Genomic DNA, 55,296 nt, shown 5'->3' with positions numbered 1-55,296 from the left:
CCGTGTCGCCGTTGGCGATGCCCAGCCGCTCGGCGTCATCGCGGTGCAGGGACACCGGGTTGTGCGGATGCACCTGGCGCAGCCGCGAGACGGCAATCGACATGGAACTCATCAGGTTGGACTTGTAGGAAGTCAGCAGCAGCGGCCATTGCTGCTCGCCGAAATGCGTGCGCATGGCGCTGCCGTCGGCCAGCCGTGCCGGATACCAGGTGGGGCAGCCGCTGTAGCGCTCGCCCGTCATGGCGTGGCGCATGCGGGCCAGCTCCTCGCTCCAGACCTGCAGGGCAGGCGCGTGGGCCTTGCGGGTGTGGCCGTCCTTCCAGGCGTCCTCGATGCGGTCGAAGCGCCCGCCGCGCGTCAGCAGCATGGCCACCTGGCGCCATTCATCGTCCTTCAGGCGCTGGCGCAGCGCGGGCACCAGCCTGTCCACGCCGGTGATGGCGATGTCGTCATCGCTGGCCGCCGGCACGGGCTTGCCGCCTGCCCAGGCCACGTTGGCCAGTGCATGGATGAAGAAGTCCTCGGCCGAGCGCAGCGCATGGGGCTGGCCCTGAGCGTCCTTGATGGCGGCCTCGCCAAAGCCGGGCAGGCCCAGCCGTTCTGCCACGGCAAAGAGGAAGCTCTCCACGTTCACGGGCTGGCCGCCGGCCGTGCGCGCCACGGCGGGCTGCACCACGGGCCAGCGCACGGTGGAGCTTTTGGCCACCACGTCGGCCCAAGGCGCCGAGATGCCCCAGCTCTCGTAGGTCACGGTATCGGGCACGATGAAATCGGCCAGCGCGCTGGTCTCGTTGATGAAGGGGTCGATGGAGACGATCAGCGGCAGCTTCTTCGGGTCCTTGAGATCGTCCACCAGCGCATTGCGAAAGCCCGCAATGCCGTAGACGGGGTTGCTCATGTGGTTGATCCAGGCCTTGGCGCGATAGGGGTAGCCGGCCAGCGCGCTGGCCAGCATCTCGCTGGACAGGCCGCCCACGGCCGGGTACCACGGGGCCTGGGCGGCGGGGTAGTCCTTCGCGCCCTCGGGCTGGCCCTCGCGCTTGCGCTGGAATTCCGCGCTTTTCTCGTAGGGCTGGCGGTGGCGTGACAGCGCCAGGCCGCGCGGCTTGACCTTGCCGTCGAAGTTGGCGAAGTCGTAGCGCGGGCCCGGGCCGAAGGGGCCGAACGGGCCGGCATCCAGCACCAGGCCGCCCTGCACGTTGAGGTTGCCCACCAGGGTGTTGAGCATGCTGATGGCGTAGGCGGTGTAGAAGCCCGCGCCGCTCATGGTGCCGCCATGCGCATCGGCCACGGCGCGCTTGCCATGGCTGGTGAACTCGCGCGCCAGCGCCTCGATCTCGCCGCGCGCCACGCCGCACAGCGCCGCGTACTCGTCCAGTGTCTTGAGGCTGGCCTGCTCATGCAGCTTGGCCAGCGAGGAGCAGACCGACAGCTCGGGGGCCTGGTCCGCGCCTTCTGCCTTCAGGCCGGGCACGGCCACGCGGGCGCGCACCATCAGCTGTGCAGGCTCGGCCTGGGTGTGCGGCGCCAGGCTGCCATCGGCACGCTGCACAACGAACACATCCTGGGCCGGCTTGCCGTCTTCGGCTGGCGCGGGCAGGGCCCAGCCCAGGTCGGCGCCGCGCAGAAAGCTGCCATGGCGCGGGTGGCCGGGCTCGTTGACCAGCAGGTGCGTGGCATTGCTCCAGGACGCCTCGCCCGCGGCCTGCATGGCGGCCGGGCCGGGCTGGGCGAGAAAGCCCGTGTCATGGCGCGCCTCGTCCAGGATGACGCGGATCAGCGCCATGGCCAGGGCCAGGTCGCCGGCCGGCTTGACGGCCAGCCAGCGGTTGCCGCTGCCCGCAGCCAGGCTGGACGAGGTCGGCAGCACGGGCGAGACCACCACGTAGCGGAAACGGTTGTCCTCGCGCGAGCGGGCCTCGGCCAGTTCGCGGCCCTGGCGCTGGAAGGGGTTGCCGGACTGCGCGGGCGCCGCGCCGATGAACAGGCCGAAGCTGGCATGGCTCCAGTCCGGCTTGCCATGCGGCATGCCGGGCAGGTCGCCCAGGGCCGCTGCCGCACCCACGCGAAAACTCTGGCCGCAGTAGGCGCCGTGGTTGCTGACGTTCACGGTGCCGAAGGACGGCCCTGCAAAGCGGCGCAGCAGCTGGGCGCGGCCTTCGTTGGAGGCGTCGGTCACCAGCAACTGGTTGGAGCGCGGACCGAACTCGGGGTTGTCGGCGTCCAGCGGCGTCCTGGTGTCCCAGATGGCGCGCAGGCCCTCGACCTGGCCTTCGCCGAACAGATCGCCGCCCTCGCAGACTTCCTGCACCAGCTGCTCGAAGGAAATGCTCTGCCAGCGGCCGCTGCCGCGCGGGCCCACGCGCTTGAGCGGGGTGAGCACGCGGTGCGGTGCGTTCTGGTGCTCCAGCATGGACGAGCCGCGCGCGCAGGCCGTGGCCCGGCCTTCCAGGCCCAGCTCCTTGCCCAGTTTGGCGTAGACCTCGCGCACGGGTTCTTCCATGGCGGCCGGGCGCGTGGTGGCCAGCGGGTGGTAGGGGTTGCCTGCCACGCGCAGGATGCGGTTGCTGGCGGTATCGACACGCACGCGCACGCCGCACTGCGTCCAGCAGCCCAGGCAGCTGGACGGGCTGACCACCTGGCCGGGCTGGGTGGCGAGCGCGCCCGTGGCCGGGTCGATGCGGAACTCCGGCGTCAGCGAATTGCCGCGCGTGGCGCTGGCCGTGGGCGTGCCCGAGGTGCCTGCGACCAGGCCCTTGGCACCGCGCGCCAGTGTTTCACCGTAGCCGGCCGCGAAGGCGGCCAGCCCACCGGCGGTGAGTCCGCCGCGCAGCAGCAGGCGGCGGCGTGTGGCCTCGGCATCCAGGGAATCTTCGGGAGCTTGGGGGAGTTTCTTCTTGTCGGTCATGAAAGGCTTTCTGTGGCGCAGCCGGCCGGTGGCGGGCCGCGCTCCGTGAATGGGTGAGGGGTCGTCAGGGCGGCGTTGTCAGAGGGCGCGGGCCGTGGCCGAACGCGCGGGAAACAGCTCCAGCGCCCAGGTGGCCAGCGTCACCAGTGCAATGCACAGGCCGGCCACGCCCAGCATGCCCAGCAGGCCGCCGCCGCCCAGCGGCATGTGGTAGATGTACAGGCCCGCGCCGTACTTGGGCACGCCTTGCACGCCCATGAACAGCGCCCAGCGGAAGGCCCAGGCCGCGGCGGCCAGGCCCAGCCCCAGGGCCAGCGTGTAGCGCGGGCAGGCCATGCGATGCCCACCCCGCACCAGGGCCCACAGCAGGGCGGCACCGGCCACGGCCGAGCCCAGCATGCTCAGGCGCCAGACCGGAAACTGCTGCCACAGCTGCAGCGCTGCCTGGAAGGAGCGGCCCTGGCCCAGCCAGCCGGCAACGGCCCAGACCGCCACCATGGCCAGCAGGCACAGCGCCAGCGCCAGGCCCAGCACGCGCAGGGCCTGCAGGGCGCCGGCATCGGGGCGGTGGCGGGCGGGCAGAAAGCGCGCCGTCACCAGCATGCAGCCCACCGTGGCCAGCCAGCCCGTGAGTGCCAGGTTCAGCGGCACCCACAGCGTGTTCCACAGCGGGCGCGAGCGCACGGCCATCAGCTCGGCGCCGGTATAGGCGGTGATGGTCAGCGCCGACACGGCCAGCAGCGGCGCCAGCCAGCGCAGCCACTGCGGCCGGCCCAGCCACCAGGCCAGCACGAAAGCCAGCGCCAGCCCCACGAAGACGGGCAGCAGCAGGGCGCCCACCGACATCCACGACCACGGCGTGAAGTGCGCATAGAAATGCCAGAAGCGCGCAGGCTGGTGCAGGTCGGCCAGCAGCGACACGGGCGCGGCGATGGCGCTCACGGCCAGCACCAGCACGGCGGCCGGCAGCAGGCGCGCCATGGCGCTGGCGCGCGGCGCCCAGGCGCAGGCGGCGGCCAGCAGGGCGGCGCCCGTGGCAATGCCGGCCAGGAAGAAGTACTGCACGGCCCAGGGCAGCCAGGCCGATTCGTAGGCGGGGGTCAGGAGTTCGACGATGTGCATGGGGTGCTCCTTGCGTTCAGTGGGAAGTGACCAGCCGCACGCTGGCCTGCCCGTCCACGCCGTCGACGAAGGCGTCGGGCAATCCCAGGTAGTACACATGCGGGTCCGTGCCCATGGCGGGCTTGAGCACCTTGAGGTCCTTGGCGTGCTCGCGCATGCGCTGGCGGATCTCGCTGCCCTCGTCGTTGAGGTCGCCGATCACGCGGGCGCCGCCCACGCAGCTTTCCACGCAGGCCGGCAGCAGTCCGGCCTCCAGGCGGTGCTCGCAGAAGGTGCACTTGTCGGCGGTCTGCGTCTCGTGGTTGATGAAGCGTGCGTCATAGGGGCAGGCCTGCACGCAGTAGCCGCAGCCCACGCAGCGCTCGTTGTCCACCAGCACGATGCCGTCGCTGCGCTGGAAGGTGGCCTGCACCGGGCAGACCGGCACGCAGGGCGGGTTGTCGCAGTGGTTGCACAGACGCGGCAGGTTGAGCATGGCCGGCGGCAGGTCCTCGTTGCCCGCGTGCTGCACCTCGTACTGCAGCACCGTGGTGCGGAACTGGCCCAGCGGCGGCAGGTTCTCCATGGAGCAGCTCACCGTGCAGGCCTGGCAGCCTATGCAGCGGCGCAGGTCCACCAGCATGCCGTAGCGCCTGCCGGCCTCGCCGGGGCGGCGCGGCGGCTGAAAACCGGGGGTGCCGGGCGCGGCCGCCGCCACGGGCAGGGCCACGGCCGCCATGGCAGCGGCCAGCAGGTCCTGCAGGAAGCCGCGCTTGCCTGCGGCGGGCTGTGCATGGGAGAGGGTAGGGGCGGGGATGTCGTGGGAGGAGGGCTTGCAGCTGCAGTCGTTGCAGCCGCTGCCGGCGCGGGATGTTTTTGGCATGGCCTGTCTTTCATCGTCCTGCGGCCACGGATCGTGGTCGCTCAAACTCAATAAAGCATTAAAAATATGCTTTTTATATTGAATTTAATATATGAAATTCAGGGCCTTGGCGGCTTGATGTGAGTCAAGCAATGGGCTTTCCAAGTGCCTGCCGAGTGCCTGCCGAGTGCTTGCAAAGCGCCACCGACTGCCTGCCATGGACAGGCGCCCAAGGCAGTCCATAGCGTGTGGCGCAGGGATTAAGACGGGGTTAACAGGGTGACTGCATTCCTCGGGAATGCAGGGCGCGTATCGGAAATCACCCTCTTGTTTCCGCGCGCGGCCCCGGTCTACGCTGCTTGTGTCGCCACTGCCAAGGAGTTCTCCATGAACCATGCCCTGAACAGCCTTGCTTCGGAACTGGACCTTGCCGCCGAAGCCGGCGAGCACCTGAGGCTGCAATTCACACAGGCCTGCGTGGACCGCATCGCGCACCTGCTGGAAGACCCGGACGTCATCCGCTGCGCACAAGGCCTTCGCCGCTACCTGGACGGCCAGATCGACAGGCAGGAGCTGGACCGCCTGGCCCGCGAGGCCGCCAGCCTGGCCAACCACCACCAGGGATCGCGCTCCCTCGACGGCTGCGGCCATGCCGCCGTGTCCGCCACCTATGCCACGGCCCATGGGCTGGCGGGCCGGGCGCTGCAGGCGGCCGACTATGCGGCCTACGCCATGGTCTATGGCGAGGGCGGCCACGGCGCCGTCACGGACCGCGAATCGTTCGAGCCTGAATACCAATGGCAGGCGCGCTGCCTGGCCTCGCTGGCGCAGGCCGCTCAGCAGCGCACGTAGCACCAGGCCGACTGCTGCAGCAGGGCCAGTGACTCGATGCCGCCTTGCGGCAGCACGCGCATGCCGGCAGGCGCCTCGCGGCCCAGCTTCCTGAGCGTGTTCGGGCAGACCAGCGCATGGGCCAGGGCGGCAGCGTCCAGATGCTGCGGCGTGCCCGGCGCGGCGTCCAGCAGTGCCTCGACGGCCGGGCCGTTGATGACGATGCGGACCTCGGCACCGGGCCGGTCCTGGCGCAGGTTGGCCAGATTGCTGCGTGCACGGGCCAGGGCGCCGGGCGTGGGCGCATGCAGCACGATGCGCAGCGGCGGCCCATCCGGCCGGGCGGGAAACAGGTCGCTCCAGTCGCTGGAGGATGTGGAAGCGGCGGGACAACGGCTTGTGCTCATGGTCGTGCTCGTCATTTCCTGCCACGCGGCCCCATGACCTCTTCCAGCAGGCCCGGCGGCAGGCCGGTGCGCACCTGCACCACTCCCTTGTCATCCTTCCAGACCAGGGCCGGCGTGGCACGCAGGCCCCAGGTGGACATCAGCGAGGCATGGCTGGCCAGCACCTGCCGCGTGGTCTGCGGCACCGGGGCCAGCGGCGTGGCGCCCGCGCCCTCTGCGCTGGCGCGGCCGGCCTTGGCATAGGCGCGTGCGTGCTCGGCCAGGGCCTGCTCGGGCTGGCGCGCGGTCAGCAAGGCGGCGGCCTTGCCCTCGCTGCTGGGCTTGAGGATGCCGACCAGAATGTGGCGCAACTGCACTTGGCCACTTTCCACCCAGGGCCGGGCATCGTTCCACAGCTGGTTGCAATAGGGGCAGTTGGGGTCGGTGAACACATAGACCGTGCGCGGCGCGTCGGCGCGGCCATCCGGTATGGACTGGGCGCGCTGCACATCGCTCCACAGCTGCTCGCCCATGGGCTTTTGCACGGCGGCCTGCAGGGCCTGGGCGTTCACGTCGCGGCCCTGGGCGTCGATCACCGTGCCCAGCACCCAGTGCTTGCCGTCAGGCATGCGGTAGATGGGCACGGGCTGGCGGTCGCGGTAGGCGGCCCAGGCCTTGAGTCCGCCCACGGCCGGCAGCGGTCCCACCAGGGTCAGTCCCTGCTGGGCCAGGAAATCCTCCGATGGCAGCTCGGACGCCGCGGCCGGCAGGGCCAAGGCTGTCGACAGGGCCAGGGCTCCTGCCAGTGCAGGCAGGGGGAACAGGGGGGAAGCGCTCATGAACATTCCTTCAGATGCTGGGCCAGGCTGGCGCGCGACGGCTCGCCCATGCGCATGCCGCACAGCCGGCCGTCGGCGCCATAGAAATAGGTGGAAGGCAGGCCCCGCTGGCGCCAGTGCCGGCCGGCCTGCTGCTGCGGGTCGAACAGCACCTGGGCCAGCGGCAGCGGGGCTGCTGCCTGCTCGCGCCGCAGGTAGCCCATCACGGTCTCTGCCGTCTCGCCCTGGTTGATCCAGATGAAGCGCACATCGGGCCGTTGCTGCTGGGCCTGGGCCAGCACCGGCATCTCGCGCCGGCAGGGCGGGCACCAGGTGGCCCAGAGGTTGATCACCATGGGCTTGCCATCGGCCTGCTGCAACTGCTGCGGCGAGACCGGCTGCGCCTGCCCGTTGACCAGGGTGAAGGCCGGCAGGGCAGGTGCATCTGCGGAGGGCAGCGCCTGCAGCAGGCTGCCCAGCACCAGCAGGGCCGCCCCCGCGCCCAGCGCCAGCCCTGTGGCGCGGCGCAGCACCGGGGAGCGGCGGCTGCGCCACAGCATGTACAGCAGCGCGGCCAGCAGGCCGGCCCACAGGTTCCATCCCCCGTCGCGGATATCGACGACACGGCCTGCGAAGGCCGGCATCCCGCTCCAATCCCAGGGGGCCGGCGCGACCTCGGTCCACCACTGCGCGACATAGGCCAGGCGCGCCGCCAGCAGGCCGGCCAGGGTGCTTTGCCACAGCAGCGCATCCACGGCCTGGCCGGTGCGCCTTTCATTCCTGCGCGCCAGCCACTGCGCCAGCAGCCAGGCCAGCATGGCCACCACCACGCCCATCGGCAGGACCAGCGGCCCCAGCGCCAGGCTGGCAGGCAGGTGCAGCCAGGCGCCCAGCGCCGATAGCGCTGACGGCCCGCCAGGCTCTGCCGCTCCGGCAAGAACAGGCGAAGGCGCCAGCAGCAGGCCAGCAAGCAAGGGCAGGAAGGACGAAAGAAGAGGGGATGACCGGAGATGCATGGAAGGGAGTTTCAGCCATGCGGGCTGACAGGCCGTGGATGCTGGCAGCGGGGAATTAACGGGGAATTAACGGGGGGTTAACGGCCTCATGGCCTCACGGCCTCACCTGGCTTGCCGGGCGGCAGCGCCACCTCTTGCGCTCGCAGGAAAAGGATTTTCTGCAATCGCAAGAAAATCCATCTCATCGATCGAGGGTCAGAACTTATTCCAGAGTGCTGCAAATGCCCCGAAAGAAATGGCAATGAAGAGGGATGCCTTGAAAATCAGCTTGTTTTTTGATGAAGTCGATGGCTTCACTATCTCGTATTTGGAAACGAGCATGACGACGACAAGGGTCAGCACGCACACGACGATAAGCCGTGTCTGAAGTTCGTTCATTGCATATCCTTCCATCAAGCGGAATACGGGGTCGCGAGCGATGCGAATCCGTGAGGGCAAGGCCTGGATTGTGCATTGGTAATTGCGTGAATTTCCGCTGTGGAAGACAAGGAGAATTCCGAAATATCTCAGGATATTTCCGAGGTGGCATAGGACTTGTCCTGAAGTTTCTGCGGAATTCAGACTTGTTGATTCTTTGCCTGTTGATGGCCGCAATCCGCTTTGCTTCCAGTCCCAACCAATCCCATGGCCGTAGACAGCAGCAAGGCCGCAGCGGCCAAGCCGCCAGACAGCCAGAGCGTGGCGTGCAGCCCCCAGCCATCGACCAGTTGGCCGCCCGCCCATGAGCCCAGCGCAATACCGATGTTGAAGACGCCAACGTACAGCGCCGTGGCAATTTCCACGGCGCGTGGCGCAGCCTGCATCATCCAGGTCATCAGTCCCACCGATACGCCGCCGTAGGCCAGGCCCCAGACCAGCAGCACGGCGCCACCACCGGTTGGCGAGTCGCCCACGGACAGGAACAGCACAGGCGCCAGCAGAAGGCCCAGGGCGATCGCTGCCAGACTCGGCGCCGTGCGGCGCGCCGCGATGATGCCCGCCAGGAAGTTGCCCGCAATGCCCGCGATGCCGTAAGCCAGCAGCAGCGCGCTCATCCATTGCGCATCGAACCCCGACACCGTCAGCAGCAGCGGGCGCACGAAGGTGAAGGACATGAAATGCCCGGCCACCAGCAGCAGCGTCAGTGCCAGCCCGGCCTGCAGCCTGCGGTTGGCCAGCTGACGGCTGAACTGGCGCAGGTTGGCCGAGTCTGTGGCAGGCAGGGCGGGGAGAACGGCCACGTGCAGCGCCAGCACCAGTGCGCTGAAGCCTGCCATGCCACCAAAGGCCCAGCGCCATCCCGCGAAATCGCCGATCAGCGCGCCCAGCGGCACGCCTAGCACCGAGGCCGCCGCCACGCCGCCAAAGATGATGGAAGTTGCCAGGCCCATCGACGCCTGGGGTACCAGCCGTGCCGCCAGCCCGCCCGCGATTGCCCAGATGCCGCCCATGCAAAAGCCCACCAGGACGCGCGCGGCCAGCAGCCAGATCAGCGACGGCGCCAGCGCCGAGGCCAGGTTGGCCAGCACGAGCAGGGCCAGCAGTCCGCACAGGATGCGGCGCCGGTCCATGCCGCCCGCCGCCATCACCACCAGCGGCGCGAACAGCGCGGCCAGCAGCGCCGGCAGCGAGATCATCAGGCCGGCCCTGCCCATGGAGGTGCCCAGGCTGCCAGCAATGGATGTGAGCAGGCCGACCGGCAGCATTTCCGTGGTCACCACGGAAAAGGTGGCCAGGCCCACGGCGGACACGGCCAGCCACGGGCGGCGCGCGGCGGGTTCGGGCCGCGTGGAGGAAGACGAATTCATGGTTCAGATCCCTTCAAACAGGTGGGGGGTGTTGCACCGCCGTCGCGGGACAGAGAAAATACATACGCTGCGTATGAATAGAATCCTATATACATACGCGGCGTATGTAAATAATCATGCACGCCGTATGCAAGGAGATTGGCCATGGTTCGCCGCACCCGCGCCGAGATGGAAGAAACCCGCGCCACGCTGCTGGCCACGGCCCGCAAGGCCTTTGGAGAGCAGGGCTACGCCGATGCCTCCATGGACGATCTCACCGCGCAGGTGGGCCTGACGCGGGGCGCGCTGTACCACCATTTCGGCGACAAGCAGGGCCTGCTGGCGGCCGTGGTCGAGCAGATCGATGCCGAGGTGGATGAACGCCTGAAGGCCATCACCGCCCATGCCCAGGATTCCTGGCAGGGCTTTCGCAGCCGCTGCCGGGCCTACCTGGAAATGGCGCTGGAGCCTGAAATCCAGCGCATCGTGCTGCGCGATGCGCGCGCGGCTTTGGGCGGTGCGCTGCCGCAATCGCAGCGCCACTGCATTGCGTCCATGCAGGCACTGATCGCGGACCTCATGGCCCAGGGCATCGTGGCCCGGGCCGATCCGCAGGCGCTGGCATCGCTGATCTACGGCAGCCTGGCCGAAGCGGCTTTCTGGATTGCCGAGGGCGAGGACGCTGACCTGCGGCTGGAGCGCGGCGCGGCGGCTCTGGACCTGCTGCTGGGCGGGCTGCTGGCCCGGCCCTGAGCGGGCCGCCTGGCCGCATTCTTGTGCACCCGCCTGCGAAATTCGGCACGCCGCCGCGCCAGCGCGGCAAATCTGCGATGCTCAGTCGCTTTTCGTTCCCGACTTGAATACAGACGGCGGGGCCTGGCGCCAGGCCCTGCGGACAACAACATGCATGTTCTCTTGGTGGAAGACAACGCGCTGGTGGCCAGCGGCGTGCGAGCCGGCCTGCAGCTGCAGGGCTTCGGCGTGGATACCGTGGCCTCGGCCGGGCAGGCGGATGCGGCCATCCGTTCCTCGCATTTCGATGCCTGCGTGCTGGACCTGGGCCTGCCCGACGAGGATGGCCTCTCGCTGCTGGCGCGCTGGCGCGGCCAGGGCCTGCAGGTGCCCGTGCTGGTATTGACGGCGCGCGATGCCGTGTCACAGCGCATCGAAGGCCTGCAGACCGGCGCCGACGACTACTTGGTCAAGCCCTTTGACCTGCACGAACTGGCGGCGCGCCTGCATGCGCTGCTGCGCCGCGCGGCCGGCCGCAGCGTGGACTGGATCGAGCTGGGCGAGGTGCGCATCAACCCCGCTGCAGGCCACATCCAGCGCCAGGGCCGCACGGTGGAGCTGTCGCGCCGCGAGTGGTCGCTGCTGCGCGCGCTGCTGCAGTCGCCGGGCCGCATTCTGAGCACCGAGCAACTGCGCGACAGCCTCTACGGCTACAGCCAGGACGTGGAGAGCAATGCCGTCAACGTGCATGTGCACCATCTGCGCCGCAAGCTGGGCCATGAACTGGTGGAGACGGTACGCGGCGAGGGCTATCGCCTGGGCCTGCACCCATGATGCGCAGCCTGCGCGTGCGCCTGCTGGCATGTCTGTGCCTGGCGCTGTGCACGCTGTGGGGCGGGGTGGCGGCCTGGATGTTCTCGGACATGCGCAACGAACTGCGCACCGTGCTGGATGACCGGCTGATCGCCTCGGCGCGCATGGTGGCAGGCATCGTCCACCAGTTCCGGCCTGCCCGGGAGCTGCCGCAGGACTGGAGCCCCATGCTCAACGTGATCGCGCGCGACGGCGTGGCCTGCGAGGTCAGCCTGGTGCGCGGCGAGGTCCAGCCCGTGCGGCCCGAATCGGCCCTGCCGCAGGTGCTGGCCAAGACCGAGGGCAGTCCCGTGTTCCCGCAGAGCATGCCGCTGGGCTTTTCGACCATCATCAAGGGCGGCAAACCCTGGCGCACCTATGTGCTGGAGGACCACGGCGTGCGCATCGCCACGGCCGACCGCATCGATGTGCGCGAGGGCCTGATCCACGGCTTTGCCTACACCATCGTCCTGCCCTTCGTGCTGGCGCTGCTGGCCAGCATGGGGCTGATGTGGTGGGCCGTGACCCAGGGCCTCAGGCCGCTGGAGGCCCTACGGCGCGAACTGGCGCGCCGCCCGCCCGGCGACGATTCGCCCGTGGCCCAGGGCCTGCAGACGCGCGAGCTGGCGCCGCTGGTGGGCACGCTCAACCAGCTGCTGCATCGCGTGCGCGCCGCCATCGACCGCGAGCGCCGCTGGAGCGACGACGCTGCCCATGAGCTGCGCACGCCGCTCACCGCCATCAAGACCCATGTGCAGGTGGCGCAGATGGCGCTGGCGGCGCCCGGCATGCCTGCCGGCCTTCTGGCCGCGCCGCCCGGCTCCATGGCCCGCGATTCGCTGGCCCAGGCGGGCGAGGGCGTGGAGCACCTGCAGCACACGCTGGAGCAATTGCTGCTGCTGGCGCGGCTGGAGCAGCATGAACCTGGCGCTGCCTCCGTGCTGGCCTGCGGCGATGCGCCTGCCGATGCGCTGCAGGCGCTGGACAAGGCCTGGCAACTGGCTGTGAATGCCGTGAGCGCCCAGACCCCAGCGCCCGCGCTGCGCACATGGTTGGACAACGGCCAGCCCGTGCAGGACTGGCCTCTGGCCATCTCCGAGCCCCTGCTGGTCTCGGCCCTGCGCAATCTGCTGGAAAACGCCCTGCGCCATGCGCCGCAGCATCCCGTGGAACTGGCCGTGCGCCCCGTTGGCGCCATGCCGGGCAAGACACAGCAGCCGGGCACAGGCTATGTGGAGTTCACCGTGGCCGACCACGGCCCGGGGCTCAGCGCCGAGGAATGCGAAGAGGCCACGCGCCGCTTCTGGCGCAAGCGTCCCCAGGAGCATGGCAGCGGCCTGGGACTGCCCATCGTGCAGCGCATCGCCGAATGCGCAGGCGGCTGCCTGCTGCTGCAGCCGCGCAGCCTGTGGCGGCCCGAGGAAGGCCAGGCCAGCGGCCTGGTCGCGCGCCTGTACCTGCCGCTGGCGGACGGCCCGTGCCCGCAGATCCCGGCCGCCGGCCCATTAGCGCCGGCCCATTAGCGCCGGCCCATTAACGCCGGCCCATTAACGCCGGCTTAATCTCGGCTCCGTATCGTGCGGGCCTGGCTGGCCAGCCCTGCGGGCATTGCGCCTTGCGGGGCGGCGGCCGGTATCCCTATTCGATCCTGTCCGCCGCAGCCGTGCGCTCCTGGGTGCGTGGCGCGGACGCATGGCAGGGCAAATGCCTCTTCCCACGATGATCCGCATGAACAAACAGACCCTGTCCCGGTCGTGCATCGCCATCGGCATCTGCATGCTGATAGGCAGCGCCTGGGCGCAAGACGCCGCGCCCAAGGCAGCAGCGCCCGCAGCAGCGCCCACAGCTGCGGTGCAAGGCAGTGCAGCAGCCGGCCAGAAAATCGCCCAGTCGGGCACGCCCCAGGGTGCGGCGGCATGTGCCACCTGCCACGGCGCCAAGGGCGAGGGCATGGCGGGCTTTCCCGCCCTGGCCGGCCAGCACGCCGGCTATCTGGCGCGCCAGCTCCAGCACCTGGCCGACGGCAGCCGCCAGGCCCCCGTGATGGCGCCCATGGCCAAGGCCCTGTCGGCCCAGGACCGTGCCGACGTCTCGGCCTATTACGCCAGCCTGCCGCTGCCCATCCAGCCCGTGCGCGGCCCCCTGCCCAAGGGCAAGGACGATGACGGCGCCTGGCTGGTCGAGCGCGGACGCTGGGCGGACGGCATTCCCGCCTGTGCCCAATGCCACGGCCCGGGCGGCGTGGGCGTGGGCGCAGATTTCCCGGCCATCGGCCACCTGACGGCCGACTACATGCAAAGCCAGGTCGCCGCCTGGAACAAGGGCCAGCGCGAGGCCGGCCCGCTGGGCCTCATGGGCAAGGTTGCGCAAAAGCTCACGCCCGCGGACATCCAGGCCGTGGCGGCCTACTACGCCCGCCTGCATGGCGCCAGCACCAGCTCCAGCACCAGCACCAGCACCGCAGCCACGGCCACGGCCTCCGCGCCAGCCAAACCCTGATGGACCGGGAGCCGAACATGTCCGACACACAACCCACCCGCGCCTCCAAAAACTCCAATACCGCCGAGTACGTCGTCGTCGCCTGCCTGTTCGCCGGCCTGGCGGGCGCGCTCGCCTATGGCATGTACATCAGCCAGCCAGACATGCCACCTGCGCCGGCCCGCGTGGGCGCGGTCCCCGCTGCGGCTGCCACCGCAGCCAGGGCCGATGCAAATGCGAATGCCCAGGTCACCTCCCAGGCCGTGAAAGTGGCTGCCGACGGCGGCGCCTTCACACCCCCCGGTGCCCGCGACATCCCCGACACCCCCATGGGCGAGTGGATCCGCCGTGGCGAGGCCATCTTCCTGCGCACGCCGGCCAACGCCGTGGGCTTTTCGGGCAACACCCTCAACTGCGTGAACTGCCACCTGGACGCAGGCCGGCTCAAGGGCGCCGCACCCATGTGGGGTGCCTACCCGCTGTACCCGGCCTACCGCAAGAAGACCAACCACGTGGACACCTTCGCCGAGCGCGTGCGCGGCTGCTTCATGTACAGCATGAACGGCAAGGCCCCCGGCGACGGCCACGACATCCTCGTGGCGCTGGAGGCCTACGCCTACTGGATGGCCCAGAAGGCGCCCACGGGCGAGAAGCTGCCGGGTGCGGGCTTCACCAAGGTGGGCAAGGCCGCGCAGGAGCCCAGCTTCGAGCGCGGCGCCAAGGTTTACGAGGCCAAGTGCGCGCTGTGCCACGGCGCGCAGGGCCAGGGCCAGGAAACCGGCGGCGTGACCGTGTTCCCGCCGCTGTGGGGCAAGCAGTCCTACAACTGGGGCGCGGGCACGCATGAGGTGGACAAGGCTGCCAGCTTCATCAAGGGCAACATGCCCTACGGCAACCCCACGCTGGACGACCAGGAGGCCTGGGACGTGGCCACCTACATCAACAGCATGGAGCGCCCCCAGGACCCGCGCTTCACCGGCAACGTGGCCGACACGCGCAAGCAGTTCCACGACACCCCGTTCTCCCTGTACGGCACCGAGGTCAACGGCCGGATGCTCAAGGGTCTTTGAGCAGGTCGGTCAGGCAACGGCAGGCCGGGCGCAGGCCTGCGTTGCCGTGCATGGCAGGGCGCTGACGGCCGCCCTGCAAGCACATCTGCGCCGGTGCGGCCTTTGCACCAGACTGCGTACGGTCATCGGTTTGACGGCCGGCATTTCATGATTTAATAAGAATCATTCTCAATGATTTGCCAGCGCATCCGGCTTGCACCGCAGCACACCGCCTTGCCGGCAAGCCAGGCCCGTGCCGCACAGGGCCATGCGCAAAGGCCTTCGCGCGACCACCGCGCAATGCTCAGGTTTGCCGAGGAAACCATGACCCAGACCTTGGACGACATTCAGCAGCTGGCGCATGAGCACCAGGTGCTGCTGCGTGGCTACGGCCACGCCCAGTTGCGCAGCAGCGAGCTGCTGTGCCTTCAAGCCCAGGAAATAGAGAGGCTGCAAAGGCTGGTGATCCGCCAGCGCGCGGCCTTGATGGCCAAGGAAACCCAGCTGCTGTGGGCGCGCGAGGAGCGCGAGGCGCTGGAGAAGGCCATTCCCGGCCTCTCGCGCCGCGTCACATTGGCACGGCGCGTGGAGTCGCTGCTGGTGCGCGTGCAGGACCTGTTGCGCGAGCGCGCACGCTGGCAGCGCCAGACGGCCGCGCCCGTGGCCCAGCCCGCCATGCCTGCGCGGGAGCCCGAACAGGACGCCGAGGCCTTCGAGGCCAGCCTGCGCGAGGCCGATCTGGTGATCTGCCAGACCGGCTGCCTGAGCCACGGCGAGTACTGGCGCGTACAGGACCATTGCCAGCGCACGGGCAAGACCTGCGTGCTGGTGGAGCAGCCCGATGCGCTGCGCATCGTCCGCATACACCGGGGTGCCGAAGGCGGCGACAACCCCGCCATGACACTGACACACGGAGACACCACCGCATGACACGCAGCAAGATGCCCCTGAGCCCGGGTGGCGAACCCGAACTGCGCAGCGTCGGCCTGAAGGCCACGCTGCCGCGCATGCAGGTGCTGGAAATCTTCAGGCAGAGCGCATCGCGCCACCTGCATGCCGAGGACGTGTTCCGCCTGCTGGCCGAGCGGCGTGCCGAGGTGGGCCTGGCCACCGTCTACCGCGTGCTGTCGCAGCTGGAGGCTGCAGGCCTGCTGCTGCGCCAGACCTTTGAAAGCGGCAAGGCGGTGTTCGAGCTCAATGAGGGGCCGCACCATGACCACCTGATCTGCCTGCAGTGCGGACGCGTGGATGAATTCAGCAACGACCACATCGAGGCGCTGCAGCACCAGGTGGCCCAGGCCCACGGCTACCGCCTGGCCGACCACCGCCTGGCCCTGTACGGCCATTGCGGCGCGTGCTCGCAGCTGCCACCCGAATCACCGGCACAGCCCGAGCAGGCAAGACAGCCTGCGCTGCAGGACAACGAATGAGCACCAACGACAGATCCCTGACCCCCGAGCAGCGCGCCGCGCTGGACCTGCTGATGTCGCGCCAGTCACGCTGGCCGCTGCAGGAGCCGGCGCCCGGCCCTGGCGTGATCGACACCGTCATCGACGCGGCCTTGCGCGCCCCCGACCACGGCCAGCTGCGCCCCTGGCGCTTCGTGCTGGTGCAGGGCGATGCGCGCCATGCGCTGGGCGAGGTGTTCGTGCAGGCCGCCAAGGCGCGCGACCCGCAGGCCGACGCCGAGCGATTCCGCGCCAAGGCCCTGTCGGCCCCGCTGATCATCGCGCTGGGCGTGCACCTGCAACCCGAGCACAAGGTGCCTGAAAGCGAGCAGCTGCTGGCCGGTGGCGCTGCCGCCATGAACATGCTCAACGCCCTGCACATCCTGGGCTTTGGCGGCTTCTGGGCCAGCGGCGCCAACAGCCACGATGCGCGCGTGCGCGAGGCCCTGGGATTCGAGCCCCATGACCGGCTCGTCGGCCTGCTGTATGTGGGCACGCCCGTCTCGGCCGGCCGCGAAGCCCTGCGGCCGCCGCGCAACCGCTTTGTGCGCGAATGGCAGCCCGGGCAAGACCTGGTGCAAGGCCTGGCCCTGGCCCTGTCCTCCAGCGCGGCCGACGAAGGCTGATCCTGGTTCCCTGAAACAAGGATGCCCGGCTTGACCGGGCATCCTTCGCTGCGGCTGCGCAATCGGCCTAAGCCGCCGTCTCGACCGACTTCAACTGGTAGATGGCATAGAAGTGCACGCCAAAGGTCCAGCGGAATGCCGGCCCCACCAGCGAGTAGGGCGGGCCGTAGCCTTCCATCACCTGGTGCGCGGCCACCAGCTGCAGGCGCGGATGGGCTTGCGCCAGATCGGCCTCGCGGCGCAGGCCCCAATGGAACTGGGCCTGGGTGAGCCGGACCGAGGGGTGCTGGCTTGCGCGCCCGGCGGCCAGCCAGCACATGGCGTCGAACACCAGTTCCGAACCCGGCGGGCTGCATTGCGCAAACGTGGTCCACAGCGCCTGTATCTGCTCTTTTTGCAGGTACATGGAAACGCCTTCGGCCATCATGAAGACGGCAGGCCCTGACCTGTCGGCCGGCAGTCCCAGCCGCCGCCACCAGTCGGCGTCGGCCAGGTCGAATTCGCGGATCTCCTGGCGCTCCGATTGCCAGGGTAGCAACTGCCTGCGCAGTGCGACCACCGGCCCCAGGTCCGCATCCGTCATATGCATCTGCCCGTTGTCCAGCCATTGGAAATAGTCGCTGAGGCCGCAGCCCAGGTTCACCACATGGCCCTGCGGCTGGCGCCGGAGAAAGTCCTGCGCCAGCGCGCGAAAGCAGTGCGTGCGCGCCAGCACGCCGTAGATGCTCTGCCTGTCCTGCAGCCAGCGGCTGCCGTCGTCGCCCAGCTGGGTCAGGGTGTCCAAGGCATGGGCGTCACTCACGGCCATGCCCGGAAACAGCCGGTCGCCCAGGGCGCGGGCGGTCAGCGGAATGCGCAGCGTCTCGCTGACGTCGGACAGTTTTTCCTGCCGGGGCGTGGAGGGCGGCGCATCGGTGAAAGCCGGGCCGGCCGACGGTGCAAGAGGTTCGGGCATTGCTCGCTCCTGTGGTGCGCTGCAGGCCAGCATGCCAGGCCTGCGCACGTCATGAACCAGTTAACGGAAATCATTCATATTGGTTTGATGCAAGGCTGCCACGGCACGACCCGCGACGCTTCCAGGGCCATCATGCGCGAAGTCCGTTCAGAACCGGCAGTCCGCAGTCTGCACCAGTTGCGCAAAGGCGCCGCCCAGCGTGCGGTTGTGGTGGCCGATGATGAGCCCGGCCTGCAGCAGCGGCGAATCGGTGGTGGTATGGGCATCCGCCACCAGCACCGGGCGAAAGCCCAGGCCGGCTGCGGCACGGCAGGTGGTGTCCACGCAGAACTCGGTCTTCATGCCGGCGATGACCAGTTCGGCAATCCCGGCTTCGGCAAGCCAGGTGGCCAGGCCGGTGCCCTCGAAGCAGCTGGGCCGTGTCTTGTCGAAGACGCGGTCCCGCTGCGCCTCGATGCCCAGCTGCGGCAGCAGCTGCGTGAGCGGGCTGCCCGGGGCGATCGGCGAGCCTGCAGGGCCGGTGTGGCGCGCAGCGAAGATGGGCGCGCCGGCTTCACGGGCGCGGGCGATCAGTTGTCGGGTGTTCGCCAGCACTCGGTCCTTGTCGAACGGCGCATCGCTGCCGTTGAAAAGACCTTGCTGCATGTCGATGACGAGCAGGGCACGCCGTGGGCCGCCCGGTGCGGCCTTCGAGGATGGGGAGGAAGCGGCGGAAGGGGGAATCTGCATGAAGTCTCTCCGGTGATGCCCTGGATGCACGGAGAAACGCAAAGGCCCCGTCCATCGTGGGCGGGGCCTTGGGGGATGGTGGCTGCCTTGCGGCGCTCAGGTATCCGTCCACGGTCCGCCGTTGGCGGTCGTGGTGGTGGTGAGGCGGTGCGTGGCAAAAACCATCCGCGCATCCTGAGGCCGGCGATGCGGCCTGTCAACCCTTGCGTGCGCGGGCCTGGCCCTCACGATTTGTTGACCTTGTGGTCCTCGTCCTTGGCTTCTTCCATGGCCTCGGGCTCCAGTTCCTCGGCGGAGCGGTTGAGGTGGATGAAGGCGCCCCAGCCCAGCAGCAGGACACCCACGGCGCTGACCAGGGCGGCGGGGTAGAGCAGGTGGGCGGGTTCTTCCTGCGTCTTGAAGGCGGCGACCAGGGCCTCCACGGCCAGCGCGACGACCAGCACCACCAGAAAGCGCGAGAGAAAGCGGCGCACGCGCGTGGGGCCGCTGATGTGGGCCTCGCGTATGACTTCCTCTTCGGTGATGGTCTGGGCGATCTGCAGCGCAACCACGCCGGAGGCCAGGATGCCCAGCGCCTCGACGATGCGCAGGCCTGATTCGCCATCCACGCCATGCGCCATGGCGTTCCAGCCCTTCAGGCCCGCGATCCAGAGCAGGGCCACGGCGGCCAGCGAAAACAGCAGCGCGATGAGGGCGTGCAACACGGTGAAAAGGGTATGGATGGCTTTCATGGCAGAGAGCGGAGAGTGGGCCGTGGCGCATGTTTCCACGGCGCCGGCGCGCCGCTTGTAGGAAGCGGCGAACAGCGGTGGACAGGCGGCCTGCCTGTCTGCGGTTCACGGGCATGGATAGAATCCGAGGACCATGTCCAAATGGTTCATCGCGGTTTTCTCCCTGCACTTCGTCGTCAGCGTGGCCTTGTCCACGCTGGGGCTTGCGCCATGGCGCGCCCTGCCGGACGAGCCATGCGAGCCGCCCGGTGTCCACCCGCGCGCGGCCTGCGCCGGCCCGGAGCGCGAGGCGGCGCCGCGGGTGGACACGGTCTCCCTGCTCGATGACTTCGACCACGCGCTGATGGACGATCAACAGGACCTCCCTGATGTCGTGCACGCCGTGGACGGCATGCCGGCACCCCGTCTGCAGGCCGGGCGCCACATCACCGCCAGCCTGCGCGAAGGCCCTTGGCGCAGCCTGGCACCGCCCGACCGGCCTCCGCGGGCAGCCTGATCCCCCATTGCCGTTTTTCTGACCTGCAGTGCCCTGCGCCTGCGGTGCCTCTGCCGCTTCGGGACCCTGTCCTGAATGCCCGGCTGCCGGGCTGGCCCCTGGCTTTCCTTCTTCCCGGACCCATCGCCGCATGGGCCCTTTCTGCCGCAGCTGCGGCTCCCGGTTCCCACAACACGCATCATGGAAATTGCCATACTTTTTGCGCTGATCCTGCTCAATGGCGTCTTCGCCATGTCCGAGATCGCGCTGGTGACGGCCCGCAAGGCGCGCCTGCAAAAACTCATAGACGAGGGCGATGCCGGCGCCGCCGCCGCCGCGCAGCTGGGGGCCGACCCCACGCGCTTTCTGTCCACCATCCAGATCGGCATCACCTCCATCGGCGTGCTCAACGGCATCGTCGGCGAGGCCGCGCTGGCCGCCCCGCTGGCCGAGTGGCTGCAGCGCATGGGCGTGCCCGCGCCCTATGGCGGCTACACGGCCACGGCGCTGGTGGTGGTGCTGATCACCTACTTCTCCATCGTCGTCGGCGAGCTGGTGCCAAAGCGCATAGGCCAGACCTATCCCGAGACCTTTGCGCGCCTGATCGCACGCCCAGTCAACTGGCTGGCCCATCTGACCAAGCCCTTCGTGGTGCTGCTGTCCGTGTCCACCCATGCGCTGCTGCGCCTGCTGGGCGTCAAGGAAAACAGCGGCAGCGTCGTCACGGAGGAAGAGATCCACGCCATGCTGGCCGAAGGCACGACGGCCGGCGTCATCGAATCGCACGAGCACACCATGGTGCGCAACGTGTTCCGCCTTGATGACCGCCAGATCGGCTCGCTGATGGTGCCGCGCAGCGACGTGGTCTGCCTGGATGCCGATGCGCCGTTCGAGGACAACCTGCGCGTGATCGAACAGTCCGACCACGCGCGCTTTCCCGTGGTGCGCGGCGGCATGGACTCCATCATCGGCGTGCTCAACGCGCGCCAGTGGCTGTCGCGCGCGCTGCAGGGCAAGGAGCAGGGCCTGACCGACCAGCCCATGCAGACCGCGCTCTATGTGCCCGAGACCATCACCGGCATGGAACTGCTGGAGAGCTTTCGCCTGTCCGACGTGCACATGGCCTTCGTGATCGACGAGTACGGCGAGGTCCAGGGCATCGTCACCCTGCAGGACCTGGTGGAAGCCATCACGGGCGAATTCCAGCCCCGCGATCCGCGCAACTCCTGGGCGCTGCAGCGCGAGGACGGCAGCTGGCTGCTGGACGGCCACATCCCCGTGCCCGAACTCAAGGACCGGCTGGAGCTGGCCACCGTGCCCGAGGAAGAGCGCGGCCGCTACCACACGCTGGCCGGCATGGTCATGCTGCTCACGGGCCGGCTGCCGTGTGTCACCGACACCGTGCAATGGGAAGGCTGGCGCTTCGAGGTGGTGGACATGGACGGCAAGGCCATCGACAAGGTGCTGGCCATGCGCGTGGACGTGTCGCTGCAGGTACCGGGTGATGAAGACGGCGGTGCGGCCCATGCCTCGCGCTGAACGCCGGGGCCCGCGCGGCGCATGGAAACTGCTGGCATGCGCAGGCGCTGTGGTCTTCATGGCCGCCTGCCTGGACGGCGTGCAGGGCTACCCGCAGCAGCAGGCGCCCATCATCAGCCCCTACGACATGACCCAGGAGCAGCGGCTTGCCGAAATGAACGCCATGGGCGCGGCCGGCCATGCCGACCACCGCTGGACCTACGAACTGCGCCCCGGCTGCGTGCTGCGCGTGGACCTGGACGGCCCGCAGGGCCCCAGGCCTTCGCATGACATCGCCCTGCTGGGCAGCGTGGTGGCCGTCACGGCCCAGCGCGAACGCGGCAGTTTCCGCGTGGAGCTGCAGCCCGGCGACGGCCTGCAGGCCGCGCGCTCCCTGGTGCTGGAAAGTGCCAAATGGGCCGACGCCAGCTGGACCCAGCTGCTGCTGCGCCTGATGCAAAAGGGTTGCGTGGAAATGCAGGGCCGCCCGCACGGCAGGACCACCAGCAGGCACTGAGAGGCCACGCAGAGCGGAGGGGATCGGCAGGCCAGGCAAGTGCGGCTTGCCTGGCCCCGCAAATGAAAAGCGGCACCGAAGTGCCGCCGGGTAGAACGCGGGGCACAAGGCCCCGCGCCAAGGCAGATCGCCGGCTTACTTGGCCAGCGTCAGCGTGCCCTTCATCAGCGCGGAGTGGCCGGGGAAGGAGCAAAAGTAGCTGTAGGCCTCGCCGGCCTTCAGGGCAGCGGTGGAGAAGGTGACGGAATCGCTCTCGCCGCCGCCGATCACCTTGGTGTGGGCGATCACGCGGGCATCCTTTTCCTTCACGAAGTCCTTGGCCGCACCAGCGGCGATGCCGTCATTGGCCACGGGCTGCAGGTCGGCCGTCTTGCTCAGCACCCAGTTGTGGCCCATGGCCGTCTTGGGCAGCTTGCCCACATGCTTGAGCTTGACCGTGAACTGCTTGCAGCTGGCGGGCACGCTGATGGTGGGCTTGTTGAATTGCATGGCGTCGTTGCCTTCGATCTCGACGGCGCAGTCGGCGGCCAGCACAGGCGCGGCGACGGCAGTCATTGCGAGGGCCAAGAGGACGGGCTTCCATTGCTTTGCCATTGTTTTCTCCTTGAAAAGCGGGTGAGGTGGCTGGCATCCGAGGGCCATGGACCGGCAGGCGGTCTGTCGCCATGGATGCCTTGTATGGCTGCCCCAAGCATAGACAGGATCGGGGGCGGCAGGTTGATTTGAATCAAGTCAAAAGAGTTCGAAGACTTGCGCTTGGAGCATGCGGTATGGCGTTGCGCATGCAGGGCATGCATTCGGGCTGCCGCAGGAAAACGGTTTTGCTGCCCGTGGTCTTTTGGCGACGGGCAACCCCACAGCTCGCATGCCTCTACTCACGTCAGTCACATTTGGGTACGATTGCGGAAAATAGAGGGAATGTATGAGATTGCTTGTTTTCATAGGCTCGATCATCGGCGCCATCTTTCTGCTGACGGCGTTCTTCGTCGACGGCTCCCATCAACAGGCGGCGCTGGCGGCCATGGCCTGCGCCAGCGTCCTCATTCCCTATGTGCTGTTCAGATTGCACTCGATCGCCGTCGAGCATGACCAGCTCGACCAGATCCTGCAACTGGTGCGAAAGTCCGGTAGCCAGGGCGAGGGGCTGGCCCAGGGAGGCGATGGGCCCCCTGAGGCGAGCGGGCCCGTGGCGCCCAGGTCCTGGATGTCCTGAGGCCTGGCATCGACAGGTCTGGCATCAACAGGTCTGGCATCAACAGGTCTGGGGGGTGTCAGGCGAACTGCACCACCACGCGCCGGTTGGTGCGGCTTTTCTTCTCGATCTTGGTAACGGCCACCGTGCCTATCTCGGCCGTGCTGCGCACATGCGTGCCGCCGCAGGGCTGGCGGTCCAGGCCGGGGATGTCGATGATGCGGATCGTGGAGGTGCCGCCTGGGGGCGCGGCGCCTGCGGTGCGCACCAGGTCGGGCTGTGCAGCCAGTTGCTCGGGCGTGATGCGGTCCACGTTCACGGCATGGCTGGCGGTGATCAGGGCGTTGAGGCGCTCTGTCAGCTCGGTCTTGTCCAGCGTGGACTCGGGCAGGTCGAAATCCAGGCGCGCCGAGTCGGGCGAGATGCTGCAGCCCGTCACGGGCACAGGCACCAGCACGCCCAGCAGGTGCAGGCAGGTGTGCAGGCGCATCAGCCGGTGGCGCCTGTCCCAGTCGATCACCACCTGGACACGTTCACCCACCTGGGGCGGGGCATCGGTCTGCAGCACATGCAGGATGCGCTGCCGGTCATCGGCATAGACGGTGTCGATCAGGGCCAGGCTGCGGCCATCGGCCAGGGTCAGCGTGCCGGTGTCGCCGGCCTGGCCGCCGCTGCGGGCATAGCAGACCGTGGCATCGAGCTCGATGCCTTCGGGGCTGACGGCCGTCACGGTGGCTTCGCAGCGGTCCAGGTAGGCGTTGTCGTCAAAGAGCTTGTGCGTCTGGGACAGGGGCATGGGGTGTCTCTGGGGTCATGTCGCGGTCCATGGTATCGGCGGCATGGCAGGGCCGGGCAGTACGCCTGGGCGAAAAGTCCCCAGTACAGTCCATGGCCCGCAGCGGTGGCAGTCGCCAGCTTGACAGCCTGTCAAGTGGCGGTGCCCGCGACCTGACAAGATCGGCGCCCGCACCGCGTGCGTGTCGGGGAACAATGGCGTGGCCGTTGCGGATGGCGCTACAGATTTTTCCAAAGCTGACGACATACGCAGGGCATGAATCTGTGAGTTTTCCGAGGGACTGTCCGGATGGATCAAGAACTTTTGCTTCCGTCCGGTGCAGGCTCCACCCCGTCTCCATCCCGGCAGGCCCTGGTTTGCGGCTTCCCACATTGTTCATCTCCTCATCCCCATGAGCACTACCGATCTTCACGCGGCTTCCCTGAGCGATCTCTATGACCGGCTGCATGAAAGCCTCAGCGACGAGGCCTTTGCCGCCGAACTCGACGCCCGCCTGCATGACGGGCGGGCCGACGAGGCACGCACCTTCCTGCGCGGCTGCGAGGAGCGTTGTCTCAACATCCTGGGGCATCTGAGCGGCAGCGACGCACCCTGGTCGCGTGACGGCGATCGCTGGCTGGCCTTTGCGCGGCTCACCGTGCCGCGCGGCCATGTGCTGTCGGGCCGCAGCGAGGAGCTGACCAATGCCCATGTGGCTGCCGAAGTGCGCGTGCTGGCCGAGCAATGGCTGGCCCACGCCCGCAGCGCCGACCTGCCTGTGTACAAGGGCATAGGCTTGGTGCTCGGCAGCCTGCTGCCCTGGCTCAGCTATCCCGGCATGCCCTATGACGAGGTGACGTCCACGCTGGACTGGGCGCTGGCGCTGCGCGAGGAGGCCGGGTTCCGCCGCAGCCATGAGTACCACGCGGCCTGGAAGCCCCTGGTCGCCCAGCTGAACGATGCCGACCTGCTGCGCTATGCCGCCGTGGGCGGCAAGCTGTTCGACGATGTGCTGGACCACTACCGCAACGAGCGCCAGCCCAGGCAGCCCAAGGGCCAGGGCTGGAAGGACTGGCTGCCTTTCTTTGCCGAGCATCCCCAGCTCTTCGACAAATCCTACATAGATGATCCCGACCTGATCGGGCAGCGCTGGGCCAGTGCCGGCGCGCCCCGGCGAGAGGAACTGGCCGCGCTGCTGCTCAGCCAATTGACCTACTCCCAGCGCGCCGAGCGGACGAGCGCATTGCAATTGCTGGACCGCCTCGTGGCCGAGGATCCCGCGCCCTTTGCCAAGCAGCTGCGTGAGAACGGCCGCTACCAGATCAGCCTGGCGCTGGCCATGCATGTCATGAAGCAGGACGATGCCGCCTTGCTGTCCCTGCTGCTGCCCGCCATGGCCCAGCGCTGCGACCGCGAGGACGAGCTGCGCCGCTACCGCAGCGTGATCCGCGAGCTGGTGACCCGCCGCCCGGCCGATCTGGCCGAGGTGCCTGTCAAGGACCTGGTCAATGTGCTGCCCGTGCTCGACACCGCCAGCCTGAAGGCCGCGCTGCCTGCGCTGACCGCCATCATCACCGGCAGCAGCGCCAAGGGCCTGCGCGCCGCCATGACCGGTCTGGCCGCCCATATTCCGCTGGCCAGCTTGGTGGATGCCGGCTGGCTGAACAAGCCGCCCAAGAACCTGCTGCTGACCTGCCGCGACGTGCTGCTGGCCCACCCCGACCCCGCTGTCGGTCCCTTGCTGGCGCAGTTGCTGGCCGGCGGCAAGCTGGATGCGGCCTCGGCCAGCAGCGTGCAGCAGCGGCTGCAGCAGTTGGGCCTGACAGGGCAGGGCGCCTCGACATCGGATGAAAGCCAGGCAGATGCCGCATCGCCAGCGTCTGCCGCTGGCGGCGTGGATCTGGAAGCCCAGCTCGCCTCCATCAAGCGCCTGAGCGCGGCCATCAAGCCCTTCGATACGCCCGAGCTGCTGGCGCTGTGCGCGCCGCTGTCCGAACACGCGGCCCGCGTGCTGCTGCACGTATCCGCCATTGCCGAAGGCGGCCTGCCGCCGCTGGCCGGCGAGCTGCTGGCGCGCATTCCGGCCGACAACCGTGCCCGCCTGGCGCTGGCCCTGGTGCAGCAATGGATTGCTTCCGAGGGCGAACCCAAGCAGCGCTGGGCGCTCAGGCTGCTGCCCGGCCATGCCGATGACCGCGTGGTCGATGCGCTGGTGTCCGCCGTCCAGGCCTGGAACCGCCCGCGCCTGCAGCGCGCGGCCGCCGCCGTGGAGCATCTGGGCGAGGTGGACAGCCTCTACGCTCTGCTGCGCGTGCAGGAGATCTCCGAGTCGCGCTCGCTCAAGGACCAGGTGCAGCGCACGGCGCGCATCGCCCTGCGCGCTGCCGCTGCGCGCCGCAAGATGAGCGTGCCCGAACTCTTCGACGAGCTGACGCCGGACTTCGGCCTGGGCCAGGGCCTGACGGTCACGGTCGGGCCGCAGAGCTACCGCGTGGAGCTGCAGGGCGATCTGAGCCTGCGCGTCATCAACGACAAAAACAAGGCCAGCAAGACCATTCCTGCGGTCAAGGACGAGGCGCTCAAGCCCGAATGGGAGGCCGCCACTGCGCAGCTCAAGACCCTGGCCACCAGCCTCAAGACCGTGGTCAAGCAGCAGGCGCCGCGCATGCTGGCGGCCCTGGTCAGCGGCAAGCGCTGGCCGCTGGATCGCTGGCAGCGGCTGTTCGTGGCCCACCCGCTGCTGCGCATCGTGGGGCGCAGCCTGATCTGGCGCGCAGAGGATGCGCCGGGCCTGGCGCGCACCAGCTTCCGCCTGGCCGAGGACTTCTCGCTGGTCGATGTGGAGGATGAAACCGTGACCCTGCCTGCTGGCTGCAGCATCAGCCTCTGGCACCCGGCCACGGCCCAGCCCGGCGAGCGCGAAGCCTGGCAGGCCTACATGGCCGACTATGAGCTGGAGCCCCTGGTCGATCAGCTGGGCGCCTGCGCCGAGCAGCCCGCGCCCGGCCAGTTCAAGAACGGCATGCTGCTGCCGCCTGCACCGATCACGCTGGCGCAGGAGCAGCTCGGCGGCCTGCTCAAGAAGTTCGGCTACCGGCCCGGCCCCGTGGGCGATGGCCCCAGCATCAATGAGCATGTGTGGCGCCTGCCCGCGCTGGAGCTGAGCCTGGAGCTGTCGCACGGCTATTTCCCGCCCTACCTGGACCTGGGCCTGCCCGTGGCCGTGGAAGGCCTGCGCGTGCACGACCTGAGCAAGGAATACGGGGCCAGCGCCGACCCGGCGCGGCTGCCCAAGCCGCTGCTGGCCACGCTGCAAGGCCAGTGGCTGGCCCTGGCGGCCAAGGCGGCAGCCTGAGCCTTTGTGAACCTTTGCTCCCTTGAAACGTTGGCCGCCCGACCGCCCATCACCCAAGACTCCACAGACCATGAGCAACAACGAGACAGCAGCGCTTCCCCTGCAGGCTTTGTACGAACTGCACACGGCCGCGCCGGCCGGGCGCGAGGGCATGCCGGCCTTTGCCGCCGAACTGGCAAAGCGCCTGGCCCAGGGGCGCGATGCCGAGGTGGCGGACTTCCTGCGCGACAGCAGCAGCCTGTGCCAGGAGCGGCTGCACCAGTTGCCCGGCGAGCATGCGCCCTGGCAGCGCGACCACGCGCTGTGGCTGGCGCTGGCGCGCATCAGCCTTCCGCTGGGACAGTTCTATGGGGGCAACTCGGGCGTGCCCCGGCGCAGTGCCGAGCTGACCGCGGAGCTGACGGCACTGGCCCGCGCCTGGCTGGATGACTGGGGCAGCCGCACCCACCAGCCCTGGAGGCTGCGCGATGGCTACGACCTCGTGCTCAGGCAGGTGTTTGGCGTGCTGGGCCATGAAGGCATGTCCAGTGCCGAGATCACTGGCCTGCTGCGCTGGGCGCGGGAACTGAGCGCAAAGGCCGGCATTGCGCCCGGCGCGCAGTACTACTGCCACTGGCAGCACCTGCTGCACCAGCTGCCCGAGCCCGAACTGCTGGCCATGGCCATCGAGGACGGCGGCGGCCAGCTCAGCCGCGACATCGTCCAACGCCAGCTGCCGCTGCAGCGCACGCGGCCTGCAGCGCAGCGCTGGGCGCTGTGGCGGGATTTTTTTGCGCAATTCCCCGCCGTGCTTGACCAGCTGCGCCTGCCCGAGCCCGTGCTGATTGCATCGCGCTGGGAGACGGCCGATGCCGCGCGCCGCGACCTGCTGGCCCAGGACCTGTTCAAGGCCCTGTGCTTTGCTTCGGACGATGACTGGCCGCATGACCGTGTCCTGGTGGAGCGCATGCTGCAGACCGATGCCGCACCGCTGGTCGCCTGGTTCAAGCAACTGGGCCACCTGGCGATCAATCCCGCCGTGGCGCAGCGGCTGTGGGACGCCCGGTGGCCGGCCCTGCTGCCGCTGCTATTGCCGGCCTGCGCAGACGGGTGCAAGCACGAATCCGATCGCGCCGGCTACGCCCCGGTGGCCGAGACCTTGCTGGCCGATCGCCCTGGCGACCTAGCCCGGCTGGCCGCCGGCCCGCTCACGCACCTGCTGCCCGCGCTGCGCGTGGACACGCTGCAGCGGCTGCTGCCGCAACTGGGCAAGGCCGCCTCCGGCAGTGCCTCCAAGGGCTTGCGTGCGGCGCTGGCCCAGGCCCTGTCTGCCCTGCCCGTGGATGCGCCCCAGGCCGCCGGCTGGCTGGCCAAGCCCAACAAGAATCTGGTGCTGGCCTACCGCGATGTGCTGGTGGCCCATCCTGATCCGGCGTCTGGCAGCCTGCTGTCGGCACTGCTGTCCGGTGGATTGCTGGACGTGGCCGAGCAAGGCCCGGTGCAGGCGCGCCTGAAGGATCTGGGTGCCGCAGCCCCGGTTGCGGACGCAGCCAGGCCACCTGCCGGCGAGGCCGCGCCGGCAGGCAGCGATGGTGCCGGCTCCCTGGCAGAGCTTGAAGCCCAGGCCGCCAGCCTGCAGCGCCTGTCGTCCGCCATTGCCGCGCTGGACCAGCCGGCGCTGCTGGACCTGCTCGCGCCCCTGTCGGCCCAGGCCGCGCGTGCGCTGCTGCACCTGGCGGCCACCAGTCCGCAGGAGCTGCCTGCGCTGGCCCGCCAACTGCTGGCCCAGGCCAGCGCCGAGAATCGCGCGCGGCTGGCCCTGGCCCTGGTCCAGCACTGGGTGGCTGCCGATGGCGCGCCCGAATCGCGCTGGGTGCTCAAGCTGCTGCCCGGCGCGGCGGACGACCGCATCGTCGATGTGCTGTCCTCGGCCGCCCTGGCCTGGCACAAGACGCGCAAGGAGCGCGCCGTGGTCGCGCTGCAGCAGCTGGGCCGGCTCGACACGGTCTATGCCCTGTCCTGCGTGCAGGCCCTGGCCACCGGCAAGACGCTCAAGCCCAGCGTGCTGGCTGCCGCGCAGGCCGTGCTGGCCGAGGCCGCCGCGCGGCGCGGCATGGCGCTGGCCGACCTCAGTGATGAGCTGACCCCGGACTTCGACCTGGGCCGGGGCGTGCAATTGCAGGTGGGCGCGCAGACCTATGACGTGCTGCTGCAGGGCGACCTGTCGCTGCGCCTGCGCACGCCGGCCGGCAAGCTGGCGCGCAGCCTGCCGGCCCTGGCCGACGAGGGGCTGCGCACGGAGTGGGATGCGGCCGCCGCGCGGCTCAAGACGCTGTCCAAGGGCATCAAGGCCGTGCTGCAGCAGCAGGCACCGCGCCTGCAGTCCTGCCTGATGCTGGGCCGGCACTGGCCGCTGGACACCTGGCGCCGCCTCTTCCTGGAGCACCCGCTGCTGCGCGTGGTGGCACAGGGCCTGGTCTGGCGGGTGGAGCCCGCGGCCGGCCAGCCGTTCAGCCTGCGCATTGCCGAAGACCTGTCCCTGGTCGATGCCGAAAGCGACGCGGTGCAACTGCCGGCCGAGGGCCGCATCGCCCTGTGGCACCCCGCGCAGGCCACCGAGCAGGAGCGTGCGCAGTGGCGCGAATGCCTGGCCGACTACGGCCTCAAGGCCCTGATCGAGCAGGTCGATGCGCCCGCCGACCTGCCGCTGGCCAGCCAGTGGCAGCAGGAACTGCTGCAGCCCCTGGCACCGATACGGCTCACGCAGCAGGCGCTGGACGGCCTGGCAGGGCCATGGCGCTTTCATGCCGGCCCTGTGTGCGATGGCCCCGGCATCTACCTGCACCTGCGGGACTTTGCCGTGCAGCGCTGGCGCGTGGAACTGCTGCACAGCGCGGCCATGCCGTATTACGAGCCCGACCATGAGATCGACATCGAAGGCTTTGCCCTGCGCGACATGACCGCCGACCGCCTGCTGCCCCCGGCCGAATGGCCGCTGCCGCTGCAGGCATCGCTGTGCGCCATGCTCCAGGCCCTGGCCTCGCGCGCTGCGGGCGCGGCAGCCGCAGCGGCTGCAGCCCAGGTTTGACTCCCTCCAGAACCCCTGAATCCATGACCTCTTCGACCCTAGAACACACCGACCAGGCCACGCTGGAGGAACTGAGCGCCTCGCTGCCGCCCGCCGAGCTGGTCCAGGTGCTGGCCAGCCGCATGCGCGCGGGCCGGCATGACGAAGTGGGCGCCTTCACGCGCAAGGCCTTCGACGACTATTCCAACCCCATCCGCGCCCTGGGCAACTTCGATCTGCCCTGGACCCATGACCATGACCTGTGGCTGGCCTTCGCGCGGCAGACCATCCCCTTCGGGCGCAGGATTGACGGCAGCCTGGACGGCGACATTCCACGCCACAGCCCCGAGCTTGCGGCCGAGTTCGAGCAGATGGCGCGCGCCAGCCTGGCCCGTCCACCTGCGCCGGACGGCGACAACGACTACCGTGAAATCCGCATCCTGGACATGTTCGGCTGGCTCTGGTACCCGGGCATCAGTCGTGAACGGGTGATGCAGCTGCTGGACTGGGCCGCAGAGCTGAACGTCCAGTCCGGTGGCGGGTATGACAGAGCCGACTGGAAGCTGCTGCTGGGCAGCCTGGACGACCAGGACCTGATGGAGCTGGCCGAGCGCGGCGGCGCGCTCTATGCCGACATCCGCGATGTCTACATGAAGCGGCACCGCGACGTTCCGCACCCGCAGCGCTGCGCGCCCTGGTACGACTTCTACCGCCGCCATCCCGACTGGTTCGACGACAAGCCCATCAACGAAGACCCGGGCCTGATCGCGCTGCGCTGGGACCTGGGCGCCGATGCCCAGCGGCGCCTGGAACTGGTCAACCTGCTGCTGGGCAGGGCGGACCGCGAGCCAGTTGATTACTTCATTCCCATTTTCGACCGCCTGGTGCGGGAGGATGCCGCGCCCTTCGTCGCCTGGATCGAAGGATGGCAGCCCAAATACCACTTCGATGCGGTGGTCGCCCAGCAGATCTGGAAGGCACGCTACCCGGAGCTTTTGCCCCATCTGCTGCGCTGCATATTGCAGGTGTCGCGCATTGAGCCCTTCATCGGGCTGCTCGACCAGATGCTGGCCGAGCAGCCCGACTACCTGCGCGAGATTCCCACCGTGCGCCTGGCCCCGCTGCTGGCTCAGCTGGACCCGGCCATGCTGCATGCCCGGCTGCCCCTGCTGGGCGAACTGCTGGCGGCCAGCAGCTCGCGGGCGCTGCGCGAAGCGGTGGCGCGCTTCATGCAAGGGCTGGATGCGCAGGCCGTAGGCGCTGTCTTCGAGTCCAACGCCTGGCTGCAGCGGCGCGAGAAGGCGATGCAGCTGGCCTGCCGCGACATCCTGCTGGCCCATCCCGATCCCGGGGTCGCGCCGCTGCTGCAGGCGCTGCTGCGCACGGGCCTGGACCTGGGCTCCGAAAGCATGGTCGAGGGCCGGCTGCTGGCCCTGGGCGTCCCAGTGCCGGGCGCTCTGACCGTGGAGCAGGGTGAGGAGGGCCGTGTCCTACTCGATGCGCTGGAGGCCCGCGTGGCGCGCTTCAAGCGCTTTTCCAGCAGCATCAAGGCCTATGACCAGCCAGAGACCCTGGCCCTGTTCGCGCCGCTGTCCGAGCATGCGGCACGCACCGTGCTGCACCTGGTGGCCACGGCCGAGGAAGAACTGCCGCCGCTGGTGGAGCAGTTGCTGGCCCATGTGCCGGCCGAAAGCCGCGCCCAGCTGTCCCTGCACCTGGTCAATGCCTGGGTGGCCCTGGAGGGCGAGCCCAAGGCGCGCTGGGCGCTGCGGCTGGCCACCGGCCATGTCGATGACCGCCTGGTGCAGACCCTGGTGGCCGCCGTGAAGGCCTGGGGCTGGAGCAAGAAGCTGCGCGCCATCATCGCCGTGGAGCAGCTCGGTGCGCTGGACACGCTGTACGCGCTGTCCCAGGTCCAGACCCTGTCCAGCTCGCGCAAGCTCAAGGACCTGGTGATTGAAGCCACGCATGACGCGCTCAAGGCGGCCGCCCAGCGGCGCGGCCTGAGCCTGATCGAGCTGTATGACGAGCTGACGCCTGATTTCGGCCTGGGCGGCGAAGGCCTGGTGCTGGAGGTGGGCCCGCAGCGCTACCGCCTGCAGCTGCAGGGCGACCTGAGCCTGCGCGTGGTGGGCGACAAGGGCAAGGCCTCCAAGACCCTGCCCGCGCTCAAGGACGAATCGCTGCGTCTGCAGTGGAATGCGGCCCAGGCCGAATTCAAGACCGTTGCCGCTGGCGTCAAGGCCATCGCCAAGCAGCAGGTGCCGCGCCTGGGTACCGCCTTCATGACGGGACAGCGCTGGTCCGTCCCGCGCTGGCGCAGATTGTTCCTGCTGCATCCCCTGCTGCGCATCGTGGGCCGCAGCCTGATCTGGCGGCTGGAGCAGGGCGCCAGCTTTCGCATTGCCGAGGACTTTTCCCTGCTCGACGCCACCGACGATGCCGTGGAGCTGCCCGACGACGCACAGGTGCTGCTCTGGCATCCGGTCGATGCCGCAGCGGGCGAGGTTGAGGCCTGGCGCACCTGCCTGGCCGACTACGAGCTGCAGCCGCTGATCGACCAGCTGAACGCAGGCGCACAACTGCCCGAAGCCGGGCAGTGGAAGAACCATGCCCTGCACCCTGCCGGCCCGCTGCAGATACGCCAGGGCGCGCTGTCCGGCCTGCTGGCCAAGTGGAACTACCGCCCCGGCCCCGTGGGGGACGGCCCCGGCATCTACGAGCACAAGCTGGACCTGGCAGGCCCGCAGCTGTACATCGAACTCCACCACGGGCGCTACCTGCCGTTCATGGACCTGGACAACCGCGTGGACATCACCCATGCCGTGGTCTATGACAGCAGCCATCGCGGCGAGGATGGCCGCTGGCCCCGGCTGCAGCCGCAGCAGTGGCCGCGCGCACTGCAGGCCACGCTGATGGCGCAGTTCGCGGCCATCGCCGCCAAATCGGCCAGCACCAAAGAGAGCGACTGATGGCCACCAAACGCATTGCAGCGGCCACCCCGGAGCCTGCCGCCCAGCGGCTGCCGGCCGAGATGGCCCACGCCCAGGAACTTGCGGCCCTGCAGGCCGCCGACCAGGGCCCGCGCCCCGACGGCTGGCGCCTGAGCCCGCGCTCCGTGCGGCGCTTCATCCTGGGCGGTGCGGAACATGACGGCGGCGGGCCGGCCATCGCGCGCAAGATCCACGGCAACGATGCCCTGGTCGAGCGCGCCATCGTCACCCTGGCCGGCCAGCGCGGACTGATGCTGGTGGGCGAGCCGGGCACGGCCAAGTCCCTGCTGTCCGAGCTGCTGGCCGCCGCCATCAGCGGCGACAGCAAGCTCACCGTGCAGGGCGGTGCCGGCGTGGTGGAGGAGCAGATCCGCTACGGCTGGAACTACGCCCTGCTGCTGCGTGACGGCCCTGGCCCCGAAGCCCTGGTGCCCGGCCCGCTGCACCGCGCCATGGGGGAAGGGCGGCTGCTGCGTTTCGAGGAAATCACGCGCTGCTCCACCGAGGTGCAGGACTGCATGGTGCCCGTGCTCTCCGAGCGGCTGCTGCAGATTCCCGAACTCAAGCACGAGCAGCCCTGGCTGCTGGCAAGGCCGGGCTTCAATGTGATTGCCACGGCCAACCTGCGCGATCGCGGCGTCAACGAGATGTCGGCCGCGCTCAAGCGCCGCTTCAACTTCGAGACCATGCGCCCGCTCGAAGGCGTGGCCGCGCAGGCCGCGCTGATAGGGCAGGAGGTGGACCGCGCACTGGCGCAGCAGCGCATCGGCACCACCGTCGCGCCCGATGTGCTGGCCCTGCTGGCCACGGCCTTCCAGGAGCTGCGCAGCGGCAGCGTGGAGGGCACGGCCGTGGAGCGGCCGGGCACCGTGCTGTCCACGGCCGAGGCCATCGACGTGGCCTTCAACGCCGCCTGCCAGTGCTGGTACTTCGGGCAGGAGCAGGTGGGACCCGCCCACCTGGCGCGCCACCTGCTGGGCACGGTGATCAAGGACGACGACGAGGACCGGCGCCGTTTCGCCGAATACCTGCGCGTGGTGGCACGCCAGCGCGCAGGGCAGCCGCAGTGGCAGGACTTTGTCGCAGGCGGCCGTGAGCACTGACGCTGCCGCGTGGCTGGCGCCGCTGCCGCAGCTGCGCCTGGTGCCCGTGCGCCACCACAGCCCGCGCTGCGCCCACCACCTGCGCGCGCTGATGCGCGAGTTCAAGCCCACCCACGTGCTGATCGAAGGCCCGGGCGAGCTCGATGCCCTGCTGCCCGCGCTGCAGCACGCCCAGGCGCGTCCCCCGCTGGCCGCCTACCTGCATGCGGCCATGGTCGGGCCCGGCGCGGCCGAGCAAGACTGGCGCTGCCGTTGCTACGTGCCCTTTGCCGCCTTCTCGCCCGAATGGGTGGCCCTGCGCGAGGCGGCGCGGCTGCGCAGCGCCGTGCGCTTCATCGACCTGCCCTATGCCGACAGGCTGGCGCAGGCCGCGCAGCTGGACTACTTCGCCTGCGCGCCCGAACCCCTGCTGGCCGACGAGCCCGCGCGGCGCGCGCCCGACGTGCTGGCCGGCCTCATCCAGGCCAGCGGCTGCCGCGATTTCGACGAATGGTGGGACCGGCATTACGAATCTGGCAACGAGGACGCCTCGCCCCAGGCGTACTTTGCCGGCGTGCTGGCCTTCAGCCAGCTGCTGCGCGAGCGCGAGCAGGGCACGGGCGGCAGCGGCATGGATGCCGAGGATCTGGCCCGCGAGGCCCACATGGCCGCCCAGGTCAGCGCGGCCCTGGCCGAAGGCGGGCGCTGCCTGGTGGTCTGCGGCGGCTTCCATGTGCCCGGCATCGTTGCCGGCCTCTCGGCCCCCGCCCGGCCTGCGGACGCCAGGCCCGCCATCGATGTGGGCGTGCACCTCATTGCCTACACGCTGCAGCGGCTGGAGCGCGCCAGCGGCTACGCGGCCGGCATGCCCATGCCCGGCTACTACCAGGGCGTATGGCAGGCGCTGGAGCAGGGCGCTTCGCAACCTGATGCCCAGGCCTGGCCCGAGATGGCGGCGCGCACCGTGAACAGCCTGCGTGCCCGGGGCATGCCCGCCAGCCTGCCCGATGCGGCCGAGGCCGTGCGCCTGGCCCATGGCCTGGCCGCCTTGCGCGCCTGCCGCGGCGGTCGGGCCGAGCTGCTGGAGGCGCTGGACAGCGCCGTGTTCAAGGAGCATGCCCAGGCCCTGCGACCGCAGCCCATGGTGCAGCAGACCGGGCAGCAGATTGGTCAATGGCTGCTGGACGCCGACGACTACGGCCAGCTGCCACCCAACGCGCCGGCCGCCCCGCTGCTGGTCGATGTACAGGCCTTCTGCCTGCGCCACCGCCTGCCCGTGCGGCCTGCCGCCCCCGTGCGCAAGGAGCTGGACATCTACCGCAGCGCGCGTCACCGCCGGCTGTCGCAGGGGCTGCACCGCCTGTGCTACCTGGGCGTGCCCTATGCGCAGCGCCTGGCCGGGCCGGACTTCGTGGCGGGCACGGGCTTGGCGCGTGTGCGCGAGGTCTGGACGCTGGGCTGGCAGGTCGAGACCACGGTGGCCCTGACCGAGGCCATGTGCCACGGCTCCAGCCTGGAGGAAGCCGCGGTGCACCTGGTACGCGAGCGCCTGGCGCAGACGGCCCACACGGAGCCCGCGCAGCGCGTGCTGGAGGTGCTGGTCATGGGGCTGGACGGCATCGCCCAGCAGGTGCTGGATACCGTGCAGGGCTGGATGGAGCGCAGCCACGACGCGCTGGCCCTGGCCCGCGCCACGGGCTGCCTGGCCCTGGCCTACGAGGCCCGCCATGCGCTGGGCGGCGTGGGCCTGGCGCGCCTGCTGCCGCTGCTGCGGCGCTGCTTTGCGCAGGCCTGCCTGCGCCTGCCCTGGCTGGGCGAGGGCGATGCATCCCAGCAGGCACAGGCCCTGGATGCCCTGGCCGATCTGCACGGCATGGTCTGCCGCCACGCGCCCTGGGCCGACGCCGGCCTGTTCCACGATGCCTGTGCCGCCTTGCATGAGGCAGGCGCCGACAGCACGCCCGCGCGCGTGCGCGGCGCCACCGCCGGCATTCTGAGCATGGCCGGCCGCTGGCAGATCGCGCAGACCGATGCCGCCCTGCGCGCCATGCTGGGCCTGGCGCAGGTCGATGGCGCCGCCATGGGCGAATACCTGCAGGGCTTTTTGCGCGTGGCCAAGGGCTGGCTGCTCAGCCATCCGCCGCTGCTGCGCCTGCTCAGTGACGGCATTGCGCACTGGCCGGAAGACGCCTTCCTGGCCGGCCTGCCGGCCTTGCGGCTGGCCTTTGCCCAGCTGACCCGCGCCGAACTGCGGCAGCTGGCCGGGCGGCTGGCGGGTCTGTCGGGCGCGGCCACGCCATCCGGCGCAACCACACTGGCCTCCGTGCATCTGCCAACGGACGAGGCCCTTGCGCACAGCCGCGCCTTGGCGGCCCAGGTGGGCCGACTGCTGCAACCCTGGGGACTGTCATGAGCCGGGAAGATCCGCCAATGCACGAACCGCCAATGCACGAGCCGCCAATGCAGGAACAGGCAATCGATGCCGCCACCCTGCGACGCTGGCGCCTCATCCTCGGGCCCGAGGCCGCCCAGCCCCTGGCCGCCGCGCAGCCGCTCGATGCCGCCGATGCGCGCCGCGACGCGGCACTGGACTATCTCTACCAGCGCGAGCACCGCCTGCGCGAGCAGGCGAACACCTCGGGCACCGATGCGTGGCAGGGCGGGGGCGGGCTGTACGCGCGCCAGGGCGGCAGCGGCGTGCCCGAGCCCCAGGCCGTGCACTGGCTGGGCGAGGTGCGCGACCTGTTCCCGCGCAGCGCCGTGGAAACGCTGCAGCGCGATGCGCTGTCGCGCTATGGGCTCCATGGCCTGCTCAGTGACCCGCAGGTCCTGGCCGAGGCCACGCCCAGCATCGAACTGGTGGCCGCCTTGATGGCGGTGCGCACCAGCCTGCCCCCCGAGGTGCTGGCCGAGGCCCGCCGGCTGGTGGCGCGCGTGGTGGCCGATCTGCAGGCGCGGCTGTCCTCGCGCGTGCACTCGGCCCTGGGGCGGCGGCGCAGGCGCCGCAGCAGCCGGGGCCAGGGGCAGATGAGCGATCTGGACTGGCCGCGCACCCTGCGCCACAACCTGCGCCACTACCAGAGCGAGGAGCAGTTGCTGGTGCTGGAGCGCCTGTTCTTCAGGGAGAACGAAGCACAGCGCCTGACCTGGGACCTGTGGCTGGTGGTGGACCAGAGCGGGTCCATGCATGAATCCGTCATCCACAGCGCCGTCATGGGCAGCATCTTTGCGCGCGTGCGCGCCCTGCGCACCCATGTGCTGCTGTTCTCCGATGCCGTGGCCGATGTCACCGGCCAGCTGCATGCGCCCGAAGAGCTGCTGCTGGGCGCGCAACTGGGCGGGGGCACCAACATCGGCGCGGCACTGGCGCATGTGGCCGGGCAGCTTGCCGCGCCGCGCCGCAGCGTGATCGTGCTGATCACCGACCTGTACGAAGGCCATGACGAGGCCCGCGTCATCGCCGAGACCGAGCGGCTGGTTGCCAGTGGCGCCCGCGTGCTGGTGCTGGCTGCGCTGGACCGCCGCGCCCACCCCGACTATGACCGCGACCTGGCCGCGCAGCTGGTGGCGCGCGGCGCCCAGGTTGCCGCCATGACGCCCGACCATCTGGTGGATTGGCTGGCCCGTGCCATGCAGGGAGGGCGATCCTCATGATGCAGGAATGGCTGCGCACCCTGGACGATGACGCCATTGCCGACTGGGCCAACAAGGGCCTGCTCAAGCGCGGGGCCAAGGCCCTGGCGGCGGTGGATGCAGGGCAGTGGGAACTGGCGGCCAACCAGGCCCGCGCCGGCATCGAAGGCCATGTCCAGACTCTGGCCGGCGCGGGCTTTGCCACGCTGCAATGCAGCTGCCCCGCCTTTGGCCCCTGCCACCATCTGTGCGCCTTGCTGCTGGGCCTGCGGGCGCGGCTGGCCCACGAGGCCCCGGCCGATGGCATGGCCCAGGCGCCTGCAGCCCCGTGGCTCGAAGGCGATGCCGGCGCCGTGGCCCAGGCCTTTGGAATGGCCGCCCAGCGCAAGGCCTTGCGCTGGATGGCCCAGGGCTTCGAGGCGGTGCTGGAAGAGGCCCCGACCACCCTGATCGGCGAACTGTCCAACCCTGACGAAGTCACCGTACGCCTGCCGCGTGCCGGTGGCCTGGCGGCGGCCAGTTGCAGCTGCAAGGCAGCGGCCTGCGCCCACCGCGCCCTGGTGGCATTGCAGGCCCGGCGCCTGGCGGGCGCACCCATGCCGGAGCTGCCGGCGCATGCGCTGGAAGCCGGCGCACTGCAGCGGCTGGCCCAGGCGCGCCAATGGCTGACCGGCTGGGTGCTGCAGGGCCGTGCAGGCATGAGCCCGGCCTTCCTCGACCAGGGCGAGGCACTGGCCACCGAACTGCGCCAGGCCGACCTGCCGCGCCCTGCCAGCGTGCTCAACCTGCTGGTACGCGCCTTGCGTGACGAGCGCGCAGGGCGTGCCGGTGCGGCCGAACGCGTGGCGCCCTTGCTGGCCGCGCTGTGGATGCTGCTGCGCGGCCTGGCGCAACAGCCCATGCCACGGCCCTTGAGCGAACTGGCGGGCGTGCACAGGCGCAGCTACCGGCGCGTGCAAGGCCTTTGCCTGCACGCCGTGGCAGCCGAGCTATGGCATGCGCGCGGCGGGCAGCGCGGGTTTTCCGTGCATTTGCAGGACGCGGCCAGCGGTCGGTATCTGACCTGGTCCGCATCGCGCGCCGAAGGCTTCGACCCGGAGTGGGAACCGGCCGGGGCGCTGGACTCGGAAACCCTGGGTGGCCTCACCGCAAGGCAGCTGCTGCAAGGCCCCCATGTGCTGCTGGACGGCTGGGCCAGCGACGATGGCCGCCTGTCGGCGCGCGACGCCACGCGGCTGGCGCCGGCCCAGGCGACCGGCCCGCTGCCGGCCCGGGCGACCGGCGCACAGCCGGTGGCCGACGATCCCCAGGCCCTGCTGCAGCGCCATCTGCAGGAGCTGCATGCCGACCCCTGGCGTCAGCAGCCGCCCCTTTGGGCACGGCTGCAGGTGACCGGCAGCGGCCTGGCGCAGCGGGACGAGCTGCTGCAGCGCTGGACGATTGCATTGCAGTCGCCGGTGCCCGGGCCTTCCCTGTCCCTGGTGGGCGATCTGCACGGCATGCAGGGCAGGGCGGGTGAGGCATTGCGCAGGGAACTGGCGCGCGGCCGCGTGCTGCGGGAAGTCTTTGGCCGCGTGGAATTCGTGGCAGGGCAGCTGCAGATTGCCGTGGCTTCCGTGCGCTGGCAGGACAGCGCGCACTGGCACCATCCCAGCACGGCCTGGCCGGCGCCGCTTGCCGAAGTCGGTGTGGAGAAGGCTCCATGAGCAGTTCAATCAAAGCAAGCAACGAGAGCACCACCGCGCCGCTGCGCCATTGGCTGGCACAAGGCCAGGCCTGGCTGGCCGACATGCAGGCCGCAGGCCTGGCAGGCGCGGGCATGCCGCTGCTGGCCGCCGGCCGGGCCTGGGCCGACGAGGGCGCGTTGCTGGGCTGGGGCGCCCTGGCAAGGCAGATGGACGGCGTGCTGGACCCACAGCTGCCGCCGATGGAGCGCGCGGCCGCCCTGCTCGATATCGCGGTCTGGGTCATGACCGCGCAGCGGCTGCAGGCCGGTGCGGATCAGTCCTTGCCCTGAAAAAAGCCATTGAGTTCGGCGCCCGGCGTGGCCTGGGCGAACGCGTCGAAGCGCCCCGTCTCGGCAATGGAGCGCGCCGCATGCAGAAAGCCGCCCCAGGCTGCGCGCGCCAGTGCGCCGCCCACGCTGATGCGGCGCACGCCCATGGCCTCGGCATCCTGCAGGCTCCATTCGCTGGCCCCTCCGATCAGCAGATTCACCGGCTTGGGCGCCACGGCCGCCACCACGGCACGGATCTGCTCGGCGCTGCGGATGCCGGGTGCGTACAGGCAGTCCGCGCCGGCCTCGGCATAGGCCTTGAGCCGGGCAATGGTGTCGTCCAGATCGGGCCGGCCCACGAAGAAATTCTCCGCACGCCCGACCAGCAAGGTGCCGCCACCTGCCTCGTCGATGGCGGCACGGGCGGCGCGCAGCCGGGCCACGGCTTCCTCGATGCTGCGCAAGGGGTTGGCTGCATCGCCTGTCGAGTCTTCGATGGACAGGCCTGCCACGCCGGTGTCCACGGCCATGCGCACGCTTTCGGCAACCTCCTGCGGACCCAGGCCGAAGCCGCTTTCAAAGTCCGCATTCACGGGCAGATCGGTGGCCGCGACCAGGCTGCGCAGATGCTCCAGCGTCATCTCGCGGGAGATGGCGCCATCGGGCTGGCCCAGCGACCAGGCATGGCCCGAGCTGGTGCTGGCCAGCGCCTTGAAGCCCAGGCCCTGCAGCATGCGGGCGCTGCCCGCATCCCAGGGATTGGGCAGCACAAAGCAGCCCTGGCGGTGCAGGGCGTGGAAGGTGGCGCGCTTTTGTTCGGTGGTGGGGGTCATGGGGGCACTCCGTTGCGGGGTCAGGGCGCTGGTGGAAACAGCAGGGGCCGCGCCGCCAGGGACGGCAGCACGCAAGCCACATCATGGGCGCAGTCCGGCACCACGACGAAGCGGCGTGGCCGCTGCGGCGCAAGCAGCTCGCGCTCGTAGGCCGCGAAGGCGTGGCCTCGCTGCAGCCGGAACGGGCCTTGCAGCATGGCGGCGCAGGACTTGTCGAGGATGGGATAGAACGCGCCCTTGTCCGCGCTGCTGTCCAGGGCGCCTTCCAGGTAGTCGATCTGCGCGGCCGCATAGCGGGCCCGCGCGGCAGCCGCATCGCGCCCCAGGTGGCCGGGCAGGTCCTGCAGGCCGTACTTCCAGCGGTCATGGCCCGGGCAGGCGCTGGCGGCGGGCGGCGCATGGAAGACATAGCTGCACGCCCCCGGAAATGCCGCGCCTGTGCCGCAGGCTGCCCAGTCGGTGCTCTGCCCGGCCATCTGCGGCTGTGGCCGCACGGGATCGAAATACAGCCAGGTGCCCGGGTCGGCGATCACGTAGCGCAAGGTCACGGAGCCCGGCGCATCGGCAGCAAAGGCCACGCTGTGCTGCAGCATCTGCGCCCCTGCCGAAAACCCCGCCAGGGTCACGCTGCGCAGGCCGGGCCAGCGCTGCACGAGCTCGGCCACCAGCGCATCCAGCGCGGCGAAAGAACCTATCGGATGCGGCCCCAGCGAGGGCTCGCCGGCCAGCCAGCCCGCGCAGGTCCATACTGCGTCTGCGCTCCCGGCTGCGGGCACGCCACGGCTGTGGCAATGCGCAGCCTGGTCCTCGGGCACCTGGTACAGCGGGGCGATGACCAGGGTGTCCTGCAGCCGCTGCGCGCCTTCGGCGGCCCGCAGGCCGGCCTCGAAGCTGCGGTTGGCATCGCGCGGATGCCCGTGCATCACCACCAGCGCGGACCGGGGCATGGCGCCGTTGCTGGCCCCCGGCGCCTGCGATGCGTAGTAGCGCATGCGCCCCGCGTCGCCCGGCAGGTTGAAGGATTGCAGGCAGGCGGTGTCGGCCCGGTGCCTGCAAACGGAAGCATCGGCGGAAGCATCGGCGGATGCAGTGGCAGACGCAGCCGCGGTGACAGGTTCGGGAGCTGGCGCTTGCGCCAGCGCCTCGACCGAGATCGCCAGAAACAGCAAAAGCAGGGAGCGCAGAGGACGGATGGACGGCATGTGCGGGACGTCATTCGCAGGGGTGGGTCGGCCTGCTAGTATGCGGGCGGCCGCAAGCCATGGCCTGGCTTGTTTCTCAAGACCCACTCCCTTGTCGCATATGCCACTTCTGCCGCGTTTCAGCCTTGTCCTCGCCTGTCTCGCACTGCCGGCCTTCGTTCACGCCGCAGACTTCGACAAGAAAAACTGCACCTACAAAGGCATCCGCCTCTACGGCAAGGTCCAGATCGTGCACTCCTTTCCCGATATCAAGGTCCAGGCCACCAGCTCTTTCCCGGACCTCAAGGTCAAGGTGGTGGACTCCTTTGCAGACAGTTGCGGTGAGTGGAAGATCGTCACCTCCTTCCCCGACTTCAAGGTCCAGATGGTCAGTTCCTTCCCGGACCTGAAAGTCGACATGGGCAGCTCGTCGCCCGGCGTGCGATAGCCGCCTGGCGCTGTCCAGCATTGCCCCATCGCAGCACCGTGACCTCCTCCACACCCGACGAATTCGAAGCCCTGCACGACCAGGCCTATGCCGACATGGAACGCGGCGCGCTGGCCGAGGCCGCCCAGGCCTTCGAGGCGCTGGCAGCCCACATGCCGGACAACCGCCACTACCACTACATGCTGGGCCTGGCGCGCAAGTACCAGCGCGATTGGCAGCCATCGCTGGAGCACAACCTGCGCGCCATTGCACTGGCCGGGGAAGACGATGAAGCCAGCCTCTGGAATGGCGCCATCGCGGCCACGGCGCTGTCCGACTGGACCACGGCGCGCAGGCTGTGGAAGGCCTGCGGCATCCAGGTGCCCGGCGAGCAGGGGCCCATCGAGGGTGACTACGGCGTGGCCGTGGTGCGCCTGCACCCCTGGCAGGGCGGCGAGACCGTGTTCATGCGCCGCATCGACCCCGTGCGCGCCCAGTTGCTCAACGTGCCGCTGCCCGAAAGCGGCCATCGTTTCGGCGACATCGTGCTGCACGACGGCGCCTCCACCGGCCAGCGGTTCAACGGCCAGCGCGAAGTGCCGGTCTTCAACGAGCTGCAGCGGCTGGAGCCCTCGGCATTCCAGACCTTCGTGGTCTTCATCACCTGCGCCAATGCGCAGGACTTGCAGGAATTGCTGGGTACCGAAGCCCCGGGCATCGGCTATGCCGAGGACTGGACGGCCAGCATCCGCCACTACTGCATGCGCTGCAGCTACGGCACGCCCCACCAGCATGCCGAGGCAGCTTCGCCACGCGAGGGCGAACCGTCCTGGCAGACCGATCGCAACCTGGGCATCGCCGCAGTGGACCGCGCCGCCGTCGATGCCTTGCTCAACGCATGGCAAGCCGGTGGCGCCGGGCGCCGTATCGACGCAGTGCAGACCCGCGAACTGCCCGTGCCCGACGAGGAAGAAAGCTGGGCCTGGTGGGTAGGGCCCGAGGGCGCGGAGGATGAGGCGCCGTAGCTGAGCAATGCGAGCGAGCATGGCCCGCATCGATCACCGAGCCTGTGCGCGGGCCCCCTCAAGTCCGGGCGCGTGAAGCCGGACCCTGAAGCCTTCCGACACGCTGTAGCGAGGGATGCCATGTCCCTCATACCGCCGCATCAGGCCAAGAAAGCGGTGCTTGAGCTGCATGGCCGCGCTGAACTCTTCCCAGGCGATCAGCGCACAGGGTGAATCGCCGTAGGTACTGCAGATGCGCACCTGGCGCTGGTCCGGCTCCATCTGCGCCCAGCCGTCCTCACGCAGGCTGACGGCGCGCACCTGAGGATTGCGCAGATCCAGAAGCGCGGCGAGATAGGGCAGGTCCAGGTCGCTGAGCCAGAAGTAATTGAAGAAGTGGTGCATCACGTCCAGGGCATCAGGCGAGCCTCTGGCTTCGAGATCCATGTGCATGCGTGCGATGCCATCGCAGACGCTCATGCCCCGCACGCGCACGGCGCTCAGCTGGATGTCTTCGGTGGTGTTCTCGGAAGAGTGGGTGTCCTGCATGCTGCCTGGTGAGGTTGGACGGATACGGTGCTTGCCAATGTAGCGTGCGCGGCCCCGGATGGACGATGGACTTGCTTGATCCGCGACGGATTGGCCTTGGCCGTGCGTTGAAGTGATGCGGCAAGCCGGCATCGGCTTTCTGCAAGCAACGTCCGTCCACATCCTTTCAAGGAGAAACACCATGTCCCTGCGCAAAGCCTTCATGCTCGTCATTGCCACTGCTTCGTTGGCCGGCCTCGGCAGCGCCGCATCCGCCGCCACCTGGGACCAGGCCCATCCGCGCCGTGCCGAGGTCAACGGCCGCCTGGCCAACCAGGACCGCCGCATCCACAACGAAGTGCGCAAGGGCGAGATCAGCCATGGCCAGGCGGCTGCGCTGCACCAGCAGGACCACAAGATCCGGCAGGAAGAACGCCTCATGGCCAGCCAGAACGGCGGTCATATCACGCGCAGCGAGCAGCATGTGCTGAACCAGCAGGAGAACCAGGTCAGCCGTGAGATTGGCCACTGAGCGGCCACTGAGCAGCCACTGAGCGGCCACTGAGCGGCCACCGGTCAGATCTCGCCAGTTCTTGCGCACATGGCACAAGGGCCGGCCGCCTTGAGGCGTCGGCCCTTTTTCATGTTGGCGTGCGGCCCGCGTTCAGGCTCTCAGCAATGGCGGCAGCGACCGCGCCGGGACACCGCCTGGCAGGGCATGGCCTTGGGGGAACAGGTTGCGCGCCAGCCGCTGCGGGTCGATGCCGAAGCACTCGCCGGCTGCCGAGGCAATCAGCGCATCGACGCTGGTGGTCGGTTTCAGATCCCGGTTCTCCAATAGCTGGCCGGGCTGCAGGCCAGGCCAGTCGGCCAGCACGCGGCCGCCCTGAACCGCGCCGCCCATCAGCATGGCGACGGCGCCTGTTCCGTGGTCGGTGCCACCGGTGCCGTTGGCCGCAGCCGTGCGGCCGAACTCGGTGGCCACCAGCACCACGGTCTGCGACCAGGCATTGCCCAGGCCGTCATGCAGCGCCGCAATCAGTGCATCGAGGTTCTTGAGCTGGGCTGCCAGCCGGTTGTTTTGTGCACTGTGCGTGTCCCAGCCGCCGGTTTCGATCATGGCGATGCGCGGCCCGTCCTGGCGGGCAAGAAAGCCGGCTGCCAGCTTGCCCAGGCTGGCGCCATCCAGGCGCGGCCGGTTGTTGCCACCGTCCATGGCCACGCCGCGCGTGTCCATGGCGGAAGTCCAGAGAGCATGCAGCTGCGCATCGCCCTCGTAGAGCCTGGCCACGCGCAGCAGCAGGTCGTCACTGGCCTGGGGCAGGGAGGAAGGCGCGTAGGAGGCCACTTCCGCCGGCCCGCGCAGCGCCATGGGCACGGTGGGCGCGAAGGCAATGGCCTCTTCCCGGTGCGGCAACTGGGCGACCAGGCGGTTGAGCCAGCCGTCCTTGATCTGGTAGGGCGCGCTGCCTCCGGTTTCCAGCACGTTCTGGCCGTCGAAATGCGAGCGGTCACTGTAGGGCGATGCGACCGCGTGCACGAACAGCGCCTGGCCCTGGGCGTAGAGCCTACCGGTCTCGGCCAATGAGGCATGCAGCGCGAACATGCCGTCCAGCCGCGTGGCCGCAGCCGTGTCCACGGCGATGGCGCCGCGCAGCCGGGCGTAGCCGGGGTCGGCATAGGGAATCAGGGTCTCCAGCCCGTCGGCCGCGCCGCGCTGGATGATGAACACGAAGCGGCGCTCGGTGGCTGCACGCGCCAGCGCCAGGTGTGGCGCGGCCAGTGCCAGCCCGGTGCCTGCGGCCAGCAGGCCCAGGAAATGTCGGCGATTGCGCCTGGCCATCGTGCTGGTCGCGATGTTCGTGGCGGTCGTATGGATCGTGGTCATGGTGTTCACCTGCGCAGAAAGTCGGGCGAGACCAGCAGCAGCGCGAGTGCGCCGCTGCCGCTTTCGGAGCGGGCAATGGCCTCGGCCGTGCCCGTGCCCAGTGCATCGCCGGGCAGCAATCGGGGTGCCAGCGCGCGCGCATCGACGCTGTTGCCGGCCTGGGCTGCTAGCCGCTGCGCCAGCTCGACACGGCGCACCAGCGCATCGGGCGCAGCCCAGCTGGCGGCGATGTCGTCGTAGCCGGCCGGCGAGCCAGGCCGCCACACCGGCTGGCCGAGCTGGTTGAGCAGGCCGGCAGCCTGTGCACCCTTCAACTCGTGCCGACCCAGTGCGCGCATTGAGGAGACGGCCCATTCCCAGGGTGTCTTGAACTTCGTGGCTGGCGCGGCCCAGGGTTCTGGCGAATCGATCAGCGCGCGGTAGACGGCTGGCAGGTCCCCGCCGCTGCGCTGGTAGGCGGCCGCAAGGCGCTGCACCAGCGCGGGCGGCGGATCGTCGGCGACGAAGTGCCGTGCCAGCTTGGTCGCGACATGGAGCGCGGTAGCGGGGGAGGCCGCCAGGTCGCGCAGGATGGCCAGCGCCTGTTCTTGCCCGCCTGCGGCATAGCTGCGGCTCAGCAGGCGGCGCGGTCCGGGCTCGTGCAATGCCGGGCGGTACTGGAAGCCGGCGCCGGCGGCCGGGCTGCCTGCGTCATTGCCCAGGCTCCAGCCGGTGAGCGCGCGGGCGAACTCGGTCACGTCCTGCTGGGTGTAGCCGCTGCGCACGCCCAGGGTGTGCAGCTCCATGATTTCCCGCGCCAGGTTTTCGTTCAGGCCGCGTGTCTTGTCCGGGTTGCGCCGGGCGGCGCGCTGTGCAGCGGGGCTGGCGGGTCCCACCGACTGGGCCTGGTCCAGATAGACCAGCATGGCCGGGTGGCGCACGGCGGCAAGCAGCAGGTCCTCGAAGCGGCCCAGCACGTGCGGGCGTATGGCCTCGGCCTCGTAGGCGCCGGCCAGGTCGAGCACCACGGGCTTTTCCACCGAGACCGCGAAGTGGTTCGACCAGAAATGCACCAGGCGTTCCACAAACGGCGCGGGTGTGTCGATGGCGCTGGCCAGGCGCGCGTTCACTGCGTCCAGGTAGCCGTTGCGTGCGCCACGGCGCAGCTGCTGGCGGGCGGCGGCGCGCTGGTCTTCAGGCAGGCTGCGCAGCTCGCGCTGCCGGGACTGGTAGTCGGACAGCAACGCGTCCGTGTCCGCGTGACCGGCCCAGGCAGGGGGCTGTGCCTGGTAGCGCGCGAACTGGTCCAGCAGCCAGCGCTGCGGGTCGGCGGGCAGTGCTTCGTCAGGGCGGGCGCCCAGGCCGAAGCGGTTCAGGGCGATGGCGGCAGAATTCATGGCTTCACCTCGAAAAATCGCGGGCGTGGCGAGCGTGGCAGGCGCGTCCTGTGCTCCTCAGCGCCTGGCCGGAGATGCGGGCACATGGAAGGGGCCTTGCTGCGCTGCCAGCCCCTGCACCAGTGTCTGTCGCTCGGCCGGCGTGAGCTGTGCCGCGAAGTCGACCACGTGCGCTTCCACGCGCTCGCGCACCGCCGTGTCGGCGGCCCGGGTGCGTGCCAATGCAGCCTCGACGGCAGCGCGATCGAACTGCGGCGCAGCCAGCAGTCGAACCACCTCGGTGCGGCCTTCGCGGCTGCCCTGGGTCAGCGCAGCAGCCTCGCGCCGCACTTCACGCAGTCCTGTACGGAAAGCCTGGCGCCGCTCGGGCGGCAGGCCGTCTGCGGCAAAGCGCAGTCCGCGCGCAGTGGCCGGGGAGCTGCCTGCCGGTGCTCCGGTGGGCGTTCCTGTCTGCGTGGATGTGGCTACCGACCTGGCCTCGGCCTGGTGTGCCCACCAGCGCCAGGTGCCACCGGCAATGCCGCCCACCAGAAACAGATTCAGCAGGGCAGAGGCCCACAGCCAGCGGCGCAGGTGCGTCGTGCGGGGGGCATCGCCGATGGGGGATTCGTTCATCGTCATTCCTCGCTTCCTTCCACCAAGGCGCCGCCCGTGTCGAAGGCGGTGCCGGGCCACCAGCCGCCTTCGGACTGTGCCGGCCGGGCCGTGGGCAAGGCCGTGCCTATCAGCAAGGCCACGGCCAGAGCGCCTGCGGCCACACCGGCCAGGCCCGCACCGGCGATGCTGGCGCCGGACCACCAGCCATGCCAGGGCTTGCGGCCGCTGGCACGCACCGGCCGTGCGGGCGCAGTACCACGGGGCTGCGGCCATGCATGCGGCGATGGTTGGCCGGGCGCAGTCGCCATGCCTGGGCGAGCTTTCAAGCCGGCCAGCACCGCGCTTGCCAGCGCTGCGCTGGGGGGCGCGACGGCATGGCTGCCCAGCAGCGTGTCGAGTTCGTTTGCACGGGCGAGCAAGGCCCGGGCCGCAGGCGCAAAGGTCGGCTGTTCCATCAGCGCGCGTGCCGCAGCCTGCTCCTGTGCCGGCCAGCGCCGCAGGTCGGCGCCCCAGGCGTCGGCCAATTGTTCAAAGCGTTCTGGCGTCATGGTGGTGATCCTCCAGGGTCTGCGGGTGCGGGTGCGGGTGCGGGTGCAGCGATTGCGCTCGTGCTTGCGTCCTGCAGGCGGGCGCGCAAGCTGCGCCGCGCACGGGCCAGCAGGCTTTCCAGGGCATCCACGGAGACGCCCATGAGTGCTGCCGCCTCGGCCTGGGGCAGCGCCTGGTAGTAGTGCAGCACCAGCGCCTCGCGCTGGCGCGGCGGCAGTGCATCCAGGGCAGCGGCGACCCGGGCGCTGTGCTGCGCGTGGTCCAGCTGCTGCTCCGGTGTGGGGCCGGGGTCGGAGAAGGCGGCGGCTTCGGCGTGCTCGTCCAGCGCTTCTTCGCGCCGCACCGCGCGCCGGCGGAGCCGGTCGCGGCACAGGTTGAGCACCACCTCATGCAGCCAGGTGTCAAAGCGGGCCTGGCCCGGCCGCCAGTGGCCCACCTGCTGCCAGGCGCGCACCAGGCCTTCCTGCGCCACCTCTTCAGCCTCGGCCCGGTTGCCCAGCAGGCGCTGGGCCAGACCAAGCATGCGTGGCAGCTTGCGCTCCACCAGTTCGCGGGCGGCCTGCGGCTCACCGCGGGCCAGTCTCGCCAGCAGGTCGGCATCCGGGTCATCGATTTCAGCCAAAGGGCATCGGTGTAGTGGCGGGGTCAGCCAGTGTCGCGCGGCTCAACGCCAGCCGCGATGCCAGCCGTAGACCGGATGGTGCCAGCCCCAGCCGTAGCGCGGGTGGTATTGCCATACGAAGCCGACGCTGGGCATCGGATAGGCAGGCGCCACATAGGCGACGCCCGGCGGCACCACATAGGGGCCGGGCGCCACCGGCGCAACAGGCGCTACCACGCAGCCGGCCAGCGCGGCCAGGCTGCCGGCGGCAAGCGCCAGCGCAAGCGGACGGACGGCGCGGCGAACAGTCAAACGCAATGAGGACATGAAAGACTCCTGCATCGGCCACATCAGGCGGCCTTATTGCGTTCAACGCGCGGGCAGCACGGATCCGTCGCGGGGGAGCGAAAAAATGTCGCGGAGAAAAGCGGGGGAAAGGTCGGCGGGGGAGAGATCGGGCCCGCGCGGAAGGCGGTCCGTGGGATATCAGTGGCGGATGTGTATCCGGGACTGATGGACTTTGCTCCAGGAAATCTGGAGCGGGCGAAGGGAATCGAACCCTCATCATGAGCTTGGGAAGCTCAGGTCCTGCCATTGAACGACGCCCGCTTCTACTGGTGGATCAGCATCTTACGCGATGCCGGCATTTGACCCAATGCGGAGCGGTCCGCATCTTCAACATCCTGTCCTTCATGCCGCACCGGCACAAGCCTCTGCTGAACCTTGGTGCCGCTGGCACTTCGCTGTGCGCACTCGATGCATGCCCGCCTTGCATCTCTGCAAAGCGTGCCGAAGCCGCAAGAAACGGCCCCCACAAAAAAGAAGCCCGTCAGCGGTGCTGCGGGCTTGTGAATGCCTGCGAAGTGCAGGCATGAGGAAGAAAAAGTCCGGTGCCCTTTTCAGGGCATGCCTATGAATTCCAGGAGGAGAACCATGAGTCAACCATAGGCCGGGCTGTTAACCGCATTTCAGCTCGTGACGGGGAACATCGGCCCTGCCAGCGTGGAGATGTACAGCGAGATGAGGGTCACCACGGACCAGAAAAATGTGAGGAAAATATGTCGCATCACAATCTCCTTCAAGTCATTGAACAAGTGAGCGAACCGCCCGAATGCAAGCCTTCGCAAAACGTCGCAAGGGGCTGCGAGATCTGGTGCTGCGCAACTGAATGAGCTGGTAGCTGCCCCTTACCGGAAAGGCATCCAGGAGACTCCGGTGGTAGCGGGCATCAGGGTCCGGATTGAAAGACTCACTCGGTACGACTTGACTCATGCTTATCTCCATCAGCAGGGCATTGCGGGTCTCGGGACTGACGCTATTTCAACTGCTTGTGAGGCTTCGCTGTGCGAGCCAAGTCAGGGTGCTCATGTAGGTCGAGCATGCCCCGTATGTATGAGTTCTTTCGACACGGTGTCCGCTTGGAGCTGCGGCCGTTGAAGGGGCAACGAAAAGGGCCCGCAAGCGGCGAAGCTGCGGGCCCTGGAAGAAAAATGCCGATGCCGTGATGGCGTGCCTGGGGAAGGGATTTGAGAGGGAGGGAGGAGAAAATTCCCAGGCTCGGCGGAATCCGTTGCTGGCCAGTATGCAGACCTTTTCTGAAGGAAAGCTTTACGTCGGGTAAAGAAGTTGCAGGTCTGCTGCGTGATGCAGGTGGAACGTGGCTTGACTGCGGCCGGGTTCGCACCCGCTCCGAGCGTATGGCTGTGCATTTGCGCTGTGCATCCGCGCAGTGACGGCGGGGCGTTAACGGCTTGCGTCTGTTTCGTGCAGAGCGCTATCCCACTACTTGGCCGGATGGTCCTTGCGGTACAGCGTCCACTCTTCCATTTCCGTGCCGTTCGGCAGCACGCAGATGCCTTCCTGGCCCTGGGGCGTCTTCTCCATCCGAACTTGTCCGCCGATTTCACCGCAATAGACCGATGCGGGATTGGCCATGCGCACGGAGGGTGCCAGCTTCTGTTGGGTGCATGCGCTGAGTGCCAGTGCCACCAGGGCCACCAGCGCGATGCCTGAGAGTTCCAGTGCTTTGTTCATTGCGCCACTCTATACCTCTGGAGGTTGAGAGTGTTGTTGCGTCCGCAACCTTCGGTTTGCGATGCAAAGGTATGTCAGTGCGGCATTTTGTGCATAGAATGCTGACTCGCTAGCATACAACCCAAGAAAAGTCCATGACACCTGATTACAAGACGCTCCTGCAGCAAAAGGCAGAGATCGAAGCACGCATTGCCGAAGTCCTGAAAGCCGAAAAAGGCGGGGCCATCGCCAAGGTTCGCGAGCTCGTCCAGCAATTCCAATTGACCCAGGAAGATGTGTTCAGCACGGGCAAGCGCAAGTCGCCCGTCGGTGCAGGCGTGCCCAAGTACCGTGATCCGTCCACTGGCGCAACGTGGACCGGCCGGGGCAAGCCTCCTGCGTGGATCAAGGATGCAGTGGACCGCACTGCCTTCGAAATCTGACCAACAGCCCGCACCCGCGGGCTTTGTCTTTTCTGGCCACTTGCGCTCAGTGAGCCCACGGCAGTTAAGAAGCGTCACCTTGCGCCAAGGCCGACGCCCTTGTCATGCTCTGCGCTGATTGCCTTAGCTGTGCTTGTCCGACAGGGCTGGTCCCGGGCGGCGACCATGCTTGAGGCCATGAACAAACCTACTCCCAACACCCCGGGCCAAGTGCCCACCTCGTCGTCCCGCAACCGGTTCGCCACCAAGCGAACCATGTACATCGTTGCCGCTATCGTGGCTGTGGCACTGGTGATCATATTTGTGCCTTGGTAGGCGCGCATCGACGTCCCGCTCCCGCCCCCCCCGCTCATGTCCGCGAGGGCATGAGAAAGCCCGCCATCTGGCGGGCTTTCGTTTTGGGGAATCGCTTGCCTCAGTGCGCGTGGTGCGCCGTGGGTGCTTGCGCCGGGGGGAGTTGGGCCAACTTCTGCGAGCAGTCGCTGCACACATGCCACGCGTGGAATTGGCGGGCTCCTGTGGCGGGTTTTTCCTGTTCGCACTGGATGCAGAAGACGGCGGGGGCCAGGTCCATGAGCCGGATCGGCTCTCGGCCTTTCTTGGGACTACGCATAGCTCTCCTTCAAAGTGTTGCTCCTCGGTATCCATTGGGCGCCGGGTTGGGAAAGGCCGGTCGTCAGCGGGCGCGCCATGGCGCAGCAGAAGCCAGCGCCATCGAGAGTGCGTGTTCAACTTACAGCCAAGCCGTCTCACGGTTGTGACTTCCGCATGACCGTGTGGGGAACGCGCCGCAGTGGTTTGACAGTGCAATTTGCGCAGTCTTAGAATTTGCCTCTTCCATTCCTGCGACCGCTGCGAGCCTGACATGAACCTGTGACGCCTTCGGACCCTAGTCCGACCGATCCCCCCGAAGCCCATTCCCGGCCCACGGCGGACGCCCGCGTCACCACCTGCATGCCCGTTGACTGCTCCGCGTTTTCTGAACGCAATCTCGCGTCGCCGTGCGGCCTCTTTATGAAAGAGTGCCCATGACAGAACCCATCGATATCCTTGCCCACAACACCGCCGCCTGGAACCTGCAGGCAGCGAAAGACTGCGACTGGTCGCGCCCGGTCGACAGCGCTGAAATAGCCCGGGCCCGTGCCGGAAGCTGGCAGGCGCGGCTCACGCCCGGCCCCTTGCCAGCGGGCTGGCTGGATGATGTGCGCGGCCTGCGCATCCTCTGCCTTGCCGGCGGCGGCGGCCAGCAGGGGCCCATTCTTGCGGCGGCGGGTGCGCAGGTCACCGTGTTCGATGCCTCCGCCGGGCAGCTTGCACAGGACCGTCATGTGGCGCAGCGCGAAGGCCTTGCGCTGACCTGCGTGCAGGGCGACATGCGCGATCTGGGCGTTTTTGCAGATGCCGGCTTCGATGTGATCTTTCACCCCATCTCCAACCTCTACGTGCCTGATGTGCGGCCCGTATGGCGTGAATGCGCGCGGGTGCTCGCGAAGGGTGGGCGCCTTCTGTCCAGCTTCTGGAATCCGGTGGTCTTCGTGGAGGACCGCGATCCCGCGCTGCGCGAGCAAGGGCTCATGCGGCCTGCGCGGCGCCTGCCGTATTCCGATGTGGTGGATTTGCCGCCCGCAGCGATCGATGCCAAGCGGGAGCGCAATGAGGCGCTGGTGTTCGGCCATACGCTGGCCGATCAGATCGGCGGCCAGCTGGATGCGGGGCTGGTGCTGACGGGCTTTCATGAAGACTGGCAGCCCCATGCCCGCTTTGTGATCGAGAAGTTCGTGCCGACCTTCATTGCGACACGTTCGGTGAAACTCTGAAGGTGCTGCTGCCTGGCCTTGACGCCCTCAGGTCGGCCTTAGGTCTCCCTCAGGTCGCCCTCAGGTGCGCAAGGCCGGCGTCCAGGTCTGTTGCTGGGCGGGTTCGGTCACGGGCTGCGCCGGCTTCGGTCGGGGTGCTGGGCCCTTGGCCTGGGACGATGGCTGGGCCTGCCGTGCTTGCTCGGCGCCGGATTTGGCCAGCAGCATCATCACGGCCATGCAGATCAGCGTCAGCATGAGCACCACGCAGATGGGACCCAGATCCACGGAGGCGATGTCCAGCCCCTTCAGCGACTGCCAGCGTTCTGAGCGTACTTCCAGTGGTTCTTCGGGATCGGCCATGGCACCTCCACTGCGTTGAGTGTGGACACATGCTAGGCGTAAGTGAGCATGCAAACAATATGGGGACTTCGCCAGGATGTGAGGGTATACAGCAGCCCCGGCTCGGTTGGCTTCACGCTTGAAGGCTCTTTCCGCTGCTGCCGTGTGACAGCTACTTGACCCACATCAACTGCACCGCCACGGCCAGGGCGATGGCCAGCAGCCCCAGCAGCACGGCCATTGCCACGATGGTGACCGCCCTGCGGCGCTTTGCCTTGCGGGGGTTGCGCAAACGGGGCGGGGCGGGAGAGGGCTGCGTGGCATCCAGGGCCGCAATTCTTGCCAGCCAGTCTTCGGCGGTGGGCAAGGTGGAGGTGGGCGATGCGCAGGGTGAGGCGGGGGGCGATGCGGGTGGTGAGACGGGCTTGCCACGGTTCATGGCCCCAGCTCCTGACGCATCTCTTCAAGCACCTGCACGGCGCCCTGGATCATGGCCAGCCTGTGCTCCAGCGCAGCCTTTTGGGCCTGCAGCCGGTCCAACTGCTCGGCAACCAGCACCTCGTCGGCCCGCAGCTTCTTCAGCCGCTCCTGTATGGCCTCCATTTCCGGGGCGCTCATCTGCCAATCCTCCAGCATCGAAGGGCGCCGAGCGTGGCCCGGACCCTTCTCACGATTCACACGAATGCCGGCAATTATCTGTGCGCCTTAGTGATTGGCTATGAATGAATTGACATAGATTGTCATCGACCGGCGCAGAAGGCCGAAGGCTGTGCAGTTGTTCAAAGCAGCCAGGTCCTGTTGGGCCGGTTGCCGTCGATTTCCACAAGTCCTGCGTCCTGCAGTATGGGCAGGATGTAGGTGATCACCACGGCTGCGTTGTCGTTGGCCTGTTTGGCCGCAAAGCCCAGAAAGCCGGGCCGGTGCTGGCTGGAGGCCACGATGCAGGGCCGCTCGGCGCCGTGATGCTCCTGGGCCAGATGGCGCAGCACGGCGCCGAAGGCTTCCCGCCTTATGCGCACCGTGTTGCCCTTGTGCGTTCTGACTTCCAGGCCGCTGTCGCTGCGGCGGATGACAGTGAAGGACGCGGTGCGTCCCTTGTCGGGCGTCTTCAGGGGCTTGTCCTGGGCGATGCCGTCCCAGAAGGCATTGAAATCGTTGTTGGAGAGCACGCGCACGAAAAAGAGGTCCATTGCCTGGAGGTTTTCTTGGACGTGGAGTCTCCCTGGCTTCGACTGGCCGAAGATGAGCAAATCTGAGCAGTGCCGCTCAATGTGCGAGAAATTTGAGGAAGATCCGGCCTTGCCGCGTTCTGACCTCGGTCCCTTCGATAAAGCCCATCAGTCTGGCCGAACCGTCCATGGAGTACAGCGCCGGTCCATCGATGCGGTAGATGGGCCTGGTCCCGCAACGGACGAATTCATCGCCTTCGACACGCCCGATTTCGTTTCCGTGCCCATCAAGCACAGTCCACGAGCCTCCTGCAATCATGGCCTCACCCGGCAGTTGCCGGTTCCCAAGTGAAACCACCAATCTAAGGAACGCGAGGTGTCTGAATCTGAGCGAATCTGAGCAGTCGTGTAAAGCTGGGCCGCCGACGCCTTGGGCAGGGTCCTGTGGAAATTCGTGTGCGCCAGGCTCAAGCCGCATCGCACCGGCCAAAAGAAGCTGGCTGCGATCTAGGGGCACTGCATGCGTGGGCGATTGAGCGGTTCGCAGCCAAGTAGAATTGTTTCATATCAAAGACATGCTGCTCTGAAAGTTGCAGCGACCGGGCCCGCTTGGCGGGCCTTGTGCATGGGGCGCGGTCCCGCAGCCGGTATCTGGGTGCATGTCCTGATTCTCTGTAGG

53 protein-coding genes and 1 tRNA gene (1 of these 54 running past the window's edge) are annotated in these 55,296 nt (G+C 68.8%); 26 read left to right on the top strand and 28 right to left on the bottom strand.

Annotated features, from left to right (window positions below):
• The 3 genes from BO996_RS19240 to dsrO all read right to left on the bottom strand — a co-directional run.
• On the bottom strand, positions 1–2,908 hold the 5' portion of the coding sequence (locus BO996_RS19240) for a tetrathionate reductase subunit A (protein ID WP_071956134.1). Its footprint begins 293 nt before the window's first position; only the first 2,908 of its 3,201 coding nucleotides appear in the window; the start codon lies at positions 2,906–2,908; its stop codon lies beyond the left edge, outside the window.
• Between the two features lie 78 nt (positions 2,909–2,986).
• A complete protein-coding gene (gene nrfD / locus BO996_RS19235) occupies positions 2,987–4,030 on the bottom strand; it encodes an NrfD/PsrC family molybdoenzyme membrane anchor subunit (protein WP_071956133.1) in 1,044 nt (347 codons plus the stop codon).
• A 16-nt stretch (positions 4,031–4,046) separates the two neighbouring features.
• A complete protein-coding gene (gene dsrO, locus BO996_RS19230; RefSeq protein WP_071957163.1) occupies positions 4,047–4,892 on the bottom strand; it encodes a sulfate reduction electron transfer complex DsrMKJOP subunit DsrO in 846 nt (281 codons plus the stop codon).
• A 366-nt stretch (positions 4,893–5,258) separates the two neighbouring features.
• Here dsrO and BO996_RS19225 point away from each other — a divergent pair, with 366 nt between their 5' ends.
• The gene (locus BO996_RS19225; RefSeq protein ID WP_012206046.1) at positions 5,259–5,723 is read left to right on the top strand and encodes a hypothetical protein; all 465 of its coding nucleotides are present in this window, start codon (positions 5,259–5,261) and stop codon (positions 5,721–5,723) included.
• Here the strand turns inward: BO996_RS19225 and BO996_RS19220 are convergent.
• From BO996_RS19220 to BO996_RS19200, 5 genes are all read right to left on the bottom strand, one after another.
• The gene (locus BO996_RS19220; RefSeq protein ID WP_071956132.1) at positions 5,708–6,109 is read right to left on the bottom strand and encodes a DsrE family protein; all 402 of its coding nucleotides are present in this window, start codon (positions 6,107–6,109) and stop codon (positions 5,708–5,710) included. The genes BO996_RS19225 and BO996_RS19220 overlap by 16 nt on opposite strands.
• Positions 6,110–6,120: 11 nt before the next feature.
• Positions 6,121–6,927, bottom strand: a complete 807-nt coding sequence (gene dsbG / locus BO996_RS19215; RefSeq protein WP_071956131.1) for a thiol:disulfide interchange protein DsbG — start codon at positions 6,925–6,927, stop codon at positions 6,121–6,123.
• On the bottom strand, positions 6,924–7,880 hold the full coding sequence (locus tag BO996_RS19210) for a TlpA family protein disulfide reductase (protein ID WP_232240375.1): 957 nt from the start codon (positions 7,878–7,880) through the stop codon (positions 6,924–6,926). The genes dsbG and BO996_RS19210 overlap by 4 nt, the downstream gene beginning before the upstream one ends.
• Positions 7,881–8,117: 237 nt before the next feature.
• A complete protein-coding gene (locus BO996_RS19205; protein WP_071956129.1) occupies positions 8,118–8,300 on the bottom strand; it encodes a hypothetical protein in 183 nt (60 codons plus the stop codon).
• Positions 8,301–8,479: 179 nt separating this feature from the next.
• Positions 8,480–9,709, bottom strand: a complete 1,230-nt coding sequence (locus BO996_RS19200; RefSeq protein WP_071956128.1) for an MFS transporter — start codon at positions 9,707–9,709, stop codon at positions 8,480–8,482.
• A 144-nt stretch (positions 9,710–9,853) separates the two neighbouring features.
• Here BO996_RS19200 and BO996_RS19195 point away from each other — a divergent pair, with 144 nt between their 5' ends.
• The 8 genes from BO996_RS19195 (at position 9,854) to BO996_RS19160 (ending at position 16,873) form a co-directional block, all read left to right on the top strand.
• Complete coding sequence (locus BO996_RS19195; RefSeq protein WP_071956127.1) at positions 9,854–10,441, top strand: TetR/AcrR family transcriptional regulator; 588 nt, start codon at positions 9,854–9,856, stop codon at positions 10,439–10,441.
• Positions 10,442–10,591: 150 nt separating this feature from the next.
• A complete protein-coding gene (locus BO996_RS19190) occupies positions 10,592–11,254 on the top strand; it encodes a response regulator (protein WP_012206042.1) in 663 nt (220 codons plus the stop codon).
• Positions 11,251–12,795: an ATP-binding protein gene (locus BO996_RS19185; RefSeq protein ID WP_071956126.1), complete on the top strand. Its 1,545-nt coding sequence runs from the start codon at positions 11,251–11,253 to the stop codon at positions 12,793–12,795. Before BO996_RS19190 ends, BO996_RS19185 begins: the two co-directional genes overlap by 4 nt.
• 196 nt (positions 12,796–12,991) lie before the next feature.
• Positions 12,992–13,771 (top strand): c-type cytochrome, encoded by a 780-nt coding sequence (locus tag BO996_RS19180; protein ID WP_071956125.1) that lies wholly within the window; start codon positions 12,992–12,994, stop codon positions 13,769–13,771.
• A 17-nt stretch (positions 13,772–13,788) separates the two neighbouring features.
• On the top strand, positions 13,789–14,820 hold the full coding sequence (locus BO996_RS19175) for a c-type cytochrome (RefSeq protein ID WP_071957162.1): 1,032 nt from the start codon (positions 13,789–13,791) through the stop codon (positions 14,818–14,820).
• A 303-nt stretch (positions 14,821–15,123) separates the two neighbouring features.
• Complete coding sequence (locus tag BO996_RS19170) at positions 15,124–15,729, top strand: DUF2325 domain-containing protein (protein WP_063325936.1); 606 nt, start codon at positions 15,124–15,126, stop codon at positions 15,727–15,729.
• Complete coding sequence (fur, locus tag BO996_RS19165; RefSeq protein WP_043821391.1) at positions 15,726–16,229, top strand: ferric iron uptake transcriptional regulator; 504 nt, start codon at positions 15,726–15,728, stop codon at positions 16,227–16,229. Before BO996_RS19170 ends, fur begins: the two co-directional genes overlap by 4 nt.
• Positions 16,226–16,873, top strand: coding sequence for a nitroreductase family protein (locus BO996_RS19160; protein WP_065347680.1), 648 nt, complete (start codon positions 16,226–16,228; stop codon positions 16,871–16,873). Before fur ends, BO996_RS19160 begins: the two co-directional genes overlap by 4 nt.
• Before the next feature lie 67 nt (positions 16,874–16,940).
• On the opposite strand, the gene BO996_RS19155 is transcribed toward BO996_RS19160, so the two are convergent.
• The 3 genes from BO996_RS19155 to BO996_RS19145 form a co-directional block, all read right to left on the bottom strand.
• A complete protein-coding gene (locus BO996_RS19155) occupies positions 16,941–17,828 on the bottom strand; it encodes a class I SAM-dependent methyltransferase (RefSeq protein WP_071956124.1) in 888 nt (295 codons plus the stop codon).
• A 147-nt stretch (positions 17,829–17,975) separates the two neighbouring features.
• Entirely contained in the window at positions 17,976–18,557 is a 582-nt protein-coding gene (locus tag BO996_RS19150) for a cysteine hydrolase family protein (protein WP_071956123.1), read from the bottom strand.
• A 224-nt stretch (positions 18,558–18,781) separates the two neighbouring features.
• Entirely contained in the window at positions 18,782–19,288 is a 507-nt protein-coding gene (locus BO996_RS19145; protein WP_071956122.1) for a hypothetical protein, read from the bottom strand.
• Positions 19,289–19,421: 133 nt separating this feature from the next.
• On the opposite strand from BO996_RS19145, the gene BO996_RS19140 reads away from it, so the two are divergent.
• From BO996_RS19140 to BO996_RS19130, 3 genes are all read left to right on the top strand, one after another.
• Positions 19,422–19,784, top strand: coding sequence for a hypothetical protein (locus tag BO996_RS19140; protein WP_071956121.1), 363 nt, complete (start codon positions 19,422–19,424; stop codon positions 19,782–19,784).
• Positions 19,785–19,964: 180 nt separating this feature from the next.
• On the top strand, positions 19,965–21,302 hold the full coding sequence (locus tag BO996_RS19135; protein ID WP_071956120.1) for a hemolysin family protein: 1,338 nt from the start codon (positions 19,965–19,967) through the stop codon (positions 21,300–21,302).
• A complete protein-coding gene (locus BO996_RS19130) occupies positions 21,289–21,798 on the top strand; it encodes a hypothetical protein (protein WP_063325935.1) in 510 nt (169 codons plus the stop codon). The genes BO996_RS19135 and BO996_RS19130 overlap by 14 nt, the downstream gene beginning before the upstream one ends.
• A gap of 135 nt (positions 21,799–21,933) precedes the next feature.
• Here the strand turns inward: BO996_RS19130 and azu are convergent, their stop codons facing one another.
• The gene (gene azu, locus BO996_RS19125) at positions 21,934–22,392 is read right to left on the bottom strand and encodes an azurin (protein ID WP_012206029.1); all 459 of its coding nucleotides are present in this window, start codon (positions 22,390–22,392) and stop codon (positions 21,934–21,936) included.
• Between the two features lie 328 nt (positions 22,393–22,720).
• Between azu and BO996_RS19120 the strand changes: the two genes are divergently transcribed.
• Positions 22,721–23,011 (top strand): hypothetical protein, encoded by a 291-nt coding sequence (locus tag BO996_RS19120; protein ID WP_071956119.1) that lies wholly within the window; start codon positions 22,721–22,723, stop codon positions 23,009–23,011.
• A gap of 58 nt (positions 23,012–23,069) precedes the next feature.
• Here BO996_RS19120 and BO996_RS19115 read toward each other — a convergent pair whose 3' ends face one another.
• The gene (locus BO996_RS19115; RefSeq protein WP_071956118.1) at positions 23,070–23,786 is read right to left on the bottom strand and encodes an alanyl-tRNA editing protein; all 717 of its coding nucleotides are present in this window, start codon (positions 23,784–23,786) and stop codon (positions 23,070–23,072) included.
• A gap of 391 nt (positions 23,787–24,177) precedes the next feature.
• Between BO996_RS19115 and BO996_RS19110 the strand changes: the two genes are divergently transcribed.
• The 8 genes from BO996_RS19110 to BO996_RS19075 all read left to right on the top strand — a co-directional run bounded on the left by BO996_RS19110 (position 24,178) and on the right by BO996_RS19075 (position 39,891).
• A complete protein-coding gene (locus BO996_RS19110; protein WP_071956117.1) occupies positions 24,178–27,120 on the top strand; it encodes a DUF4132 domain-containing protein in 2,943 nt (980 codons plus the stop codon).
• Between the two features lie 70 nt (positions 27,121–27,190).
• Positions 27,191–30,187, top strand: a complete 2,997-nt coding sequence (locus BO996_RS19105) for a DUF4132 domain-containing protein (protein WP_071956116.1) — start codon at positions 27,191–27,193, stop codon at positions 30,185–30,187.
• A 23-nt stretch (positions 30,188–30,210) separates the two neighbouring features.
• Positions 30,211–33,138 carry a DUF4132 domain-containing protein gene (locus BO996_RS19100; protein ID WP_071956115.1) on the top strand — a complete coding sequence of 976 codons (2,928 nt, stop codon included), beginning with the start codon at positions 30,211–30,213 and terminating at the stop codon, positions 33,136–33,138.
• Positions 33,138–34,262 (top strand): ATP-binding protein, encoded by a 1,125-nt coding sequence (locus tag BO996_RS19095; protein ID WP_063325523.1) that lies wholly within the window; start codon positions 33,138–33,140, stop codon positions 34,260–34,262. The genes BO996_RS19100 and BO996_RS19095 overlap by 1 nt, the downstream gene beginning before the upstream one ends.
• Positions 34,252–36,654 carry a DUF5682 family protein gene (locus tag BO996_RS19090; protein WP_071957161.1) on the top strand — a complete coding sequence of 801 codons (2,403 nt, stop codon included), beginning with the start codon at positions 34,252–34,254 and terminating at the stop codon, positions 36,652–36,654. Before BO996_RS19095 ends, BO996_RS19090 begins: the two co-directional genes overlap by 11 nt.
• A 47-nt stretch (positions 36,655–36,701) precedes the next feature.
• The gene (locus BO996_RS19085) at positions 36,702–37,895 is read left to right on the top strand and encodes a VWA domain-containing protein (RefSeq protein ID WP_071956114.1); all 1,194 of its coding nucleotides are present in this window, start codon (positions 36,702–36,704) and stop codon (positions 37,893–37,895) included.
• A complete protein-coding gene (locus BO996_RS19080) occupies positions 37,892–39,580 on the top strand; it encodes an SWIM zinc finger family protein (protein WP_071956113.1) in 1,689 nt (562 codons plus the stop codon). The genes BO996_RS19085 and BO996_RS19080 overlap by 4 nt, the downstream gene beginning before the upstream one ends.
• Complete coding sequence (locus BO996_RS19075) at positions 39,577–39,891, top strand: hypothetical protein (RefSeq protein ID WP_071956112.1); 315 nt, start codon at positions 39,577–39,579, stop codon at positions 39,889–39,891. The genes BO996_RS19080 and BO996_RS19075 overlap by 4 nt, the downstream gene beginning before the upstream one ends.
• On the opposite strand, the gene BO996_RS19070 is transcribed toward BO996_RS19075, so the two are convergent.
• Together BO996_RS19070 and BO996_RS19065 are read right to left on the bottom strand one after the other, a co-directional pair.
• Complete coding sequence (locus tag BO996_RS19070) at positions 39,876–40,703, bottom strand: isocitrate lyase/PEP mutase family protein (protein ID WP_071956111.1); 828 nt, start codon at positions 40,701–40,703, stop codon at positions 39,876–39,878. The genes BO996_RS19075 and BO996_RS19070 overlap by 16 nt on opposite strands.
• Positions 40,704–40,723: 20 nt before the next feature.
• Positions 40,724–41,905 (bottom strand): hypothetical protein, encoded by a 1,182-nt coding sequence (locus tag BO996_RS19065; protein ID WP_083571176.1) that lies wholly within the window; start codon positions 41,903–41,905, stop codon positions 40,724–40,726.
• A 100-nt stretch (positions 41,906–42,005) separates the two neighbouring features.
• Between BO996_RS19065 and BO996_RS19060 the strand changes: the two genes are divergently transcribed.
• Together BO996_RS19060 and BO996_RS19055 are read left to right on the top strand one after the other, a co-directional pair.
• The gene (locus BO996_RS19060) at positions 42,006–42,332 is read left to right on the top strand and encodes a hypothetical protein (protein ID WP_225971107.1); all 327 of its coding nucleotides are present in this window, start codon (positions 42,006–42,008) and stop codon (positions 42,330–42,332) included.
• A 38-nt stretch (positions 42,333–42,370) separates the two neighbouring features.
• Entirely contained in the window at positions 42,371–43,336 is a 966-nt protein-coding gene (locus tag BO996_RS19055) for a hypothetical protein (RefSeq protein WP_071957159.1), read from the top strand.
• A 33-nt stretch (positions 43,337–43,369) separates the two neighbouring features.
• Here BO996_RS19055 and BO996_RS19050 read toward each other — a convergent pair whose 3' ends face one another.
• Entirely contained in the window at positions 43,370–43,864 is a 495-nt protein-coding gene (locus BO996_RS19050) for a hypothetical protein (protein WP_071956110.1), read from the bottom strand.
• 181 nt (positions 43,865–44,045) lie between these two features.
• Here BO996_RS19050 and BO996_RS19045 point away from each other — a divergent pair, with 181 nt between their 5' ends.
• Positions 44,046–44,375 (top strand): hypothetical protein, encoded by a 330-nt coding sequence (locus BO996_RS19045; RefSeq protein WP_071956109.1) that lies wholly within the window; start codon positions 44,046–44,048, stop codon positions 44,373–44,375.
• A 132-nt stretch (positions 44,376–44,507) separates the two neighbouring features.
• On the opposite strand, the gene BO996_RS19040 is transcribed toward BO996_RS19045, so the two are convergent.
• The 8 genes from BO996_RS19040 to BO996_RS19000 form a co-directional block, all read right to left on the bottom strand.
• Positions 44,508–45,731, bottom strand: coding sequence for a DUF1501 domain-containing protein (locus BO996_RS19040; protein ID WP_071957158.1), 1,224 nt, complete (start codon positions 45,729–45,731; stop codon positions 44,508–44,510).
• Positions 45,732–45,736: 5 nt separating this feature from the next.
• Positions 45,737–47,107 (bottom strand): DUF1800 domain-containing protein, encoded by a 1,371-nt coding sequence (locus BO996_RS19035; protein WP_071956108.1) that lies wholly within the window; start codon positions 47,105–47,107, stop codon positions 45,737–45,739.
• 57 nt (positions 47,108–47,164) lie between these two features.
• Positions 47,165–47,722 (bottom strand): periplasmic heavy metal sensor, encoded by a 558-nt coding sequence (locus tag BO996_RS19030; protein WP_442856931.1) that lies wholly within the window; start codon positions 47,720–47,722, stop codon positions 47,165–47,167.
• Positions 47,723–47,724: 2 nt separating this feature from the next.
• Positions 47,725–48,252: a hypothetical protein gene (locus BO996_RS19025; RefSeq protein ID WP_071956106.1), complete on the bottom strand. Its 528-nt coding sequence runs from the start codon at positions 48,250–48,252 to the stop codon at positions 47,725–47,727.
• The gene (locus tag BO996_RS19020) at positions 48,249–48,875 is read right to left on the bottom strand and encodes an RNA polymerase sigma factor (RefSeq protein ID WP_071956105.1); all 627 of its coding nucleotides are present in this window, start codon (positions 48,873–48,875) and stop codon (positions 48,249–48,251) included. Before BO996_RS19020 ends, BO996_RS19025 begins: the two co-directional genes overlap by 4 nt.
• 42 nt (positions 48,876–48,917) lie before the next feature.
• Entirely contained in the window at positions 48,918–49,181 is a 264-nt protein-coding gene (locus BO996_RS19015) for a hypothetical protein (RefSeq protein ID WP_071957157.1), read from the bottom strand.
• A gap of 208 nt (positions 49,182–49,389) precedes the next feature.
• Positions 49,390–49,463 (bottom strand) — tRNA-Gly (locus tag BO996_RS19010).
• 1,173 nt (positions 49,464–50,636) lie between these two features.
• Entirely contained in the window at positions 50,637–50,888 is a 252-nt protein-coding gene (locus BO996_RS19000; protein ID WP_071956104.1) for a putative hemolysin, read from the bottom strand.
• 134 nt (positions 50,889–51,022) lie between these two features.
• Here BO996_RS19000 and BO996_RS18995 point away from each other — a divergent pair, with 134 nt between their 5' ends.
• A complete protein-coding gene (locus tag BO996_RS18995; RefSeq protein ID WP_012205896.1) occupies positions 51,023–51,310 on the top strand; it encodes an H-NS histone family protein in 288 nt (95 codons plus the stop codon).
• A 1,028-nt stretch (positions 51,311–52,338) separates the two neighbouring features.
• A complete protein-coding gene (locus BO996_RS18980) occupies positions 52,339–53,127 on the top strand; it encodes a class I SAM-dependent methyltransferase (protein ID WP_071956102.1) in 789 nt (262 codons plus the stop codon).
• Between the two features lie 60 nt (positions 53,128–53,187).
• Here the strand turns inward: BO996_RS18980 and BO996_RS18975 are convergent, their stop codons facing one another.
• The 4 genes from BO996_RS18975 to BO996_RS18960 form a co-directional block, all read right to left on the bottom strand.
• Positions 53,188–53,469, bottom strand: a complete 282-nt coding sequence (locus tag BO996_RS18975) for a hypothetical protein (protein WP_012205894.1) — start codon at positions 53,467–53,469, stop codon at positions 53,188–53,190.
• A 151-nt stretch (positions 53,470–53,620) separates the two neighbouring features.
• Positions 53,621–53,887 carry a hypothetical protein gene (locus tag BO996_RS18970; RefSeq protein ID WP_071956101.1) on the bottom strand — a complete coding sequence of 89 codons (267 nt, stop codon included), beginning with the start codon at positions 53,885–53,887 and terminating at the stop codon, positions 53,621–53,623.
• Entirely contained in the window at positions 53,884–54,066 is a 183-nt protein-coding gene (locus BO996_RS18965) for a hypothetical protein (RefSeq protein ID WP_232240374.1), read from the bottom strand. Before BO996_RS18965 ends, BO996_RS18970 begins: the two co-directional genes overlap by 4 nt.
• Before the next feature lie 161 nt (positions 54,067–54,227).
• Positions 54,228–54,638 carry a hypothetical protein gene (locus tag BO996_RS18960; protein ID WP_013802153.1) on the bottom strand — a complete coding sequence of 137 codons (411 nt, stop codon included), beginning with the start codon at positions 54,636–54,638 and terminating at the stop codon, positions 54,228–54,230.
• Positions 54,639–55,296 lie beyond the last annotated feature (658 nt).

The organism is Delftia sp. HK171, from assembly GCF_001886655.1.
Lineage (GTDB): Bacteria > Pseudomonadota > Gammaproteobacteria > Burkholderiales > Burkholderiaceae_C > Comamonas > Comamonas acidovorans.
Note: the sequence above shows the minus strand (reverse complement) of the source record. Positions and strands in the feature narration are given on the sequence as shown.

Excerpts from the sequence above, each read along its gene's own strand:
- BO996_RS19180 (WP_071956125.1), top strand. The coding sequence starts at position 12,992 with ATGATCCGCATGAACAAACAGACCCTGTCCCGGTCGTGCATCGCCATC.
- BO996_RS18975 (WP_012205894.1), bottom strand. The coding sequence starts at position 53,469 with ATGGCCGATCCCGAAGAACCACTGGAAGTACGCTCAGAACGCTGGCAG.
- BO996_RS19120 (WP_071956119.1), top strand. The coding sequence starts at position 22,721 with ATGAGATTGCTTGTTTTCATAGGCTCGATCATCGGCGCCATCTTTCTG.
- BO996_RS19150 (WP_071956123.1), bottom strand. The coding sequence starts at position 18,557 with ATGCAGATTCCCCCTTCCGCCGCTTCCTCCCCATCCTCGAAGGCCGCA.
- fur (WP_043821391.1), top strand. The coding sequence starts at position 15,726 with ATGACACGCAGCAAGATGCCCCTGAGCCCGGGTGGCGAACCCGAACTG.
- BO996_RS19050 (WP_071956110.1), bottom strand. The coding sequence starts at position 43,864 with ATGCAGGACACCCACTCTTCCGAGAACACCACCGAAGACATCCAGCTG.
- BO996_RS19065 (WP_083571176.1), bottom strand. The coding sequence starts at position 41,905 with ATGCCGTCCATCCGTCCTCTGCGCTCCCTGCTTTTGCTGTTTCTGGCG.
- BO996_RS19085 (WP_071956114.1), top strand. The coding sequence starts at position 36,702 with ATGCAGGAACAGGCAATCGATGCCGCCACCCTGCGACGCTGGCGCCTC.
- BO996_RS19045 (WP_071956109.1), top strand. The coding sequence starts at position 44,046 with ATGTCCCTGCGCAAAGCCTTCATGCTCGTCATTGCCACTGCTTCGTTG.
- BO996_RS19220 (WP_071956132.1), bottom strand. The coding sequence starts at position 6,109 with ATGAGCACAAGCCGTTGTCCCGCCGCTTCCACATCCTCCAGCGACTGG.
- BO996_RS19200 (WP_071956128.1), bottom strand. The coding sequence starts at position 9,709 with ATGAATTCGTCTTCCTCCACGCGGCCCGAACCCGCCGCGCGCCGCCCG.
- BO996_RS19030 (WP_442856931.1), bottom strand. The coding sequence starts at position 47,722 with ATGAACGAATCCCCCATCGGCGATGCCCCCCGCACGACGCACCTGCGC.
- azu (WP_012206029.1), bottom strand. The coding sequence starts at position 22,392 with ATGGCAAAGCAATGGAAGCCCGTCCTCTTGGCCCTCGCAATGACTGCC.
- BO996_RS19225 (WP_012206046.1), top strand. The coding sequence starts at position 5,259 with ATGAACCATGCCCTGAACAGCCTTGCTTCGGAACTGGACCTTGCCGCC.
- BO996_RS19140 (WP_071956121.1), top strand. The coding sequence starts at position 19,422 with ATGTCCAAATGGTTCATCGCGGTTTTCTCCCTGCACTTCGTCGTCAGC.
- BO996_RS19130 (WP_063325935.1), top strand. The coding sequence starts at position 21,289 with ATGCCTCGCGCTGAACGCCGGGGCCCGCGCGGCGCATGGAAACTGCTG.
- BO996_RS18965 (WP_232240374.1), bottom strand. The coding sequence starts at position 54,066 with ATGAGCGCCCCGGAAATGGAGGCCATACAGGAGCGGCTGAAGAAGCTG.
- BO996_RS19135 (WP_071956120.1), top strand. The coding sequence starts at position 19,965 with ATGGAAATTGCCATACTTTTTGCGCTGATCCTGCTCAATGGCGTCTTC.
- BO996_RS19175 (WP_071957162.1), top strand. The coding sequence starts at position 13,789 with ATGTCCGACACACAACCCACCCGCGCCTCCAAAAACTCCAATACCGCC.
- BO996_RS18995 (WP_012205896.1), top strand. The coding sequence starts at position 51,023 with ATGACACCTGATTACAAGACGCTCCTGCAGCAAAAGGCAGAGATCGAA.
- BO996_RS19170 (WP_063325936.1), top strand. The coding sequence starts at position 15,124 with ATGACCCAGACCTTGGACGACATTCAGCAGCTGGCGCATGAGCACCAG.
- BO996_RS19205 (WP_071956129.1), bottom strand. The coding sequence starts at position 8,300 with ATGAACGAACTTCAGACACGGCTTATCGTCGTGTGCGTGCTGACCCTT.
- BO996_RS19095 (WP_063325523.1), top strand. The coding sequence starts at position 33,138 with ATGGCCACCAAACGCATTGCAGCGGCCACCCCGGAGCCTGCCGCCCAG.
- dsbG (WP_071956131.1), bottom strand. The coding sequence starts at position 6,927 with ATGAGCGCTTCCCCCCTGTTCCCCCTGCCTGCACTGGCAGGAGCCCTG.
- BO996_RS19025 (WP_071956106.1), bottom strand. The coding sequence starts at position 48,252 with ATGACGCCAGAACGCTTTGAACAATTGGCCGACGCCTGGGGCGCCGAC.
- BO996_RS19185 (WP_071956126.1), top strand. The coding sequence starts at position 11,251 with ATGATGCGCAGCCTGCGCGTGCGCCTGCTGGCATGTCTGTGCCTGGCG.
- BO996_RS19115 (WP_071956118.1), bottom strand. The coding sequence starts at position 23,786 with ATGCCCCTGTCCCAGACGCACAAGCTCTTTGACGACAACGCCTACCTG.
- BO996_RS18970 (WP_071956101.1), bottom strand. The coding sequence starts at position 53,887 with ATGAACCGTGGCAAGCCCGTCTCACCACCCGCATCGCCCCCCGCCTCA.
- nrfD (WP_071956133.1), bottom strand. The coding sequence starts at position 4,030 with ATGCACATCGTCGAACTCCTGACCCCCGCCTACGAATCGGCCTGGCTG.
- BO996_RS19105 (WP_071956116.1), top strand. The coding sequence starts at position 27,191 with ATGAGCAACAACGAGACAGCAGCGCTTCCCCTGCAGGCTTTGTACGAA.
- BO996_RS19015 (WP_071957157.1), bottom strand. The coding sequence starts at position 49,181 with ATGTCCTCATTGCGTTTGACTGTTCGCCGCGCCGTCCGTCCGCTTGCG.
- BO996_RS19000 (WP_071956104.1), bottom strand. The coding sequence starts at position 50,888 with ATGAACAAAGCACTGGAACTCTCAGGCATCGCGCTGGTGGCCCTGGTG.
- BO996_RS19100 (WP_071956115.1), top strand. The coding sequence starts at position 30,211 with ATGACCTCTTCGACCCTAGAACACACCGACCAGGCCACGCTGGAGGAA.
- BO996_RS18980 (WP_071956102.1), top strand. The coding sequence starts at position 52,339 with ATGACAGAACCCATCGATATCCTTGCCCACAACACCGCCGCCTGGAAC.
- BO996_RS19040 (WP_071957158.1), bottom strand. The coding sequence starts at position 45,731 with ATGACCACGATCCATACGACCGCCACGAACATCGCGACCAGCACGATG.
- dsrO (WP_071957163.1), bottom strand. The coding sequence starts at position 4,892 with ATGCCAAAAACATCCCGCGCCGGCAGCGGCTGCAACGACTGCAGCTGC.
- BO996_RS19195 (WP_071956127.1), top strand. The coding sequence starts at position 9,854 with ATGGTTCGCCGCACCCGCGCCGAGATGGAAGAAACCCGCGCCACGCTG.
- BO996_RS19060 (WP_225971107.1), top strand. The coding sequence starts at position 42,006 with ATGCCACTTCTGCCGCGTTTCAGCCTTGTCCTCGCCTGTCTCGCACTG.
- BO996_RS19190 (WP_012206042.1), top strand. The coding sequence starts at position 10,592 with ATGCATGTTCTCTTGGTGGAAGACAACGCGCTGGTGGCCAGCGGCGTG.
- BO996_RS19075 (WP_071956112.1), top strand. The coding sequence starts at position 39,577 with ATGAGCAGTTCAATCAAAGCAAGCAACGAGAGCACCACCGCGCCGCTG.
- BO996_RS19070 (WP_071956111.1), bottom strand. The coding sequence starts at position 40,703 with ATGACCCCCACCACCGAACAAAAGCGCGCCACCTTCCACGCCCTGCAC.
- BO996_RS19160 (WP_065347680.1), top strand. The coding sequence starts at position 16,226 with ATGAGCACCAACGACAGATCCCTGACCCCCGAGCAGCGCGCCGCGCTG.
- BO996_RS19080 (WP_071956113.1), top strand. The coding sequence starts at position 37,892 with ATGATGCAGGAATGGCTGCGCACCCTGGACGATGACGCCATTGCCGAC.
- BO996_RS19155 (WP_071956124.1), bottom strand. The coding sequence starts at position 17,828 with ATGCCCGAACCTCTTGCACCGTCGGCCGGCCCGGCTTTCACCGATGCG.
- BO996_RS19035 (WP_071956108.1), bottom strand. The coding sequence starts at position 47,107 with ATGAATTCTGCCGCCATCGCCCTGAACCGCTTCGGCCTGGGCGCCCGC.
- BO996_RS19145 (WP_071956122.1), bottom strand. The coding sequence starts at position 19,288 with ATGAAAGCCATCCATACCCTTTTCACCGTGTTGCACGCCCTCATCGCG.
- BO996_RS19110 (WP_071956117.1), top strand. The coding sequence starts at position 24,178 with ATGAGCACTACCGATCTTCACGCGGCTTCCCTGAGCGATCTCTATGAC.
- BO996_RS18960 (WP_013802153.1), bottom strand. The coding sequence starts at position 54,638 with ATGGACCTCTTTTTCGTGCGCGTGCTCTCCAACAACGATTTCAATGCC.